Here is a 55,309-nt window from a genome sequence, read left to right as displayed (position 1 = left end):
CAGCACCATTGGCTACCTGAGCTGGGTGGGCCTGGCATATGGCTTCAAGTGGGTGTGGGCGCCGTTGGTGGACCGGCTGCCGATTCCTCTGCTCACGCGCTGGCTGGGGCGGCGGCGCAGCTGGCTGCTGCTGTCGCAGTGCCTGGTGGTGGCCGGGCTGGTGGGCATGGCCGTGAGCGACCCGCGCGACGCGCTGGGCCCCATCGTGTGGTGCGCGCTGGCGGTGGCCTTTGGCTCGGCCACGCAAGACATTGCGCTCGATGCATTTCGCATTGAATCGGCCGACGCGAATCACCAGGCAGCGCTGGCCGCGTCGTACCAGACGGGTTACCGGCTGGCCATGATCTGGGCGGGTGCCGGGGTGCTGTGGATTGCCGACCGCTCGGAAGTGCTGCCCGCACTGGGCCAGGCCGCCAGCTACCAGAATGCCGCCTGGATGATGGCCTACCTGGTGATGGCGGTTTCGATGGTGGTGGGCATGGTGACGGTACTGTTCTCGAACGAGCCCGCCCAGGTGCAACTGCCCCCGGCCAAGAACCTGGCCGTGTGGCTGCAAGGTGCGGTGGTGGAGCCGTTTGCCGACTTTCTGCGCCGCTACGGCTGGCACGCGGCGCTCATCCTGGCGCTGATTGCCGTGTACCGCATCAGCGATGTGGTGATGGGCATCATGGCCAACCCGTTTTATGTGGACATGGGCTACACCAAGGCCGAAGTCGCCACGGTCACCAAGATCTACGGCGTGGTGATGACACTGCTGGGCGCGTTTGTGGGCGGGGTGCTGTCGATGCGCTTTGGCGTGATGCGCATTCTGATGCTGGGCGCGCTGCTGAGTGCGGGCAGCAACCTGCTGTTTGCCTGGCTGGCCGGGCACGGGCACGACGTGACGGCGCTGATTGCCGTGGTGTCGGCCGACAACCTGGCCGGGGGCGTGGCATCGGCCGCGTTCATTGCTTACCTTTCCAGCCTGACGAACGTGAGCTATTCGGCCACGCAGTACGCGCTGTTCAGCTCCATGATGCTGCTGCTGCCCAAGTTTGTGGCCGGTTTTTCGGGCGACTACGTGAATGCCTTTGGCTACGCGCAGTTCTTCACATCCACCGCCTTGCTGGGCCTGCCGGTGCTGCTGCTGGTGTGGCTGGCGTCCAGAGTCAAAACAGCCTCTAGCGCTTGATACAAAAGCGCAAGCAGCTATTTTTTGTATAGCAATTACTGCAACACCAGAGCCCGGCTTTTACGGCAGCTTTACACAAGCGACAAGCGCACTGCACGCCCCCAAGGCACGATCGGGCGAACTGGCACCCCACCGCACCCACTAGACACCACACCATGAGCTCGCAACTGCTGATGATCGAAGACGACACCCGCCTCGCAGAGATGGTGGGTGAATACCTGGGCCAGTCGGGCCTGCACGTGACCCATCGGGCCGATGGCAAAAGCGGCCTCGCCCAGTTGCAGGGCCCCGAGGCTGGCCCCCTGCCCGACCTGGTCATCCTGGACCTGATGCTGCCCGACATGGACGGCCTGGAGGTGTGCCGCCGCATCCGCTCGCTGCAAGGCCCCGCCGCCCAGGTGCCGGTGCTGATGCTCACCGCCAAGGGCGACCCCATGGACCGCATCATCGGCCTGGAGCTGGGCGCTGACGACTACCTGCCCAAGCCATTTGAGCCGCGCGAGCTGCTGGCGCGCATCCGCGCCATCCTGCGCCGGCGCACGGATGGCGGCACCCCGGCCGCCACGCAGGCGCTGCGCTTTGGCTCGCTGGAGATCGACCGCGACGCCCGCACCGTCACCGTGGGCGGGCAGGTAGCCGACCTCACCTCGTACCAGTTCGACCTGCTGGTCACGCTGGCCGAGCGCGCGGGCCGCGTGCTGACGCGCGACCAGATCATGGAGGCGGTGCGCGGCCGTGAGCTGGATGCGTTTGACCGCTCCATCGACGTGCACATGGGCCGCATTCGCGCCGCCATCGAGGCAGATGCAAAAAACCCGCGCCGCATCCTCACCGTGCGCGGTGTGGGCTATGTGTTTGCCAAACAGCAAGACTGAGCCGTGAAACTCTCCAACCCCTTCGCCCGGCGCCTGTCCCTGCGCATCTGGCTGACCGTGGTGGTCGGCATGGCGGTGCTGACGCTGGCCGTGGGCTGGGCCTGGCGTGTGGCGGTGGAGGAAAACAGCCTGAACCAGCCCACCGCGCCCGGGCGCGAGATGGTGCTGCGCGGCCCCGACGGCCAGGCAGTGGTGCGCGGCTATGCGCTGCGCGAACCGGGGCCACCGGGCGAAGGCATCAACTTTCGCATCCAGACCGACACGGGCGAAAAGTACACCATGGAGCTGGGGCCCAAGCCGCCGCGCGAAGACCGTCGGGAAGAGCGCCGCGGCGAGCGCCGGGGCCACGGCATACAGCCGCCCGGAGGCCCTCCCGGTGGCGGGCCCGACCGCACGGTGGCCTTCTGGCTGCGCCCGCCCTTTGGCTTTGTGTGGATGCTGGGCATCATGGGCGTGGCTGTCGCCCTGGGCGTGTACCCGGTCATCCGGCGGCTGACGCTGCGGCTGGAAGCGCTGCAGCGCAGCGTGAAGAAGTTTGGAGACGGCGACCTGTCGGTGCGCGTGCCCGACACCGGGCAGGACGAAGTGGCCGACCTGGCCCGGCAGTTCAACGCGTCGGCCGAGCGGATCGAAACGCTGGTGAAGTCACACAAGTCCCTGCTGGCCAATGCCTCGCACGAGCTGCGTTCGCCGCTCACCCGCATCCGCATGGGGCTGGAGCTGATGGGGGGGCAGACGCCCTCGCCCACCTTCCGCGCTGAAATCCTGCGCAACATTGCCGAGCTGGACCAGCTGGTGGATGAAATCCTGCTGGCCAGCCGCCTGGACGCCCGCGAGGCCGACGTAGGCACCGTGGAAGACGTGGATCTGATCGGCCTGGCCGCCGAAGAATGCGCCCGCGTGGACGCGGACCTGGACGTGAGCGCCGTGCCAGAAGGGCTGGAAGTGCGCGGCATCTCCAAACTGCTGCGCCGCGCCATTCGCAACCTGCTGGAAAACGCGCGCCGCTACAGCACGGGCAAAATCACCGTGCAGGTGCTGCGCAGCGGCGCCCTGGCTGAAGTGCGCGTGTGCGACCGCGGTCCGGGCGTGCCGCTGGACCAGCGCGAACGCATCTTTGAGCCCTTTTACCGGTTGCCCGGCGCCAGCGAGCGCTCGGGCGGCGTGGGCCTGGGGCTGGCGCTGGTGCGATCCATCGCCGGGCGGCACAACGGCAGCGTGCACTGCGAAGACCATGCCGGTGGCGGTGCCTGTTTTGTGCTGCGCCTGCCGCTGGCGCTCACGAAATAAAGCACGCCGCGCGAACTCAGCGGGCCCGCAACGGCCAGCGCCACACCATCACCGCGTACAGCGCCGCTCCCAGCACCAGGGCCGCCGCAGCCGCCACCAGCCCCTGGGTAAAGCCCTGGCTGGGCGTGGCGGCGCGGTGCAGCGTCCAGGCCACCATGGGCGGGCCTATGATCTGGCCCAGACCGTAAGCGGCGGTGAGCAGCCCGGTGAAGCTGTCCCCTGCCGAAGGCCACACCCGGCGCGCCTCTTGCAGGCCAAAGAACGTGATGGCGGTGAATGGCAGGCCCAGCAACCAGCTGCCCAGCGCAAACCCGCCCACGCCGGGCCACACCAGGCTCAGACCAATCGCAGCGGCCTGCAGCAGATAAGCCACCAGCAGCAGCCAACGCCGGTCCCACGCCACCGGCGCGCGCGTGGACAGGGCGGCCCCCATGGCCACGCCCATGCCAAACAGAGGCCAGAACAAATCGGGCCACACCGAGCCAGCAGGCAAGGCCGCGCGCGCAATCACCGGCAAAAACGTGGCGGTGACGATGTAGCCCAGCCCCGCCAAACCATAGGCCAGCGTGAGCGCGCCGCGCGCTGCGGGCCCCAGGCCGGGAGGGTTGGCCACAGGCGCTGAGCTGGCTGCAGCGCCCGCCTGCGGCAGACCACGCACCACAGGCCACACCAGTGCACACAGCCCCACACACAGCAGGCCAAACACCGCCCAGCCCGCCGCAGCGGGCCAATGCCACGCCACCATGGCGCTGGCCGACAAGCCCGTGAGCGCAATGCCCAGGCCCGGCCCGCTGAAAATCAGCCCGCCCAGCGCGGGCTGCCCCAGCGCCACCAGGCGCAACATGCACCAGGCTGCAATATTGAGCAGCACCACCGCACTGGCCACCCCGGCACCGAACCGCAATGCCGCCCAGGCCCATGGCAAGGGCAACGCCATGGCCAGCGTGAGCAGCACCGTGGCCGCCAGCCCCCAGCGGGCCAGGCGTGCCGGGTGCCAGCGCTGGCGTGCTTTCGGCGCCACCCAGGGCAGCGCCATGCACGCCAGAGCCCCTAGCAGGTAGCCCACATAGTTGGCCGTGGCCAGCCAGCTGCCGTCCACCAAGGTGATCACGCCATCGCTCAGCATCATGGGCAGCAGCGGCGTGAAGGCAAACCGGCCAATACCCATGGCCGCCGCCAACGCGGCCATGCCCGCCAGGGCGACCACGTAGGGGCGGTCAGACAGGGCGCGCGGGGCCGGAGGCGGGGAGGGGTTCGGCATGAAAAAGAGCTCCACGAAGGCAGAGGGAATGCGGGATGTCTCGCTTATTATTCTCCAAAGAGATATATTTTTAGAAAACCATCTTTTAAAAAGAACGTTTGGATGGATTTCACCGCACTCGAAATCTTCAAGGCCGTGGCGGCCGAAGGCAGCGTGACCCGCGCGGCAGAGCAATTGGGCCGCGTGCAGTCCAACGTGACCACGCGGATTCAGCAGCTGGAAGAGCAGTTGGGCACGCCGCTGTTCTTGCGCCAGGGGCGGCGCATGGTGCTCACACCGGCTGGCGAATCCCTGCGCGGCTACGCCGACCGCCTGCTGGCCCTGGCCGAAGAGGCCCGCCAGGCCGTGCGCCCGCAGCAGCCGGGTGGGCGCCTGCGCCTGGGCGCCATGGAAAGCACGGCCGCAGCGCGCCTGCCCCAGCCGCTGGCGCAACTGCATGCCCGGTGGCCCGACGTGGTGCTGGACTTGTCCACCGGACCCTCCCGACAACTGGTGGAGCAAGTCGCCGCCCACACGCTCGATGCCGCCCTGGTCGCCTGGCCACCACCTGGGCTGGAAACCGATACGCCGGTGGAACGCACCACGGTGTTTCAAGAATCGCTGCTGCTGGCCCTGCCCGCACACCACCCACCGGTGCAAAGCCCCGCCGATTTGCAACTGCACACACTGGCCGCCTTCACACGCGGCTGTACCTACCGCCACATTGGCGAGGCATGGATGCTCAGCGCGCGCGGCACGCCACCCCTGGTGCTGGAACTGGCGTCGTACCACGCCATCATCGCCTGCGTGGCGGCGGGGCGCTGCGCGGGTGTGGTTCCCCAGGCTGTATGGGACTTGATGCGCGAACCCCCGGCCCTGCGCCTGGTACCCCTGCAGACCTGCGACACGGTGCTGGTGCGCCGGCGCGGCTACCAGTCGCCCGCGCTGGATGCGCTGCTGGCCTCATTGCAAGGCACACAGCAGCCAACGGCCGCCTGGATTTCATCGCCCTGACCCCGCCCGCCCTTCGAAAGAGCCTGCCCATGAATTCTTCACTTCTCCAGCGCCTTGGCATTGCATTGCCCATCATCCAGGGCCCCATGACAGGTTCTGACACGCCCGCGCTGGCCGCAGCGGTCTCGTCAGCGGGCGGCCTGGGCATGCTGGGCTGCGGCATGCGCTCGCCCGCCGCCATGGCCGAAGCCGCTGCCGCAGTGCGCCAGCAAACCGACCGGCCCTTTGGCATGAACCTGTTTGTGCAAGCCACGCCCAACCCCGACGAAGCCACTGTGCAAGCGGCGATGGAACGCCTGGCGCCGCTGTACGCCGAGCTGGGCCTGCAGCCCCAGCGCCCCGCGCAATGGTGCGAGGACTTTGCCGCCCAGTTCGAGGTGCTGGTGGCCCTGCGCCCGGCGGTGGCAAGCTTCACCTTCGGCATTCTGGACGCCGCCCAGGTGGCCCGCCTGCATGTGGCCGGCTGCCTGGTGGTGGGCACTGCCACCACCGTGGCCGAGGCACGCGCCTGGGCCGGTGTGGGGGCCGATGCAGTGTGTGCCAGCGGCACCGAAGCCGGGGGCCACCGGGGCACGTTCCTGGGTGATTTCACGGCAAGCCAGGTAGGCACCCTGGCGCTGGTGCCGCAGTGCGTGGATGCCGTGGACATCCCGGTCATTGCCGCGGGCGGCATCATGGACGGCCGGGGCATTGCTGCTGCGCAGGCGCTGGGCGCGCAGGCCGCGCAGATGGGCACGGCCTTTCTGGCATGCCCTGAATCCGGCATCGGTCCCGCGTACCGGCAGGCCCTGGCCCTGGCCCAAGACACCGACACGCGGCTCACGCGCGTTTTCTCGGGCCGCCCGGCGCGCGGCATTGTCAACGCGATGATGGAGTCTCTCGCCGCCGAGGAAGACCGCGTGCCCGCCTACCCCGTGCAAAACGCACTGACAGGCGCACTGCGCCGCGCGGCGGCCGCGCAGGGGCGCACCAGCCACCTATCGCTGTGGGCAGGGCAAGGGGTGGGGGCTGCCAGGCCAGTGCCAGCGGCGCGGCTGATGGCGTTGCTGGCCCGAGAGTGGCGGCTGGCTGCAGCCTCGGTTGCAGCCAAAGCAATCTGTAGAGGCGGGCTCGCTGGCTCTCGCTCTGATGCAGATGTGCCGCAATTGCTTTGCGCTCACTCGCCCACCAAGTAACGCGCAGCGACACTGCCGCGAACGTACAGACCACGATCCAGGTAATGATCCAGGCGCTTGCGATCAGGCGCACGTAATTTGATCAGAGGGGGCAGATCGCCGGTGACTCGGGAAAACAGCAAGCGCAACTTAAGCGGCGTGCGTCCCCAGCGACCCAGCACATGCAGGCGAAAAGGCCCATCCTCTGCACGAGCAAGGGCCAACCGATAGCCACCACGGCTGTGCAAGATGTATTGCAGTGCCAAGTGCATGCTGAGGTAGTCAGGCGAGTCGATGTGCTGGCGCACAGTTTCAAATACTCCCTTGTCTTTCAAATGGTCGATGTACTCTTGACCGCTGCGGTGGATGACCTCGGTGGTGAACTCATGTTGCCAGTCTACGATCAGTCTGCTGCCGGGCGGGGCTGCCATGAACCAGTTTTCCACCACCGGGTAAGCAGCATCACGGGTATGGCGCTCCAGGTAAAAGCCCATGAATTCAGCGGGTGTGCGTATGTACTGCGTCAACACCCAGTCCAGGGAGCGTGTGAGGATGCTGCTGGCATCCACCCAGATGCCTCCGTAACGGCGCAGCAATTCCAGACGAATCCAGTCGGCGCGTTTCGCATGCGATGCACTATCGAGCGCAGCAGGAATTTCTGGGATGTAGTCCAACACGCTGGTTTCATTGAGTATGCGAAGACTGAACCCTTGGTTGGTGCGCTGCCAGTTGTCGAAGCAACGCTGAATCAACGCAGGTGGCGCGGCACCGTTCCAGTAGGCCCAGACAATGGGCGGAATGGGCACGGGGGGCTCGGCCAAGGGAGCTAGTAGCGAAATGCCCTGGGCAGCTGGAATGTCGTGCAGCACGAATGCGGGCGCAGTGCAGTCTTCGAGTCGGCGTGGCCAAAGGGAGTAGAACAAGTGTAGGCCACGCGCGAGCCAGAGCTCGCCGCGGGTCTTTAGGGAAAGGGAATGCACAGCGCTGGTTGCAGAACTCATACAGATCGGTGGGCATAGGCCCGGCGGAATTTAAGCCAACGAAACCACCAACCACGTTGCACGTAGGCCCGTAGTAACGCACCAGCAGCAAGTGGAGAGGCCGAAGCGAAGTCCGCACGCAGGCGTTGTGCTGCAACATCTAGCTCCGCACTGGATGCCTCGGCTTTTTGAACAAAACGCATGGCTCCGTGCAGATTGCGCGCGCATTGGTGGGCCATGGCAAATTGCAGCCCAGCGTCGGCCAGTTCTGAACGCCCTGCGAGCGCCTGGTGCAACGTGAGTAGGGCCGCCGATTGGTCAAAGGCTTTGGCTAGCGTCATCGTTGCCAAAATACTACCGCCTCGTTGGCGGTAGGCGACCCAGGGCTGCGGCATGTAGTAGTAGCTGTTGGCACGGATCAAGGCCAAGGGCATGGTTGCCATGTCTTCAAAATAGCTGCCCTCGGGGAATCGAACGCCATCCACCCACAGTGCTCGGCGGGTGATTTTCGACCACGCATGCAGCTGCCCTGTGGCCAAGAGGCCACGCAGCAGGCCTGTGGGGCCATACTGAAGTACATGTGACGGTCCGTCGAAAGTGTGGCGGTGCGCCTCGCCACGCAACCGATGTTTGAGGCGAGGCTTCTCGCGCCAGACTTGAAAGTCGCACAGCACCGCATCGGGGCCGTGCGCCTGCACAATCTGGTGCAAAGCTGGGATGGCGCCGGGCAGTAACTTGTCATCAGAATCCAGAAACCAGATGTACTCGCCTTGGGCTTCACCCAACATGGTGTTGCGCGCGGCACTCAGACCTCTATTGCGGTCGTGCAGCAAGAGACGCAAGCGGCCTGGCCAGCGCGCCCGTAGTTGGTCAATGGTCTCGGAGGACCCGTCGGTGGAGCAGTCGTCCAGCAACAAGACTTCCACACTGCCGTCGTCTGGTGCTTGCGCCAGAACCGATGCAACGCACTCGGCCAGGTAATCGCGCACGTTGTATACGGGGATCAGCACGCTCAGCCACGGTGCCATCGGGGCTATGGTCATGGTAAGGATTTCTCCAGCAAACTACCTAAAAGAGCCTCGTACCGCTCGGTCATCGTGTTCAATCCGTAGCGCTGTAGTACCTCCGCGTGCGCGGCGGCAGCCATGCGTGCAGCGTCCTGAGGTTGGTTCAACAGCGTGGCGAGTGCGTCTGCCAGGGCCTGTGGGTTGGCGTGTTCCACCAGCAGTCCGGTGCGCCCGCTGTCGACGACCTCCTGCACACCAACCACCTGGCTGCCGACCACCGCACAGCCAGCGGCCATGCCTTCAATCAGCGACAGCGGCATGCCTTCGTAGTGGGTGGACAGCACGCAGATTTGGTGCCCCTTGAGCAACCCCGGTACGTCGTTGCAATGCCCGAGGAAGGTCACCTGGTCTGCCAGCCCCAGCGTTTGGGCCAGGCGCTCGGCGGCACGCCGCGCACTGGCCTTGCCCCCCCCGGCCAGCAGCACTGGCGGCCTCAGCCCACGGGTGCGCAGGAGGGCCACCGCCTGCAACAAGGTGGCATGGTCTTTTTGCCGCGCAAACCGCGCAGCCATCACGATGCCGGGAATGCGCTGTACAAACGTATGCGCCGGGGCATTGGCATAAGGCTCCAGGCGGATGCCATTGGGAATGGCATGCACACGGTCTTGCGGAAATCCATACCCCAGCAACGCACTGCGCACCCCTTCAGAGCACCCCACGATGGCATCGGTACGGCGGGCCAGCCAGCGCGCCTGCACCAAGCGCCAGGCGTTGTAGCGCTCGCGGGAGTTGTGCTCGACATGCACCAAGTGCCGCACACCCGCCAGCAGCCCCGCATAGCGGCCCCAAAGGTGTTCGCTGTAGCCATGCGCGACCAGGATGTCCGGCTGGAATCTTCGGCACAAAGAGGCCAGCGCCCACACCGTGGCGGCATGGGACCAGCCAGGCACCAGCTCCACGCGCAAGCCGTCCGCCTGTAGCGCACGCACTCGCTCAGGCAACGTGGTTCGCTTGCGGCGCAGCACCAACAAGGCATCGAAGCGGCCCGCTACACCGTGCGCTCGAACCAAATCCACCGCCACCTGGGTGGCGCCAGAAAATCCACCCGTCACAAAATGCAGCACCTTGGGCCGCTGGCCCCGTGGCTGCGTCACGACACCGCCCGTTCAGACTGCGCAGCGCCGCTCGGCAGCTGCTGCAGACCGAGCAGTGCGCCCCAAACAGCCATGTTCATGAACAGATAAAACATGATCCCGCTGTTATGGGCAAAGAACACCTGCGTGAGTCCAAAGCCCATGTACAACACAGGAATGCACAGCCCGGACAAACGCACAGCCACCATCTGCGCCTTCAACGGATCTGGCAGGCCTGCCATGGCCTGGAGGCGGCGCCGACTGGGCCAAAACAGCGCAATCGGCACCCCATAAAAGATCAGCAGCATGCCTACACCCACCAGGCCCGTTTTCACAAAAACATCCAGCACCTCGTTGTGTGCATAGATGTATTCCATGATGGCCGGTTGGTATTGGCCTGCCGCCACGCGACGGGCTTTGTCTTGCAAATAGCCCGCCATGCCCCAGCCCGTCAAAGGCTTTTCACGCCCGGCATCCCAGGCATAGCGCCAATGCTCCAGCCGCTGCCCCACCGAGTTGTCTGCCTCCCGCTGGGCGCCATAGACCTGCACCTCATGGCGCATGAGATGCCAGCGTGTCTCCACCATCTCCCAGTTCAGCGCTGTCACCAACGTCAGCGCCACCAGGATGCCCGCCAAAATACGGAACAACCTGCCTGGGCGCAGCCGCTGAAACAGCACAAGCACCAGCGGAATCGCCAGCAGCAAGGCCAGCCAGCCCCCCCGCGACTGCGACAACATCGAGGCATTGAGCGCGGCCAACACTGCCAACACCGCCACGGCCACGACAGCGCGTGAAAGTTGCCGATACAGCGCAATGGTCTGCACCGCGAGCATGGCGCCCAGCAGCAGCACCAGGTTGCCCCACTGAATGGCGTTGGTGCGGTTTGATGGAAAGCCCGACGCACGCGGTGCGCCCTCCACATGCACCTGCCACAGAGCCACGCCGCACACGCCAATGCAGCCGATCAAAAGCCCCCAAAACAACGCACGCGCACGCGGGGGAAAGGCCGCGATGAACAGCAGGCAAGGCACGGCAAGGGCGAATTTCAGCGACCGATCGAAACGCCCCCAGTTCTCACGCGGATCTGACAGTGCAAACCACAGAAGCGCCATGCCCAGCATGGCCAGCGCCAGCACCACCGTGGCGCGATCTGGCCGCACGGTCGCCCAGCGCGGCAAAGAGAACAGCGCACCCAGCAGCAGCAAAACCGCACCGTACGAATAGCCAGAGGCCACCGACAGCGCCAAGGCCGGGAGCAAGAACGCCACCAGCGTGGCCAGTTGCCGCTGCCAAGGCGATGGGCCAAGAAAAGACAGAAGGTGCATGAAAAACTTGCGTGTCGGCAAGCGCGCCGACAGATATTAGATGTGACCCGTACAGGCACATGGAAGTGCCTCTGAAGAACCCGTAAAGCGCCCTTTACGACACAAACCTGCGCTGCGATCAACGCAACCCAGAGGCCGAAGTGCAAAAATCCTTCATTGCATTTTTCCACACTTCGGGGCTCCGTATCCATGACACGCCAACTTCCCGCAGCCGCGTTCCGCATCGCCTACCAGCTGCTGGCACGACTGCAGCCGCACCGTGCGGCAGCCTACACGCCCCCAGCCCCCCCAGGCGCCCCCACGGCCCCAAGCACGGCACCCACCGAGCACCCCGCGCCCATTCCCCGCAAGATCTGGAGTTACTGGCATGCGGTGGAACCCGACCCTTTCGTCCAGCAATGCATCGCCAATTGGCAAACCCAGTGCCCCGATTTTGAAGTACAGGTACTGAACCAGCAGACCGTGCGCGACCATGTGCCGCCCACCGACTGGCCTGAGGGGTTCAGTGCGCTGAACCCCGTCAAGCAGTCTGACTGGATTCGCCTGTACCTGGTCAGTCGCTACGGTGGCTACTGGCTAGATGCCAGCGTGGTACTGACCCAGCCCCTGGACTGGCTAGAGGCCAGGCAAGGCGCAGAGCACTCGGAATTCGTCGGTTTTTACCTGGGCGGCTACACGCACGATGCCCGCTACCCCGTGATCGAGAACTGGGCGTTTGGCGCACCAGCGGGTGGGGCGTTTGTGACGGCATGGCAAAGAGAGTTTCACCATGCGCTTTTTGAAATCGGCACGCAAGCCTATTTGGCATCGCTGCAGCGCGAACCAGGTTACGCCGCATTGCTGCAGGGCATCACCGATCCGGTCTATTTGCTGGGGCATGTCACCGCCCAGCGGGTGCTGCGCCGCCACCCGAACAGCCGACTGACGCTCTCCAAAGCCGAGGACACGGCGTTTTTCTATCAAAAAGCCGTGTCGTGGAAGTGGTACCTGCTCTACCCACGCCTGTGCCTGGTGGCCGCAGACCCCCACATGGCGCCACTGGTCAAGCTGCGCGGCGGAGAGCGCCGGCATTTCGCTGAACTCATGGCACAACACGGCGCCCCCGCGCCCCACAGCCTGTGGGGGAAGGCCTGCCAGGCCGCCGCCCCTTTGCCCCCCGCCGCCCGCCCTGCGGCGCCACATTGAACGCATCGCCAGCGGGGTGCTGGGCTGGGGTTGTCTGAGCTGCAAGCTCAGTGCCCCGCGCGAACCACTTCGCCCGCCTTCAGGCGGTACACGGTGCCGCAGTAAGGGCACTTGCCTTCGCCGGTGTGGGCCACATCCAGGTACACCTTGGGGTGGCTGTTCCACAGCTTCATGTCGGCCTTGGGATTGGGGCAGAACACGGCCCCTTGGGCGTTCAGGTCCTTGGCCAGAACTTCTACAACTGCTTGGGACATGATCAAACCTTGGTGAGCCAGTGGGCGTATTGGGGATTGCGGCCGTTGACGATGTCAAAGAACGCGGTCTGGATTTTTTCGGTGATGGGGCCACGGCTGCCAACATAGTCGCCCTTGCCCAGCTCGATGCGATCCAGCTCGCGGATGGGGGTGACTTCGGCAGCGGTGCCGGTAAAGAAGGCTTCGTCGGCGATGTACACCTCGTCGCGTGTGATGCGCTTTTGCACGATCTCCAGGCCCAAGTCCTTGGCGATGTGGAAGATGGTGTTGCGGGTGATGCCGTTCAGGGCACCGGCCGACAGGTCGGGCGTGTAGATCACGCCGTTCTTGACCACAAAAATATTCTCGCCCGCGCCTTCGGACACGAAACCGGAGCTGTCCAGCAGCAGCGCTTCGTCGTAGCCCTCGTCGGTGGCTTCCATGTTGGCCAGGATGGAATTGGTGTAGTTGCTCACCGCCTTGGCCTGCGTCATGGTGATGTTGACGTGGTGGCGCGTGTAGCTGCTGGTCTTGACGCGGATGCCGCGCTTCATGCCCTCTTCACCCAGGTAAGCACCCCAAGCCCAGGCGGCCACCATCAGGTGGATGGTGTTGCCCTTGGGGCTGACGCCCAGCTTCTTGTCGCCCACCCAGGTCAGGGGGCGGATGTAGCCGGATTCGAGCTTGTTCTCGCGGATCACGGCCTTTTGCGCCTCGTTGACCTCTTCCTGGCTGAACGGGATCTTCATGCGCAGGATCTTCGCGCTGTTGAACAGGCGCTCAGTGTGCTCCTGCAGACGGAAGATCGCCGGGCCGTTGACGGTGTTGTAGGCACGCACGCCTTCAAAAGCGCCGCAGCCGTAGTGCAGCGTGTGGGTCAGCACATGGATCTTGGCATCGCGCCAATCGACCATCTGGCCGTCCATCCAGATTTTGCCGTCGCGATCGGCCATCGAGGGAACTACGGGGCTCATGGGTGTCCTTTGTGGGTTGCTGTGGTTGAGCAAGCCCCTGATTTTACGGGCGGCAGCAGGGGCCGCGCACGCAAAACCAGCCCACCCCGGCCGGGGCCTTACTCGGCGGCGGTGGATTCCTGCGCCTGTGGCCGCTCCAGCGTCCACTTTTGCAGGCGGCCATGGATGAATTCGCAGGTCACATGCGACTGTGTGCCATCGGTCCAGCGGTAAATCTCTGGGTCGGTGTCGGCGGGCGACAGGCGCTCGCCCAGCGACTGCGTCATGGCCATCACGTGCATCAGGTTCACGCCGGGTTTGAGCCGGGCATTGAGCATGACGGCGCTGCCCACATACCCCATGGGGCGGTTGGCAGCTTTTTTCATCACGTTCATGAGCCGCGTGAAATGCAGCAGCGCCCACATGACCAGGCCGCCCACCACGGCCGCCACGCCAGGCCAGCCAGCAGAGGCGTAGCCCACCAGCACCAGCCCGATGACCCCGGCGGGGACAAAAATATTGCGCAAATTCATGGGCGTCATTGTCGTATGGGCGGCGGCTGCGCGCACTGCGGAGAGTGCGTACGGCGGCGCACCCCCAGGCGGCGCAGCCTGTCAGCCGATGCCGCGCACCACGTTCATGGCTTCTTCCACCCGCTCCACCGCGTGAATGGTCAGTCCCTCGATGGGCTTTTTGGGCGCGTTGGCCTTAGGCACCACAGCCACGGAAAAGCCCAGCTTGGCGGCCTCCTTCAGGCGCTCCTGGCCGCGCGGCGCGGGGCGCACCTCACCAGCCAACCCCACTTCGCCAAAGGCCAGGAAGCCGCGCGGCAACGCCTTGCCCCGCAGGCTGGAGGTGATGGACAACATCACCGCCAAATCGGCCGCCGGTTCGCTGATGCGCACGCCGCCCACGGCGTTCACAAACACGTCTTGGTCCATGCAGGCCACCCCGGCGTGGCGGTGCAGCACGGCCAGCAGCATGGCCAGGCGGTCCTTGTCCAGGCCCACCGACAGGCGCCGGGGGCTGGGCCCGCCGCTGTCCACCAGCGCCTGGATCTCGACCAGCAGGGGGCGTGTGCCCTCCAGCGTCACCATCACGCAGCTGCCGGGCACCGGCTCACTGTGCTGGCTCAGAAAAATGGCACTCGGGTTGCTCACGCCCTTGAGGCCCTTTTCGGTCATGGCGAACACGCCGATTTCGTTCACGGCGCCAAAGCGGTTCTTGATGGCGCGCACCAGCCGGAACTGGCTGTGCGTGTCGCCTTCAAAGTACAGCACGGTGTCCACCATGTGCTCCAGCACGCGCGGGCCCGCCAGCGCGCCCTCCTTGGTCACATGGCCCACCAGAATCACGGCAATGCCCGTGCCCTTGGCCATGCGTGTGAGGTGCGCCGCACATTCGCGCACCTGGGCGACCGAGCCCGGCGCGCTGGTGAGCTGGTCGGAATACGTGGTCTGGATGGAGTCGATAACGACCACGGCAGGCTGCGTGGCATCCACCGTCGCCAGGATTTTTTCGAGCTGAATTTCGGCCAGCAACTGCACCTGGCTGCCGTCAATGCCCAGTCGGCGCGAGCGCAGCGCCACCTGCGCGCCGCTTTCTTCGCCCGTCACGTACAGCGCGGGCAGGCCCGCGCGTTGCAGGGCGTCCATGGCCTGCAGCAGCAAGGTGGATTTGCCAATGCCCGGGTCGCCGCCGATCAGCACCACGCCGCCTTCCACAATGCCACCGCCCAGCACGCGGTCCAGCTCGTCGATGCCGCTGGGGGTGCGGGCCACGTCCTGGGCCTCGATGGCGGCCAGCGGCAGGACGGGCTGCGCGTTGGCCAGGCCCGCGTAGCCTTGCGGCGCGCTCAGGCGGTTTTTGCCCGGCCCGGCCTCGGCCACCTGCTCGATCAGGGTGTTCCAGGCGCCGCAGGACGGGCATTTGCCCAGCCAGCGCGGGCTGGTGCCGCCGCATTCGGTACAGGTAAACGTGGTTTTGTCTTTGGCCATGGCGATAGGAAAGGGGAGCCCCCGATGCAAGGGCAGCCGACTATAGCGGCCATGCCAGCAAGCGCGCGCCACAGCCCGTACGATGGCGGGCTAGGCAAAGACCCATGGAGCACAAATTGCAGACACCTACCAACCGTTTCAAACAGGCCATGGCCCAGCGGCAGGCACAGATTGGCCTGTGGCTCGGCCTGGCCGACGCCTACAGTGCAGAGATCCTCGCGGGCACCGGCTATGACTGGCTGCTGGTCGATGGCGAACACGCGCCTAACGACCTGCGCTCCATCCTGCACCAGCTGCAGGCAATAGCCAGTGCGGCCAGCGCCACCAGCGCCCTGCCGCCCGGCGCGCAGGCGCCCCACCCCATTGCGCGCGTGCCCGTGGGCGACACGGCACTGATCAAGCAGTTCCTGGACCTGGGCGTGCAGACCCTGCTGGTGCCCATGGTGGACACCGCCGAGCAGGCCCAGCAGCTGGTGCGCGCCACGCGCTATGCGCCCGAAGGCGTGCGCGGCATGGGCAGCGCGCTGGCCCGCTCGTCGCGCTGGCAGGCGTACCCGCAGTACGTGCACGAGGCCAACCAGCAGATCTGCCTGCTGGTGCAGGCCGAGACGGTAGAAGCCATGAACAACCTGGACGCCATTGCTGCCACGCCCGGTGTGGACGGCGTGTTCATCGGCCCGGCGGACCTGTCGGCATCGATGGGCCACCCGGGCAACCCAGGGCACCCCGAGGTGCAGGCGGCCATCCACGACGGCATTGCGCGCATCCTGCGCGCGGGCAAGGCGCCGGGTATTCTGGCCACCACCGAATCGCAGGCACGCCAGTGGCTGGCAGCGGGCGCGCTGTTTGTGGCCGTGGGGGTGGACACCATGCTGCTGGTCAGCGCTGCGCAGGATTTGCTGGCGCGCTTTCGCACGGAAACCGCCACCCCAGCGGTGCGGCCACTGGGCTACTGACAGCGCTGCACGCTCACCCCCTGTTCACCCACTCCTCGGTCCATAACGACTCTATGACGATGAAAGCATGTATCTACGGCGCAGGTGCGATTGGCGGCTGGCTGGGCGTGGCCCTGGCGCAGGCGGGCCACCCGGTCAGCCTGGTGGCGCGCGGCGAGACATTGCGCGCCCTGCAGACGCAGGGCCTGCGCATGCGGCGCACCGACGGCACGCTAGCGCAGGTGCCCGTCACCGCCCACAGCGACCCGGCCGCCCTGGGCGTGCAAGACCTGGTGGTCATCGCCGTGAAAGCCCCCGGCCTGCCGGACGTGGCACGCGCCATTGCGCCGCTGCTGGGCCCCCACACCGTCGTGCTCACCGCCATGAATGGCGTGCCGTGGTGGTTTCTTGACGGTGTTGGCGGCGCGGCGCAGGGTCGCGCGCTTGAATCGGTGGACACGGGGGGCGTGATTGCCCAGGCCATTCCCGCACGCAGCGTGCTGGGCGGCGTGGTGCATGCCAGTTGCTCGCTGGAAGCGCCGGGCTTTGTGCGCCACCACTTTGGCGACCGGCTCATCCTGGGCGAGCCCGATGGCAGCCGCAGCGCACGCCTGCTGGCCCTGGCAGACAGCCTGCAGCGCGGCGGCATCCAGGCCGAGGTGTCGGACTGCATTCAGAAAGACATCTGGTTCAAGCTGTGGGGCAACCTGACCATGAACCCCATCAGCGCCCTGACCGGCGCCACCATCGACCGCATCCTGGACGACGACCTGGTGCGGGGCTTTGTGAGCGCGGTGATGCTGGAAGCCAAGGCCATCGGTGAAAAACTGGGCCTGCCGATTGACCAGCAGCCCGAAGACCGCCACGCCGTTACGCGCAAGCTGGGCGCGTTCAAGACCTCGATGCTGCAGGACGTGGAGGCGAGCAAGCCCCTGGAGATTGACGCCCTGGTGGGCGCAGTGCGCGAGCTGGGGCAGATCACCAGCACCCCCACGCCCCACACCGATGCCCTGCTGGGGCTGGTGCGGCTGATGGCTCGCACCCGCGGGCTGTATTGATTCCTTTAACCAAAATAGCCTCTAGCGCTTATATATAAAGCGCAAGCAGCTATTAACTTAATAGCAAACCACCATGCTCACGTTGTACTACACCCCTGGCACCTGTGCGCTGGCCGTGCGCATCGCCTTGGAAGAGGCCGCGGCCCCGCACCAGCTGGTGCGCGTGGACTTTGCGGCAGGCCAGCAGCGCACGCCAGAGTACCTGGCCATCAACCCCAAGGGGCGGGTGCCCGCGCTGGTCACGCCCCAGGGCACGCTGACCGAAACGCCCGCCCTGCTGGCCTACGTGGCGCAAGCCTTCCCGCAGGCCGGGCTGGCCCCTGCCGACCCCTACGGCTTTGCGCGCATGCAGGAGTTTCACAGCTACCTCGCCTCCACCGTGCACGTGGCCCACGCCCACCGCCCCCGCGCCAGCCGCTGGGCCGACGAGCCCGAGGCCCAGGCCGCCATGCAGCGCAAGGTGCCGCAGAACATGACCGACTGCTTTCAGCTCATCGAAACCCACTACCTCAGCGAAGGCCCGTGGGTGCTGGGCGATCAGTATTCGGTGGCCGATGGCTACCTGTTCACCGTGGCCAGCTGGCTCAAGAGCGACGGGGTGGACATTGCCCTCTTCCCCAAGGTGCACGCGCACACCCAGCGCATGTTGCAGCGCCCCGCCGTGCAGCGCGCACTGGCCTGACGCCCCTGCGGGCACAAAAAAGCCCCGGTGCTTTGCAGGCACCGGGGCTTTTTTACTGGGCGAAGGCGATCAGTTCACCTTCAGGTAGCGCCAGTCGATGCGGTTGTCCGCGCGGTGGATGATCTCCACCTTCTTCGAGCCCGCCCAAGGAATCACCTGGTTGTACAGCGGAATGTGCGACACCAGCTCATGCTCCTTGATCAGCGCCTGCTCGATCAGCTGGTTGCGCGTGGTGGCATCGGTTTCCTTCTTGATCCGCTCGATCAGCGCATCCATCTGCGGGTCAGAGAAGCGGCCCAGGTTGAAGTTGCCGTCCCCGCCCGCGCCGGGCGAGCGCACCAGCGACTGCAGGCTGTAGAACGCGTCAAACGTGGGCACGCCCCAGCCCAGCAGGTAGATGCTGGCTTCGTTGCGCTGGATCATCGGAAAGTAGGTGGCAAACGGCAGCGAACGCAGCTTGGCCTTCACGCCCACCTTGGCCCACTGCGAGGTGATGGCCTGGCACAGCTGTTCGTCGTTGATGTAGCGGCCCGCGCTGCACGCAAAGTCCACCTCAAACCCGTTGGGGTAGCCCGCATCGGCCAGCAGCTTTTGCGCGGCCTTGGGGTCATAGGGGTAGCGCACGTCGGCCTTCTTGGTCCAGCCGTTCACCTGGTTGGCAATCAGCGTGCCGGTGGGCTGGGCCAGTCCGCGCAGCACCACGCGCTGGATGGACTGGATGTCGATGGCCTGGTACAGCGCCTTGCGCACGCGCAGGTCCTTCAGCGGGTTCTTGCCCTTCACGTCCGAGCCGGGCAGTTCTTCGCGGAACTGGTCCAGGCCCAGGAAGATGGTGCGGTACTCCGGCCCTTCCAGCACCTGCAGGTTGGGCGTCTGCTTGATGCGTGCCAGGTCTTGCAGGCTGGGGTCGATCACGAAATCAATCTCACCCGAGAGCAGCGCCGCCGTGCGCGTCGCATCGGCCTTGATGGGGGTGTAGACGATTTCGGTCAGGTTGGTGGGGTACTTGCCCTTGCCCCACCAGTGCGGGTTGGGCTCCAGCACCACGCGCTGGTCGGGCGTCCACTGCTTGAGCTGGTAGGGGCCGGTGCCCAGCGCGTTGCGGTGGGCAAAGGTTTCGTCCTTGGTCTTGATGTCCTTGGGCTCCACCGATTTGTTCTTCTCGGCCCAGGCCTTGCTCATGATGCGCAGCTCGGTGAGCTGGTTCACCAGCACGGGGTTGGGCAACTCGGAATGGATGTCGATGGTGTAGGCATCGACCTTTTCCACGCGGTCAATCCCCTGCGTGTAGACCGCGAAGTTGGAGCTTTTGGCCTTGGCGCGCTCCAGCGAGAACTTGGCGTCGTCGGCCGTGAACTCGCTGCCGTCGCTGAACTTCACGCCGCGGCGCAGCGTCAGGCGCAGCTGTGTGGGCTTGATGAGCTTCCACTCGGTAGCGAGCGACGGCTCGGGCTTGAAGGTCTTGCTGTTGTATTCGACCAGCGTGTCGTACACCGCGCCGTGCATGGTGTTGTTCACGCCCACGTTCTGGGCGTGGATGTCCCACGAAGAAATGTCCACAGAACGGGACCAGCGGAAGGTTTTGGCCTGCACGGTCAGCGGCAGGGCCGTGGCCAGGGCGGCCGCGAGCAAAAGGGTTTTGAAACGCATGGGGGATCACTCCAGATCAATCAATCCCCCCACTATGAACCAAATCACAGGGCGTTGTAACGAACTTATCGTTCTTAGCTTAGACCCATCGCAAATGCCAAGGCCATCATGCAAACCGCAGTGACCCCATCCAGCACCCGCCACGCCTGGGGGGAGGCGAACAGTGGCGCCAGCCAGCGTGCGCCAAAGCCGATGGCAGTGAACCACAGTGCGCTGGCCAAGGCCCCGCCGGTGGCAAAGGCCGCCCGCCCCCATGTGGGGTAGGGGCTTGCCATGGTGCCCAGCAGCACCACGGTGTCCAGGTACACATGGGGGTTGAGCCAGGTCAGGGCCAGCAGCGTGAGCACCGTGCTGCGCAGGCTGTTGCCTGGCCCGCCCGCCGTCACCAGCAGCTGGCCCGGCCGCAGTGCCCGCGCACCGGCTTGCAGGGCATAGGCCAGCAAAAACAAGGCACCCGCCCAGCGCATCCACTGCCCCCACTCGGGCCGCGCCAGCAGAACACCGCCCATGCCCCACACCCCGGCCTGCAGCAGCACCGCATCCGACAAAGCACACAGCGCCACCACGGGCAACACATGCTCACGGCGCAAACCCTGGCGCAGCACAAACGCGTTTTGCGCGCCAATGGCCATGATCAGCATGGCGGTGGAACTGAAGCCGTGAACGAAAGCAGTGGTGGTCATGGCCTGCATTCTGGCGACTGCACCACAGTCATGCCAGCTATACTTTTTAACGATCCGTCAAAATTGCTAACCAGCCATGCAGCTCGATTCGGCCCAGCTCAATGCGTTTTCTGCCGTCATCGACGAAGGCAGCTTCGAGCGCGCAGCCGCCTTGCTGCACATCACCCGCTCTGCGGTGTCGCAGCGCATCAAGCTACTGGAAGAGCGTGTGGGCCAGGTACTGGTGCGCCGCGCCACGCCCTGCACTGCCACCGAAGCCGGGCAGGCCCTGTACCGCCACGCCCGCGAAATTGCGCTGAGCGAGGCCGATGCGCTGGCCGCCATTGGCGGGGGCCCGCGCAGCACCACGCGCCTGGCCATCGGCGTCAATGCCGACTCGCTGGCCACCTGGTTCCCGGCCGCCATGGCGCAGGCGGGGGAAGACCCTTCCATCACCTTCGACATCCATGTGGAAGACCAGGACCATTCGGCCAACCTGCTGCGCGAAGGCCGCGTGATGGCCGCCGTGACGGCCGACCCCCAGCCGGTGCAGGGCTGCCAGGTGCTGCCCCTGGGCACCCTGCGCTACCGGGCGCTGGCCAGCCCGGCCTTCATGCAACGCTTCTTTGCCACAGGCGTGACAGCCACCACGCTGGCACGCGCACCCATGCTGGTCTTCAACCGCAAGGATGCGCTGCAAGGCCGCTATGTACGCCGCATTACCCGCCGTGCGCTTACGCCGCCCGTGCATTGGCTGCCCGAGGCACACGCTTTCGTCAAAGCCACCGAGGCCGGCCTGGGCTGGGGCATGGCCCCGGACCTGATGGTGGCAGGCCACCTGCGCGCCGGCACGCTGGTCGAGCTGATTGCAGGCAAGCCGGTGGATGTGCCGCTGTACTGGCAGTACTGGCGGCTGAATGTGCAGGCCCTGGCCCGCATGACCGCCGCCGTGCAGTCCCAGGCGCACCGCGCACTCGCCACCCGCTGACGAACAGCGACGCGACGGCTGGCTATTCCATGCGCTGCGCCTCGCCCAGAAAGCCCCCGCTCTGGTGCGCCCACAGGCGCGCATAAATGCCGCCCTGGGCCAGCAGTTGGGCGTGGGTGCCTTCTTCGACGATGCGGCCTGCATCCATGACGATGAGGCGGTCCATCGCTGCGATGGTGGACAGGCGGTGAGCGATGGCGATCACGGTCTTGCCCTGCATGAGACCGTCCAGGCTTTGCTGGATGGCGGCTTCGACTTCGGAGTCCAGCGCGCTGGTGGCTTCGTCCAGCAGCAGGATGGGCGCGTCTTTGAGCATGACGCGGGCAATGGCCACGCGCTGGCGCTGGCCGCCCGAGAGCTTCACGCCACGCTCGCCCACATGGGCTTCATAGCCGCGGCGGCCTTGGGGGTCGGTCAGGGTGTCGATGAAGGCGGCGGCCTCGGCGCGCTCGGCGGCGGCGTGCAGTTCTTCCTCGGTGGCATCGGGGCGGCCGTAGAGGATGTTGTCGCGCATCGAACGGTGCAGCAGCGAGGTGTCTTGCGTGACCATGCCGATGGCGTGGCGCAGGCTGTCTTGCGTCACTTTTGAAATGTCCTGCCCATCGATCAGCACGCGCCCGCCCTGAATGTCATGAAAGCGCAGCAGCAGATTGACCAGAGTGGACTTGCCCGCACCCGAGCGGCCGATGAGGCCGATGCGCTCGCCGGGGCGAATGGTGAGGCTGAGCCCGTCAATCACCGGGCGGCCACCATCCTGGTAAGCAAAGCGCACTTGCTCAAAGCGCACTTCGCCCTGCGTCACGCGCAGGGGCTGGGCGCCAGGGGCGTCCACCACCTGGCGGGGGCGGGTCAGGGTGTTGATACCGTCCTGGATGGTGCCCACACTTTCAAACAGGGTGGTCACTTCCCACATCACCCAGTGGGCGTGACCGGCCACACGCAGGGCCATGGCGGTGACGGCAGCCACCGCGCCAGCGCCCACCTGGCCTTGCGTCCACAGCCACAGCGCGGTACCGCAGGCGCCCAGAATCATGCCCACCACCAGCACGTGGTTGACGATTTCAAACCGGCTCACCAGGCGCATCTGTGCGTAGCCGGTGAGCTTGAAGGCATCCATGGCAGCGCGGGCAAACTCGGCTTCGCGGTGGGTGTGCGAGAAGAGCTTGACGGTGGCGATGTTGGTGTACGCGTCGGTGATGCGCCCGGTCATGAGGGCGCGGGCGTCGGCCTGGTCGCGGCTGACCTTGCCCAGGCGGGGCACAAAGTACCAGCACACCAGGCCGTAGCACACCAGCCAGCCCGCAAACGGCAGCAACAGCCGCGCATCAAAGCCCCAGGCCAGCAGCAAGATGGTGATCAGGTACACACCCATGCCCACCACCACGTCGGTGGTGGTGAAGATCATGTCGCGCACGGCCAGCGCGGTCTGCATGATCTTGGTGGTGATGCGGCCGGCGAACTCGTCGGCATAAAAGGCCATGCTCTGGCCCAGCATCAGGCGGTGAAAGTTCCAGCGCAGGCGCAGCGGCAGGTTGATGGCCAGCGCCTGGTGCTTGACGCTGGTGCGCAGCGCCACCAGCGCAATGCTGGCCACCATGACCGCAGCCACCCAGGTGAGCGTGTTGCCGCGCTGCGCCCACAGGGTGGCGGGCGTAGCGGCGGCAATCCAGTCCACCACGCGGCCCAGCACGGCGAACAGCAGGGCTTCGTACACGGCAATCAGCGCCGACAGCCCGGCCATCGCCACCACATAGCCGCGCACGCCGCGCGCGCAGGCCCACACGAACGCCAAAAACCCCCGGGGCGGCAGCGCAGGCTCGTTGGTCGGGTAACAGGGAACGCTTTTTTCGAAAAACTTGAACAACAAGGCAGGCCTCCAGTGCCGAGCATCCTAGGCAATGTCCATGAACATTGCCTCCACTACGGGATTGGCGGGCGATCCAAAACGCTACACTTTTAATAGCTACCTGCGCTTGATGGGCGGGCGCTATCAGCCATTTTCATCCTCATCTGACGGGCGTACGCTTCAGCCACCCTGCAGCACCCGCACCGCTTCGGGCAGCGAATCCACCTGCGGCAGGAAGTGGTCGATGGTGGCGCCCAGCAGCACGGTGCACAGCAGCGCGCCCAAAAGGGGCTTCCAGGTCAGGCGCACGGCGGCGGTGAGCCAGCCTTCGCGTTCCACCCGTGTGGCCACGCGCACGGCGGCCACGGAAAAGGCCAGCTCCACCGCCACGGCCAGCAGCACGTCCCAGCTGAAGAACAGCATGGCCAGCGCGCCCGCACCGGCCAGAATGGCAGCGCCGATCAGAAAGATGGCCACCACCGGAATGATCACCACGGCGCCTTCGTCGGCGCTGCCCAGGCCATCCAGCGCGCCGCTGGCCAGGTCGCCCAGGCCTTTACTGGATTCCGCGCTGTCGGCCACATCGCTCATGCGGGGCATTTCGGGCGCGCGGGTACCGCCACTGCGGGGCACGGAGCGGGCCAGGTCGGCCACGTCCACCGCCACATCCAGGGCATCGCCCGCATCGGCACTGCCGTGTTCCTCCTCGTCATCGAGCAGGCGCGCAGCCCACCAGCGCAGCACCAGCAGATAAATGCCATAGCCCACGGCCAGCGTGATGGCGTAGCGCACCGACAGCAGGTGCACGCCCGCCTGCTTTTGCAACCAGGCGGCCAGCAACATGCCCAGCAGCGTGAGGGTGCCGATGCACAGGCCATGCCAGCGCAGGCTGTGGCATTGCTCAAGGTCGTGGGCCACATCGCGCGCGGTCAGGCGCACAGAGGTCCAGCGGCGGCGTGGGGAGCGGCGGGTGGTCATGGGGCCGCACTATAAGTGCGGCGGCTTGCACGGCAAGGCGAACCAACGACGTGATACGTCGAACGGCGCTGCCGTATCAGTCCACCACCACCGGCACCCGCTGCGCCAGCGCGCACATCAGCTCATAGCCCACGGTGCCTGCGGCGCGGGCCACTTCGTCAATGCCCAGCACCTCGCCGTTGCTGGCTCGGCCCCACAGCGTGACTTCGCTGCCCATGCCCACGGGCACACCGGCCTGCTGCAGGGGGGTGAGGTCCACGGTAATCATGTCCATGCTCACGCGGCCCACCAGGCGGGTGCGCACGCCGTTCACCAGCACCGGCGTGCCAGTGTCGCAGTGGCGCGGGTAGCCGTCGGCATAGCCGCAGGCGGCCACCCCGATGGTGAGCGGCCCTTCGGCCGTGAAGCGCGAGCCATAGCCCACGGTGTCGCCCGCCTGCAGTTGCTGGGTGGCCAGCAGCCGGGTCGATAGCGTCATGGAGGGCTGCAGGCCCCAGTGGGCGGCGGTGTTCTCTGGGCAGTCGGGCGCGCTGCCGTACACCACGATGCCGGCGCGCACCCAGTCGGCGCGCACCCCGGCATCGGCCGCGTGGCGCAGGGTGGCGGCGCTGTTGCTCAGGCTGCGCTCGCCGGGCAGGTCTTGCGTGGCGGTGTTGAAGGCGGCCATCTGGTGGGCAATGCCGCGCGGGCCGTCGGCGTCGCTGAAGTGCGTCATGTACGAGATTTCATCCACCTGCGGCAGCGCGTTCAGCCGCGCCCAGGCGGCGCGGTAGCGGGCAGGCGTGAAGCCCAGGCGGTTCATGCCCGAATTCATCTTGAGGAACACGCGGTGCGGCACCTGCGTCTTGTGCGCGGCCAGCCAGTCGATCTGCTCATCGCAGTGCACCGCGTGCCACAGGCCCAGGCGCGAGCACAGTTCCAGATCGCGCGGCTCGAACACACCTTCGAGCAGCAAGATGGGGCCACGCCAGCCCAGGGCGCGCACGCGCTCGGCCTCCGCCAGGTCCAGCAGGGCAAAGCCATCGGCCGCGCGCAGGCCTTCAAACACCCGCTCAATACCGTGCCCGTAGGCGTTGGCCTTGACCACGGCCCAGACTTTGGCATCGGGCACGGCGCTTTGCACGCGCTGGAGGTTGTGTTGCAGAGCAGCGGTGTGGATGTGGGCTTGGATAGGGCGTGGCATGGGGGTTTAACCGGGTGAACAGCCCCGGATTCTGTCACTGCCGCCGTTTATCCGCGTGATATAACCGCCGGTCACTTGCCACGGTTTTCTACTTTTACCAGGGCATCAGCGCCGCTGATGCAGCCACAAGCCCTCCGATGAAGCGCGGTTTCTACACGATCATGTCGGCGCAGTTTTTCAGCTCGCTGGCCGACAACGCACTCTTCGTGGCCGCCGTGGAGTTATTGCGCACAGAAGGCGCGCCCGAGTGGCAACGCGCCGCCCTGGTGCCCATGTTTGCCCTGTTCTACGTGGTGCTGGCCCCGTTTGTGGGCGCCTTTGCCGACGCACTGCCCAAGGGCAAAGTCATGTTCATCAGCAACGCCATCAAGGTGGTGGGCTGCCTGATGATGCTGTTTGGCTCGCACCCGCTCATGGCCTACGCGGTGGTGGGGCTGGGGGCGGCGGCCTATTCACCCGCCAAGTACGGCATCCTGACCGAGCTGCTGCCCGCGTCGCAACTGGTCAAGGCCAATGGCTGGATCGAGGGGCTGACGATTGCCTCCATCATCCTGGGCGTGCTGCTGGGCGGGCAACTGGTGGGGCAACACCTGTCGGTGCTGCTGCTGAGCATTGACATCCCCCTGATCGACACCGGCGTAGACACCGCCGCCGAATCGGCCATTGCTGCGCTGATCCTCGTGTACATGGTCGCCGCCTGGTTCAACACCCGCATTCCGCACACCGGCGTGGAAATGCGCCCCCTGCGCACCAACCCCTCGCGCAACGTGCTAGCCAACACGCTGGCGCTGCTGCCCGACTTCTGGGCCTGCAACAACCGCCTGTGGCGCGACAAGCTGGGGCAGATTTCGCTGTCCACCACCACCCTGTTCTGGGGCGCGGGCGGCAACCTCAAGTTCATCGTGCTGGCCTGGGCCGCTGTAGCGCTGGGCTACAACACCACGCAGGCATCGGCCCTCACGGGCGTGGTGGCCATTGGCACGGCCGTGGGCGCGGTGGTGGCATCCATGCGCATGCGGCTCGATGCCGCCACCAAGGTCATCCCGCTGGGCATTGCCATGGGGCTGCTGCTCATCCTGATGGTGTTCATCAACAACATCTGGCTGGCGATTCCGTTTTTGATTTTGCTGGGCGGCTTGGGCGGCTACCTGGTGGTGCCCATGAATGCGCTGCTGCAGCACCGGGGCCACAACCTGATGGGCGCGGGTCGCTCGATTGCGGTGCAAAACTTCAACGAACAGGCCTGCATCCTGGGCCTGGGCGCGTTCTACAGCCTCTCGCTCAAGCTGGGGCTGTCGGTGTTCGGCGCCATCACCGCGTTTGGTCTGGTGGTGGCGGGCACCATGTGGCTGATCCGCCGCTGGCACATCAGCAACTGCCACCGCCACCGTGAAGAGGTGGAACACCTGCTGCATATTGCGCGGCAGGACCACCACCACTGATACGGGCTGGCCTTCCAGCGCATGAGCCCGCCGCAGGCGCAGGCCTGCGCGCCAATCACTTCAATTTTGATAGCTGCTGGCGCTTACCCCATAAGCGCTGGTGACCGATTTGATGCACAACTTTTTACCCGTCCTCGCGCTGGTGTTCAACGCCTTCGTCTGGGGTGTTTCCTGGTGGCCGTTTCGGCAACTGCACGGCGCCGGGTTGCACCCCCTGTGGGCTACGGCACTGATGTACGCGCTGGCCGTGGGTGGCCTGCTGCTGGCGCGCCCTGGCTTGCTCGCGCGCACCTTGCAGCACCCAGCCCTGTGGCTGCTGGCCCTGTCGTCGGGCCTGACCAATGTGGCCTTCAACTGGGCGGTGACGGTGGGCGACGTGGTGCGGGTGGTGCTGCTGTTTTATCTGATGCCCGCCTGGTCGGTGCTGCTGGCCTGGCGCGTGCTGGGCGAGCGCCCTACGCGCATGGCCGTGGTGCGGCTGGTGATGGCATTTGCGGGCGTGGCCCTGGTGCTGGTGCCTGCGGATGCGTCCATTGAACGCATGGTGGGCCACTTGTCGGGGGCCGACCTGCTGGCCCTGGCCGGGGGCTTTTGCTTTGCGCTGACCAATGTCACTCTGCGCCGCCTGCACCAGCTGCCCAGCGAATCGCGCATGCTGGCCATGTTTGGCGGCGGCGCACTCATGGCCACGGCCAGCGCCTGCGCGGGCTTGCTGGCGGGCTTTGTCACGCCGGTGCCCGCTTTGGCCATGGGCTGGGTCGTGGTCGCGCTACTGCTGGCCACGGCCTTTTTACTGAGCAACTACGCGCTGCAGTACGGCGCCACGCGGCTGGCGGCAGGCACCACGGCGCTCATCATGCTGTCCGAGGTGGTGTTTGCCAGCGTGTCGTCGGTGCTGCTGACGGACACCGCTCTGGACGCGCGCACCGTGCTGGGCGGCAGCCTGATCGTGTCGGCCGCCCTTCTGGCCACGCTGCGCTGGCCCCGAAAAGCCTGACACGCCCGCAGAAACAGCGGCGCCGATACGATGGGTGCAGTCACCAAACTGTTCATCCCACCGAGACTTGCCCATGCCCCAAGACATTTACGCATTTGACGCCCAGGACATCCAAGGCCAGCGCGTGGCGCTGGAACAGTTTCGGGGCAAGGTGCTGCTGATCGTGAACACCGCCAGCGCCTGCGGCTTCACGCCCCAGTTTGCGGGGCTGGAGCAGTTGCACCAAACCTATGCAGACCGCGGACTGGTGGTGCTGGGGTTTCCCTGCAACCAGTTTGGCAGCCAGGACCCCGGCAGCAACGACGAGATTGCCAGCTTCTGCCAGCTCAACTACGGCGTGAGCTTTCCGATGATGGCCAAGATCAACGTGAACGGCGCCAACGCCTCGCCCCTGTACCAATGGCTCACCGCTGAAGCCCCCGGTCTGCTGGGCAGCAAAGCCATCAAGTGGAACTTCACCAAGTTCCTGGTCGGCAAAGACGGCCGGGTGATCCGCCGCTACGCACCGCAGGATGCGCCGAAAAAGCTGGCGGGGGATATTGAGGCGGCGCTGGCAGGTTAAGAGGGCCCAGCCTGTGGAGTCCCGCCACTACTGGGGCGATGTGGCTCCAGGGATGTGCGGCATTTTTACCTATCTGGGCCCAACTGCTGCTTCTGACTATGAGCAAACACGCTGGGATGATGCCAAAACAGGCATCAGATGCTCCCTTTGTGGCTATTTCAGGCTGACCGCGCTCCCTAGAATTGCCTAACTATTAGGGAGTGACGACGCCCCCTGCTCATTGGACACATTAAGCCTGTACAAAATGCAAACACTGTTCCTTGGCCTTGAGTTGAAAGACTGGGCAACCATAGTCGCCGCTCTACTTGGGCCTGTACTCGCGGTTCAGGCTCAAAAGGCCGTCGAGTCGCTCCGAGAGAGACAACGGCGGAAGGCATTTCTATTTGAGCAATTGATGGCAACTCGGGTCGCACGACTTGCGCCTGAGCATGTGCGTGCACTGAACATGGTTGATCTCGTCTTCTATGGTGAGAGAGTTCTTGGAATTCAACGTAGATCAGCAAAGGAGCAGCGTGTCCTTGACACGTGGAAAGAGTATCACGATCACCTCAACAACAAAGTCGATAACGCCCAAATTCCTCTTTGGATCGCTCAAGGCGACGAGCTCTTTACAAACTTGCTCTACGCAGTTGCGCAGGACATCGGATTCAAGTTTGACCGGGTTCAACTAAAACGCGGTGCGTATTCGCCTGTAGCCCATGGAGAAATTGAAGCCGAGCAAACAGAACTGCGTAAGGCAACCTTGTCACTGTTAACGGGCAAACACGCCCTCAATATGAACGTTGTCTCCTTCCCTGTAGATCCAGAGGCTCTTGCAGCCAACAAGGCAGCCGTTCAGAACATCGGAAAGGCTCTGGAAACAGGTGCCCTGCAAGCCGAGCTGAAACCGAAGGAGCGACCAAGCGGTCCATCCCATCAATAACGCCCATCTGCCCCCGGTGCAGCCACGCACTCCAGCGGCCACCCGTCCCTCTCTGCCTCCACCTTGCGCAGCAGGTCGGCCAGCGTTTTGCCGGGCTCTTGCCGAAAGCGCTCGGACAATACCGTGAAGGCCGCGATGCGGTCGATGCGAAAGCCCCGGAAGTCGTTGCGCAGCTCGCACCAGGCTGACAAGGTCCACACCTTGCCCCAGTAAAAGCAGCCCAGCGGCCGCAGCCTGCGCAGGCTGGGGCGGCCCTGCACATCGGCGTAGTCAATTTCCACCACATGGCAGCTTTGCACAGCCTCGCGCAGCGCCTGCAGGGTGGCCTGGGCGCGGGCGTCGAGCCCCACCATGGGCGCGTACAGCGCCTGGGCTTCGGCTGCCAGCCGGGCTGCGGGGGGTAGCACCGACAGGATCTTGCCCAGCGCCCCCTCCACCTCGCGCGCGAGGCCCGGGTCCAGCCAGGCTTGCGCCAGGCGGGCTGCGGCCACCAGGGCATTCGCCTCACCTTGGCTGAACATGAGCGGGGGCAGCTCAAACCCCGCCCCCAGGCGGTAGCCCACGCCCGCTTCGCCTTCGATGGGCACGCCCTGGTGCTGCAGGTCGGCCACGTCGCGGTAGATGGTGCGTTGCGAGACCTCGAGTCGCTCGGCCAGGAAGGCGGCGGTGGACAGGCGCCGCCCGCGGATGAGCTGCACGATCTGGAACAGGCGGTCAGCGCGGCGCATGTTTTGAGCAAAAACAGGCTATAGCGCTTATGCAACAAGCGCCATTAGCTACATATTTCATAGCAAATCACCCCGCACACCAATGTGAAGCGCCACATGGTACGGGCCCGAGTAGGCCTCGAAGTCGGTGCCAAAGCGCCGCTGCACCTGCGGGTGGTCGGCAAAGTAGCGCCACACGGCGCCCCAGGCGTCGATGACCAGCTGGGGCATCTGGCCCTCGGCTTCAAACACCAGGTAGGTGTCGGCTTCAATGTCCACCGTGGTGGCGCCCTGTAAAGCCTGATGGTCTGCCGGGGCCGCCACACCGGCGGTCACGTCGAAGGCGCCATGCTGGTCTGAGGCATAGCCGCTGTAGACGCCAAACACCCGGCCATCGGCGCCGGGCGGGGGCAGCTTGTGTTCCCAGCTTTCGCTGAAGAAACGGTCCCAGAGCGGGCCGATGCGGGCGCTGGCCGGGTCGGCCTCGGCCGCATTGGTGGTGCGCACGGCGATCCCGGCGACGCGAAAAGCCGCCACGGTGGTCGCCTGGGGTGCGATGAAAGAGGACATTCCAACTCCCTGTATTTATTCACAGGGTTGGCATGGTGCCGCGTGGCTGCTGACACCGTGATGTCAGCAGCATGGCAGTGCTGTGGCGTGGTTACACCGCCGGGGCGCTGGCGGATGGGTTGCCCTGGGCGGCAGCGGCCAATTTGCGCGCGCGTTCGAGTTGCTGGCCGGTGCTGCGCGGGTCCATGCCATACATGTCGGCAAACTGCTCCAGCGTGCTGCCGCTGGCTTCAAAGGCGCGCAGCAGGGCTTCGGCCTTGGCGTTGCGGGCGGCCCATTCGGCAAAGGCTTCTTCGAGGATGGCATTGGCAGCGTCGTCGCGGCCCACCACCAGTTCGGTGTAGGCCTCACGCGTCAGGCCCGAGGCTTCGAACGCGGCAATGATGCGGTTGCGCAGCTTGGGCAGCAGGTCTTCGGTGGGGCGGCCCTTTTGGTTCTTGCGGCGGCGGTACACCTCCAGCAAGGCGTGGTGCACATGCTCGGGGGCCATGGCTTCCACAGGCTGGCCTTGCAGGTCATGGCGCTTTTCGCCAGCGGCCACGGCCTGCAGGTAGCGGGTGGAACGGGTGTGGATGCCCAGCGCCACCTTGAGGGCTTCGCGCTCAAACGCGTCGGGGTGGGCGGCCAGCAGGTCCTGGAAGATACCGCGCTTGAGCGGGCGGAACACCGCGCCAAACAAGTGGGGGTACAGGCCCGCCAGTTGTTCCAGTACGGGGTGGGGAGTGCGGGGGGCTTTGGCCACGCCAGGGGCGGCATCCGGCGTGGTGGCCGCGGGTGCAGGGTTGCGGGGGCGCTGGCGCTTGCCGCCACGGCGGGCACGGCCGGCCCCGGTAGCGGCGGCATCAACAGATGCGGGAGCGGGAGAGGGGGACGAAGAATCGGCAGACATGGTCGTGGCAATCAGGCCGCAGGCAGGCTGCAGCAGCGGACGGAGAAAACAACCCCGCATCATCCCAGATTTCCCTGCAGAGGATCCCGAGGCGATTTCTGTCGCGCATGGCAGGCGGGCACCTGCGCGACTTGCCACTTAGGAGTTCCCCCTCTTTTGACCAAAACATATGCCCTGGGTTGGACACACTCGCTTACCATTGGGCAATGCATTCCGCTGTGCCCCACACCGCTGACTCCCCCGGCAAACGTTCCGGGTGGCGGGGGACTTGCATTGCACTTGCCCTGGCCTCTTGCGCCGCGCTGTTGAGCGCGTGCGGCGCCCGCTATGAGGCCCCGCTGACGGTGGGCACCAACACGTGGACGGGTTACGAGCCCCTGTACCTGGCGCGCGACCTGGGCCTGCACGAGGGCCTTCCCCTGCGCCTGGTGGAGCTAGGCTCCACCACGCAGAGCATGGATGGGCTGCGCACCGGCCGGCTCGACATGGCGGGGCTGACGCTGGACGAAGCCCTCACGCTGGTCCAGGAAGGCATTCCCATCAAAGTGATCTGGGTCTTGGACATTTCCCAGGGCGCCGACGCGCTGGTGGCCCGCTACGGGGTGGCCGGGCTGGCGGACCTGCGCGGCCGCAAGGTGGGGGTGGAACAAACGGCCGTGGGTGCCTACATGCTGAATGCAGCCTTGGCAAATGCTGGGCTGCGCACCACCGACATCACCGTAGTGCCCCTGCCACTGGACGAACACCTGACGGCCTGGCGCGAAAGCCAGGTGGACGCGCTCGTGACCTTCGACCCGGTGCTGCAGGTCTTGCGGGGCGAAGGCGCGCCGGTGCTGTTTGACAGCAGCGCCATCCCCGGTGAAATCGTGGACGTGCTGGTGGCGCGCACCGACGCGCTGGCCTGCTGCACCCAGCGCATCTCCCAACTGCTGGCCGCCCACGAACGCGCCCTGGCCCACCTGGGTACCGCGCGGGAGGACGCTCTGCGGCGGATGGCGCCCCGCCTGGGCCTCACCCCGACAGAGATGGATGCAGCCTTCAGCGGTATCGAGCTACCAGACGCCGCCGCCAACCGTACGCTGATGAGCGCAACAGACTCGCGGCTGGCCGCCTCGGCGCAGCGCATGGCGCTCACCATGCTCGAACAGGGCTTGCTGCAAAGGCGGGTAGACACCACCCACCTGATCGACGACCGCTTCGTACGCGGCACAACCCCATGACAGCGCCCCACCCGGAGCCCGCAGTCGCCACCCACACCGTGCGGGTGTTCAATCTGCGCCTGTGGCTGCCCCTGTCGCTCATCATTGCCAGCGCGGTGATGGCCTTGATTCTGATTGCAGACCAGCAACGGCATTACGCCCAGGACCTGCAGCGATTTGCCGACCACACGGCGCACGCGGAACTGCTGGAAACCCAGCGGGCCTTGGAGACCGTTCTGCGCCGCAACGATGGCAGCGGTACGGTGGGCATTGTTTCGCAGCTGGGCCTGAACCCTGCCGTTGCCTATGCCGCCCTGGTGGGCCCAGACGGCAAAGTCATTGCCGCCACCCGCTTTGCCTGGAAGGGCCGCACCGCAGCGGAACACCTACCCGGCTACACCGAAGACGCCGTGCGGCAGGTTCGCCGGGCGCAGCGTGAGCTCTTGACGCTGGACCGTGCGCAGCTGCGACTGACGGCAGTGGCCCCGGTCACCATGGGCCTGCAGTCTGGCGAAGTGCGCGCCACGCGCCAGGGCATGCTGTGGATTGACTATGACCTGCGCCCAGTGGCCGCAGAAACCTGGAACCAGCTCCGTACACAGGCAGTGGTGCTGGCGATGGCCGTGCTGCTTGGTTCGCTGGGCCTGCTGGCCTTGGCGCACTGGGGCATTCTGCGGCCCGTGGCCGCGCTGCGTGCAGGCATGGAACGCATTGGCGCAGGCGATTTCACCCACCTGCCACGCCTGCAGGGCAGTGGCGATCTCCACGACCTGGGCCAGGCCCTTGAAAAGATGGCGAGCGAACTGCAGGCACGCAACACGGCGCTGGCCGAAAGCGAGGCCCGCTTCCGGCAACTGTCAGACGCCTCCTTTGAAGCCATCATCCTGCACGAAAACGGACGCATCACCGATGCGAACGCGGCCGCTGACCGCCTCATGGGCGTTGCGCCCGGAGGGCTGGTGGGCACGGCCATGCTCTCCTGGGTCTCCCCCCCCTTTCTGGAGCGCACCATTCAACGCACCACGCAGGGCATGGAAGGCGTGTGGGAAGTGGAGCTGCAAGATGCACAAGGGCAAGCCATCCCCTGCGAATGCAGCGTACGCCGCCGCCAGCTGGACAATCGTCAGGTGCGAGTGGTGGCGGTGCGCGACATCCGCACCCGCCTCGCGGCCGAGGCCGAAATCCGCCAACTGGCCCATTTCGACGCGTTGACCGGGCTGAGCAACCGGCGCTCGTTGCTCGAACAAGTCGTGCAAGAGCTGGCAGCGGCCGATCTGCAACCGCGCCGCGCAGCCCTGGCCACCATCAACATCAACGCCTTCCAGTCCGTCAACGACTCGCTCGGCATGGCCGCTGGCGACACCGTGCTGCGCACCATGGCACGGCGGCTGAGCGCGCTGCAGAGCCAGGGCCAAAGGCTGGCCCGGGTGGATGGTGACACCTTCGCCCTGCTGCTGTGCGACCTGCAAGGCGATCTGAACCAGGCATCGGCCGAAGCTGCACGCACCATCGAACGCTTGCTGGCTGCGATTGCCGAGCCGCTGGAAGTGCAGGGCCAGGTGCTGCACCTGTCTGCCGGAGCAGGTGTGGTGATGATTCCCAACGACAGCCGCGACGCGCCCGAGCTGCTGCGCGAAGCAGAAACCGCCATGCACCGTGCCAAGGATGCGGGCGACAGCCGCGTGTACTTTTTCGCCCATGCCTTGCAGGAAGCCGCCAGCGAACGCCTGGCGCTGCGCAGTGACCTGCGCCGAGCGTTGGAAGCCAAGCCCGCGCCGCTGCTGTTGCACTACCAGCCGCAGGTGGACAGTCAGGGCCGCCTGGCCGGTGTAGAGGCCCTGGTGCGCTGGCAAGACCCGCGCCGTGGCCTGGTGTCGCCCGTGCATTTCATCCCCGAAGCCGAAGCCAGCGGCCTGATCGTGCCCCTGGGCAACTGGGTGCTGGAAGAAGCTGCCACCACCCTGCACCGGTGGCAAAACGATCCCGCCTGCACTCCGTGGGCTACGAAGCTGACGATGGCTGTGAACGTGAGTGCCCGTCAGTTCCGGGAGGCGGACTTCATCGGCCGCATTGAATCGCTGATCGCCCGTGTGGGTATCGACGCCTTTTCGCTGGAGTTGGAATTGACGGAAAGCGTGCTGGTGGACGATCTGGAGGCCACGCTGGAAAAAATGGCCCAGCTGCGCAGCCACGGTGTGCGCTTCGCGCTCGACGACTTCGGCACGGGGTATTCCAGCCTGGCCTACCTCAAGCGCCTGCCGATTGACGTTCTGAAGATCGACCGCTCGTTCACCATGGACATCGACGCCCCCGAGCACAGCGGCCAAGGCAAACGCCCAGCGGTGCTGATCGACGCCATCGTGGCCATGGCCCACCAGCTGGATTTGCGCGTGCTGGCCGAGGGGGTGGAGACCCTGGCCCAGCAAGAACGGTTGCTGCGCTCTGGCTGCGACCTGTTCCAGGGCTACCGCTTCAGCCGCCCACTGCCCGAGGCAGAGTTCCGCGCCTGGGCGGCGGCGCAGCAGTCAGCCAGGTTGCCAAGGTAACTTCTGCAGCAGACCCCCTGTTCCCAACAGGCAGGGAACATTACCGTTTGAGATCGTTGTCCAGTCCGACCCCGGTACGCCGCTAGATCAGGCGGGCGAGATGAGAAACGGGGGAAACCAGACAGTTCTGCAAGCTACAGAAACACTCGCACCGCAGGATGCGTCACTACATCAAGCGCGTTCGACGTGCGCAGAGCCAGCTACAGCACCATGCCGCCCGCTTTGAAGCGGGCGGGTCACCTCAGCAAAGCGTCAGAACGATTCCCAATGGTCGTCAGAAGCCGTGGCCTTGGCCGGCGCTGCCACAGCGGGCTTTGGTGCGGCAGCAGGTGCATGGCGCACCGCAGGTGCCGGCGCACGCTGAACGGCTGGAGCCCGTGCAGGCGCAGGCGCAGGCGCAGGTGCAAAGGCTGGGGCAGGCATGGCCTTGGGCTGACTCAAGGCTTCGCCCGCCATGCGGAAGACGGCCATGGCACGCACCAAGGCTGCGGCCTGGTTTTCCAGGCTGCTGGCGGCGGCGGCCATTTCTTCCACCAGAGCAGCGTTTTGCTGTGTGCCCTGGTCGATGACGGTGACCGCCTCGGCAATCTGCTGCACACCACGGCTTTGCTCTTCGCTGGATGCGCTGATCTCACCCATCAGGGCCGTCACGCGGCGGATGGCATCGACCACTTCGGTCATCGTGGCGCCCGCCTCGTTGACCTGCGTGCTTCCCTGGTGAACCTGCAGGGCGCTGGCGGTGATCAGCTCCTTGATCTCCTTGGCCGCGGTGGCCGTGCGCTGCGACAAGGTACGCACCTCGGCTGCCACCACCGCAAAGCCCCGGCCCTGCTCGCCCGCGCGGGCGGCTTCCACCGCCGCATTCAGCGCCAGGATGTTGGTCTGGAAGGCAATGGAGTCAATCACCCCGATGATGTTGCTGATGCGGTTGCTACTGTCGTGGATGCCCTTCATGGTGTTCACCACGTTGCTCACCACCGTGCCACCCTGCTCTGCCACCCGGGCAGCTTCCTTGGCGAGCTGGTCGGCTCGACGGGCGCTTTCGGCGTTCTGCCGCACGGCGGCGCCCATTTCGTCCATCGACGCGGCCGTTTGCTGCAGCGCTGCGGCCTGCTGCTCGGTGCGGGCGGACAAATCGTGGTTGCCCGCAGAGATTTCACGGCTCGCGGCAGACACGCTTTCTGCACTCTGGCGAACGGTGCCCACCACTTCGGCGAGGCGCTCGCGCATGTTGCGCAGGCCCGCCATGATGCTGGCTTTGTCCCCCTCGCGGGTCAGCACCTCCACACCCAGATCACCGTTGGCCACGGCCAGCGCCACGCGCTTGAGGTCGGGCGGGTCTGCCCCCAGGTCGCGCACCACCGCGCGCAGGTACAACCCCAGGCCCGAAAGGCAGGCCACCACCAGCACCATCACCGCCACGGCGATGTTGCGGTCGGCAGCGGCCAGGCTTTTCACCTCGTTGATGGCCAGGGACAGGCGCTGGCTCTGGCGCTTTTTTTCACTATCCAGCACGGTGAGAATTTTGTTGCGCGCAGGGATGGTGCGATCCACCAGGAAGGCGAACGCTTCATCCTTCTTGCCGTCCTGGATGAGGCGCAGGTTTTCCTCTCCCACCTTCCAGAACTCGTTCACCAAGCCTTGCAAGGGCACGAACGCCTGGCGACCTTCGTCATCGAACATCCCCTGGCCCAGCCCTTCCATGGCACCAGCAATGGTTTTGCGCTTGTCTGCAATATCGGCCAGCGTGGCTTCCAGTTCCTGGGGGTTGCGCGCCAGAATGGCGTGGCGCAACTACAGCGATACGCGGGTGACGTTCAGTTCCATCTCCGAGATGCGCTGCAGCTGGGGTACGTTGGCGGTGCGCACCGAATCCGCATCGTCGCTGATGCGGCTCATCATCAACCAGATGGCCACCGCCACAGCGGCAAGCAGCACAAACATCACGCCGTTGATCAACAGCAAGCGCTGGCCCAACGTCCAGGCATGGCGATGGTTATTCATGGAATCTCCCACAGCACTACCGCCCGATCACCAGGGCTGTAGGTGTTGAAACTGTGTAAATGAACGTTTCAACTCTACTTTCTTTGGCGCCCCCGAACAATCAAGCTGCGCACTTTGGAGATAGTGTTGGGCCGGCGCGACGACGTGCCCGCCAACCGTGTCCGAGCAGCAAATCAGGCAAACGCAGCAGCGCCGTGCGAGAGATCAGCGCTGCCTCAGGGCTTCGTCCAGCACCTCCACCCAGTGCCGTACCGGCGTGCCCGTGCCGCTTTGCAGGTGGGTGATGCAGCCGATGTTGGCCGAAAGGATCATGTCCGGCGGCTGCTCGCCGAAGGCTTCGTTCAGCACGCCCAACTTGCGGTCGCGCAGCTGGTGAGACAGTTCGGGGTTCAGCACCGAATACGTGCCCGCAGAGCCGCAGCACAGGTGCGCCTCGTTGCGGGCGGCGCGAAGCTTGAAGCCGAGCTGGTTCAGGTGCGACTCCACCCCACCGCGCAGCTTTTGCCCATGCTGCAGGGTGCAGGGGGGGTGGTAGGCGTACAGGGTGTCAGGCTGGCTCACACGGCCCTGCAGCTTGGCGGCCAGCTCGGGCAGCATGGCAGGCAGCAGTTCTGACAAGTCGCGTGTGAGGGCGCTGATGCGCTCGGCCTTGGCGGCGTATTGCGCATCGTCCTTGAGCAGGTGGCCGTATTCCTTCACCGTCACACCGCAGCCCGACGCGTTCATCACAATGGCCTCCACCCCGCCCTGCTCCACCAGGGGCCACCAGGCATCGATGTTGGCGCGCATCTCAGCCTTGCCGCCTTCCTGGTCGTTGAGGTGGAACTTCACCGCACCGCAGCACCCGGCCTTGGGCACGATGACCGACTGCACACCCACGGCGTCGAGCACACGGGCAGTGGCGGTGTTGATGTTGGGCATCATCGCGGGCTGCACGCAGCCGGCCAGCATGATGACCTTGCGCGCATGTTCACGCGTGGGCCAGGCCCCGGCGTCACGGGGGGCGGGCACCTTGGCCTTGAGTGCTTCGGGCAGCAGGCCGCGCACCATTTGCCCGGCCTTCATGGCGGGTGCGAACAAGGGCGAGGGCAGGCCTTCCTTCAGTGCCCAGCGCAGTGCCTTCTCGCCTGCAGGGCGAGGCACTTTTTCGTCCACGATCTTGCGGCCAATGTCCACCAGGTGGCCGTACTGCACGCCGCTGGGGCAGGTGCTTTCGCAGTTGCGACAGGTCAGGCACCGGTCCAGGTGCATCTGCGTGGCGCGCGTGGGCTCGGCGCCTTCCAGCACCTGCTTGATAAGGTAGATGCGGCCGCGCGGCCCGTCCAGCTCGTCGCCCAGCAGCTGGTAGGTGGGGCAGGTGGCGGTGCAAAAGCCGCAGTGCACGCACTTGCGCAGGATGGCTTCGGCTTCCTGGCCGTCGGGGCGGGCTGCGTATTCGGGGGCGAGTTGGGTCTGCATGGAGCGTGCCTGGAGATAACGGTAAAGATCGGGGGGTGTTGCGCCAGCGGTCTAGGGGCCTGCATCGGGCCCGGGCGGGCTGGCGTCGCCCGGCTGGGGGCCAGCGCGGCGCTGCAGCAGCAGTGCTCGCAACTTCTGGCGGTCAGCCCACAAAGGCGGCAACGACAAGGTAAGCAGCACCAGCGCCAGCGGCAACACAAAAATGAAACCCACGTACTTGAAGCCAGCAGCGCCCACCAGCCCGCCCACCAAAAACATGGCCGCCAGCCCGGCAAACAGGCGCAGCCGGTCGCGGTTCGCCTTTACATAGCGCTCAGGGGCGGTGCCGCTGCGGTTCCAGTAGAGCATCTTGCCCATTTCGATGCCCAGGTCAGTCACCACGCCGGTCATGTGCGTGGTGCGTATCTGAGCCGACGACATCTTGGTGACCACTGCGTTTTGCAGGCCCATGAGGTAGGCCAGCAGCAGCACCGTGAGGGGCACAGCAAACGGCGTGCGCCAGCCCAGCGTGATGGCCCCCACCAGGCCAAACAGCAGCATGAGGATGGCTTCGAGCAGCAACGGCAGCGCGTAGGTGCCGTGCAACTGGTGGTGGCGCGCCCAGTTCACCAGAATGGCCGTGCTGCCCGCCCCCGACATGAAGGCCCACAGCGTGCCCACCGCGCCCAGCACCAGCTTCATGTTGCCCAGCACCAGGTTGTCGGCCAGTGACGAGAGAAAGCCCGTCATGTGCGAGGTGTACATCTGCGCCACCAGAAAGCCGCCCGCATTCACGGCACCTGCATTGAAGGCCAGCAACAGGCCCAGCACCCGGTTGGTGGTGACCGTGCGGTGGTGGCCCGTGAGGTGGATCAGGTGGCGCATGGGTCGCGCTTTACCAGGCGGCGGCCAGGCGGCCCGGGTTGAAGATGCCCGCGGGGTCGAACGCCTGCTTCACGCGGGCGTGGATTTGCGCCAGCGCGGCAGACTTTGGATCAAATTGGCTGCTAGCGCTTTCTGGATAAGCGCTGGCAGCTACAAAAACAGAAGCACTACCGCCCACCGCCTCAGCAGCGGCGCGCAGGGCATCGGCCGCACTGGCGGGGGCCTGAACCCAGCGCAGGGCACCATGCCATTCCACCAGCGGCTGGGCGGCTGCAGGCAGCGGCAGCACCGGCGCGGTGGCGGGCAGCGACAGGCGCCACAGGGCCAGGTCGGGCTGCTGGGCGCGCTGGACAAACCAGGGCAAGGTGTGGTCGCGGCAGGCAGACCAGTCTGGCGCGGTGGTGGCGTTGTCCAGCAGTGTGCCGCCCATGCTCTTGCAAGCAGCCTCCACCGCAGCCACGGCGCCGCGCAGGCGCACATACAGGGTGCCCACGCCACCGTCTTGCACCCAGCAGCTGGCGTTCAGCGGCAGGGGCTGGCCGCCCCAGGCGTGCAGCTTGCGCAGGGCGTCGGCCTGGTTGCATTCAAAGCGCAGCGTGGCTTCGGCCGGGGCCACGGGCAGCACCTTGAGGCTCACTTCTGTGAGCAAGCCCAGCGTGCCCCACGAACCCGCCATGAGGCGCGAGACGTCGTACCCGGCCACGTTCTTCATCACCTGCCCACCAAAGGTGAGCGGCTCTGCCTTGCCGTTGATGAGGCTCACACCCAGCACATAGTCGCGCACCGCACCCACGCTGGCGCGCGCGGGGCCCGACAGGCCTGCCGCCACCATGCCGCCCACGGTGGCGCCGGGGGAAAAGTGCGGCGGCTCAAAGGGCAGGCACTGGCCCTTGGCGGCCAGTGCGGCCTCCAGCTCGGCCAGGGGTGTGCCCGCGCGGGCGGTGATGACCAGCTCGCTGGGCTCGTAGCTGGTGATGCCCGACAGCAGGCGCGTGTCCAGCACATCACCGTGCAGGCCACGGCCATGAAAATCCTTGGTGCCCCCGCCTCGGATGCGCAAGGGGGTCTGGTCTGCAACGGCGGCGCGCACGCGCTCGGTGATCTGGGCAAGGGCTTGGTCCATGCCCTGCATCGTAGCGGGTGTGACTTTGCAGCCAGCCCCCGCAGCGCATGAATTTTTTGAACAAAGGCTGTGCAGCTTCTTTGCAGCGGGCACAAAAAAGGGCCACCACGGCGGCAAACCGGGGTGGCCCAATGCTTGAGGAGACTCTAATAAAACGGGGCGGCTGCCGCACCACCAGACACGGCAGCCGGTGGTCCCCCTTAACGGCTGTACGCCGTTTCGCCGTGCGATGTGATGTCCAGACCTTCGCGCTCGTCTTCTTCCGAGACGCGCAGGCCCACCATCAGATCGACCAACTTGAACGCGATGACCGACACCACGCCCGACCACACCACCGTCAGCAACACGGCCTTGGCTTGCGTCCAGACCTGTGCGGCGATGGAGTAATCGGCCGCTGTCACCATCGAAGCTGTCACCCAGTCAGCCACGTAGCCGGGGCCGCCCAGGGCGGGGGAGTTGAACACGCCAGTCAGCAGCGCACCCACGATACCGCCCACGCCGTGCACGCCGAACACGTCGAGCGAGTCGTCCGCGCCCAGCATCTTCTTGAGGCCATGCACCCCCCACAGGCAGGCAAAACCACCCACCAGGCCGATGATCAGCGCACCGCCGATGCCCACGTTGCCCGCTGCTGGCGTCACCGCCACCAGGCCAGCCACGGCGCCCGAGGCAGCGCCCAGCATCGAAGCCTTGCCGCGCATCAGCGCTTCACCCAGGCACCAGGCCAGCACGGCAGCAGCCGTGGCCACCAGCGTGTTGATGAAGGCCAGGGCAGCGAAGCCATTGGCTTCCAGGGCAGAGCCTGCGTTGAAGCCGAACCAGCCCACCCACAGCAGGGATGCACCCACCATGGTCAGCGTGAGGCTGTGCGGGGCCATGGCTTCCTTGCCGTAGCCGATGCGCTTGCCCACCATGAAGGCGCCTACCAGGCCAGCGACGGCCGCGTTGATGTGCACCACAGTGCCGCCGGCAAAGTCCAGCGCACCCCATTGCCAGATCTGACCAGCCTTGCCGGTCATGGCGTCGGCCACTTCCTTGCCGGTGTAGGCATCGGGGCCCATCCAGAACCACACCATGTGGGCCACGGGCAGGTAGCTGAAGGTGAACCACAGCACCATGAACAGCAGAACGGCAGAGAACTTGATGCGTTCGGCAAAAGCGCCCACGATCAGTGCGCAGGTGATGCCGGCAAACGTGGCCTGGAAGGCTGCGAAGGAGATTTCAGGAATCACCACACCCTTGCTGAACGTGGCCGCGTTGGCAAAGGTGCCCGCTGCGTTGTCCCAAATGCCCTTCATGAACAGCCGGTCAAACCCGCCGATGAAAGCATTGCCTTCGGTGAACGCCAGGCTGTAGCCATAGATGAACCACAGCACCGTGATCAGCGAGAACGTGACCATGACCTGCATGAGCACGGACAGCATGTTCTTGCTGCGCACCAGGCCGCCGTAGAACAGGGCCAGGCCAGGCAGCACCATCAGGATCACCAGGAGGGTGGCAACCATCATCCAGGCGGTGTCGCCCTTGTTGGGCACGGGGGCGGGAGCCTCGGCAGCTGCTGCTGGCGCCGCGGCGGCTGGGGCTGCAGCAGGGGCTGCGGGGGCCGCTTCAGCGGCGGGGGCAGTGACTGCGGCAGGCTCTGCAGCAGGCGCCTGGGCCAGGGACAAGGTGCCTGCAGTCAGCAGGCTCAGCCCCAGGACGAAAGAAGCAAGTAGTTTTTTCATGGCATTTCTTTCCGATGGGTATGGCAGGGCCTCAGAGGGCTTCCTTACCGGTTTCGCCGGTGCGGATGCGCACCACCTGTTCGAGGTGGGACACAAAAATCTTGCCGTCGCCGATCTTGCCGGTGCGGGCTGCGCCTTCGATGGCTTCGATCACGCGGTCCACCAGGTCGTCGGCCACGGCGGCCTCGACCTTGACCTTGGGAAGAAAGTCCACCACGTACTCGGCGCCGCGGTACAGCTCGGTGTGGCCCTTCTGGCGGCCAAAGCCCTTGACTTCCGTGACGGTGATCCCTTGCACGCCGATGTCCGAGAGCGCTTCGCGCACTTCATCGAGCTTGAAGGGTTTGATGATGGCAGTCACCATTTTCATGTTCAGTTCCTCCAGCGCGGGCGCCCCAGGCGCCCGCAGCGAATTACAGGGTTTTGGTCAGGGTGACGATCACACGCGACTTGTTGACGGGACCGAAGAAGTCCTTCTTGTTCGCGCCCACCACGGCAGCGCCCAGCGACAGGCCGCTGCCGAAGTCGTACGCACCGCCCACGCTGTAATCCATGTAGTTGGGCACGCCCGAGTCCTTGATGTCGCTGGCAAAGCGGGTGAAGCCGACCGATGCCTTCAGGGTGACGCTGGGGGCCACTTCCTGTGCGAATGCCAGATTCACGTAGCCCGTGTTGCGGCCCTTCAGACCAGAACCTGCCTTGGCGCCAGCAAAACCCATGTAGTCATTGGACAGGGTGTGCGAGTACTTGGCGGTGAAGGGGCCGTAAGTGGCCGCGCCGTACAGCTCGGTGGTGTTGCCCAGCGAGTTGCCGGGGTAGGCGTAGGTCAGCGCGCCCACGTCCAGGTCCACCTCACCGGCCTTGAATTTGTAGCCACCGTAGAAATCCATCTCCAGCGAATTGCCGGAGAGCCAGTCCACGCTGGAATTCCAGTTGCCCACGTAAAAGCCGCTGTCGCCAAAGGTATAGTCAAAACCCCCTTGCAGCGCGGGCTTGACGGCCTTGACCTTGCTGGCGTCCTGGTCCTGGCCACGGAACTTGTAGTTGGAGGTCAGGCTGACGTTGCCCGTGAGCTGCGCGCTGGCCAACAGGGGCAGCGCAGCAGCTAGGGCAAAGCCCAGGGTCTTGATGGAAGTGCGATTCATGTTTCCTCCGGTTGGACAAGTTATGGACAAGGGCTTTAAGCACAGACCGTGCCACCGCCTTTTTCACCCCCACACCCCGTGCATGGCCGCGCACCCACGCGCTTTGTGCCATGCGGTGCACATCCCTTGCAGCGGCGCACTTGCGTGGTGCAAACCTGCAGCGCAGCCACGCCACAGCGCGCTGCGCGCACCCGTCTGGGGAGTCATCCAGCCATGAGCCTTGCGTTGGTGCAAAGCCGCGCCCTTCTGGGGCTGCAGGCGCCCGCCGTCACCGTTGAGGTGCATCTGGCCAACGGCCTGCCCAGCTTCACGCTGGTGGGCCTGGCCGATGTGGAGGTGAAGGAAGCCCGCGAACGCGTGCGCTCGGCCCTGCAGAACGCGGGGCTGGACTTCCCTAACAACAAACGCATCACCGTGAACCTGGCGCCTGCCGATCTGCCCAAGGATTCCGGGCGGTTCGACCTGCCGATTGCGCTGGGCATCCTCGCCGCCAGTGGGCAGATCGATGCCAGCCGGCTGGCCGGGCATGAATTTGCGGGCGAGCTGTCTTTGTCTGGCGAGCTGCGCCCCGTGCGCGGCGCGCTGGCCACCAGCCTGGCGCTGCACACGCAAGGCAGTACCGCCTGCCTGGTGCTGCCCCCCGGCAGTGCCGAAGAAGCGGCCCTGGTGCCGGGCGCGCGGGTGGTGCGTGCGCGCCACCTGCTGGACGTAGTGCAGGCCTTTCTGCCACCCGGCGCTGAGCCCCCCGCCCCCAGCGAAGGCTGGGCGGTGCTGCAGGCACAGCCACCGCGCAGCCCCACCGGTGGGCCGGACCTGGCCGATGTGAAGGGCCAGACGGCTGCGCGCCGCGCGCTGGAGATTGCTGCTGCTGGCGGCCATGGCCTCTTGATGGTGGGCCCGCCCGGCTCGGGCAAGTCCATGCTGGCGCAGCGCTTTGCCGGGCTGCTACCCGCCATGCAAGTGGACGAGGCGCTGGAAAGCGCCGCCGTGGCCAGCCTGGCCGGCAGCTTCCGCCCGGAAGACTGGGGCCGCCGCCCCACGCGCCAGCCCCACCACACGGCCAGCGCCGTGGCGCTGGTGGGCGGAGGATCGCCACCCCGGCCTGGCGAAATCTCGCTCGCCCACCAGGGTGTGTTGTTCTTGGACGAGCTGCCGGAATTCCCCCGTGCCGCGCTGGAGGCCCTGCGCGAGCCGCTCGAAACCGGCCACATCACCATCGCCCGCGCGGCGCAGCGGGCGGAATTCCCGGCCCGGTTTCAACTGATTGCCGCCATGAATCCGTGCCCCTGTGGCTTCCTCGGGTCGAGCCAGCGGGCCTGCCGCTGCACGCCCGACCAGGTGGCGCGCTACCAGGGCAAGCTCAGCGGCCCACTGCTGGACCGCATCGATCTGCACGTAGAAGTGCCCGCCCTGCCCGCCGAGCAACTGGTGGGCGCCCCGGCGGGCGAGGCCAGCGCCACCGTGCGCGAGCGGGTGGAGCGCGCCCGGGCCCGCGCGCTGGCGCGGCAAGGCCACCCCAACCAGGCGCTGCAGGGCCAGGGCATGGACGAACTGGTGATGCTGCAGGACGACGCCCTGCAGTTCTTGCAGCGCGCGGCCCACCGGCTGGGCTGGTCGGCCCGCAGCACGCACCGCACCCTGCGGGTGGCCCGCACCATTGCCGACCTGGCGGGCGCCACGCACACCGGCGCAGATCATGTGGCCGAGGCAGTACAACTGCGCCGGGGGCTGCACCACACGCAGCATTGACCGTATTTGCTACTAAATCAATAGCTGTTTGCGCTTACCCAATAAGCGCCAGAGGCCAAAACAATGCATGAAACTGCACGCTGCAAACCGTGCAGGTAAAGCGCCTTTGCGGCACATCCCCAAAGCCTTGATGCGCTGGACATGAACCCCGGTGGGCGCAAGGCGTGCGGCTCGCTCACACCCCCAGGCAGTTCTTGCGCACGTCGGGGTTGGCCACCACGTCGGCCATGCGGCCTTCGTGGACCACCTGGCCCTGTTCGATAAGGTAGGCGCGGTCGGCCACCGCTTCGGCGAACGGCAGGTTCTGCTCACTCAGCAGCACGCTCACGCCCCGGGCCTTGAGGGCGCGGATGGTGCGGGCCATTTGCTGCACGATGAGGGGCGCCACGCCTTCTGAGGGTTCATCGAGCAGCACCAGCAGCGGCTGGCCCATGAGCGTGCGGGCCACGGTGAGCATTTGCTGCTCTCCGCCGCTCATGCGCCCACCGGGGCGCTGGGGCATTTCGCCCAGGTTGGGGAACAGCGCAAACAGCTTCTCGGGCGTCCACTCGGGGGCGGCGGTGCCATCGGGCCAGCGGCGCGGGCGCTGGCGGCCGACTTCCAGGTTGTCCATGACAGACAGGTCGGTGAAGATGCGGCGCTCTTCCGGCACATAGCCCAGGCCCAGGCGGGCAATGTCGTGCGGCTCGCGCCGCGCAATGTCTTGCCCCAAAAACTGCACGCTACCGCGCCGCGTGACCATGCCCATGAGAGCCTTGAGCGTAGTCGATTTGCCCGCGCCGTTGCGGCCCATGAGGGCCACGACTTCGCCGCGCCCCACCTGCAGCGATACGTCAAACAGAATCTGCGCCGCGCCGTACCAGGCGTTGAGGCCTTGCACCTGCAGCAGTGGCGCGGAGGCGTTTTCTGTCATGCGGTCGCCTCCACATCAAAGCCCGCGCCCAGGTAGGCCTCTTGCACGCGCGCATCGGCCTGGATCTGCTCGGGCGTGCCCTCGGCCAGCAGGCGGCCGCGCACCAGCACCAGCACGCGGTCGGCCTGGCCAAACACCACGTCCATGCTGTGCTCGGTGAACAGCACGCCCATGCGGCGCTCGCGGGCGATTTGGCGGGTCAGCGCCATCAGGGCCAGGCGCTCGGCCGGCGCCATGCCGGCGGTGGGCTCGTCCATCAGCAGCAGCCGTGGCCCGTGGGCCAGCGCCATGGCCAGCTCCACGCGTTTCACATCGCCATAGGCCAGGGCGCTGCAGGGGCGGTCGGCCTGGGCGTGCATGCCCACGCGCTCCAGCAAGTCCAGTGCATCGGCCCGCCGGTGGGCGGCGGCGGGCCGCCACCAGTGCAGGATGCGCCGGTCTGCCGACAGCAGCGCCATCTGCACGTTTTCCACCACCGTCAAAGAGCGGAAGGTTTCGGCGATCTGGAAGGTGCGGCCCACGCCCCGGCGCCAGATGGTGCGCGGGGGCAGGCCCACGAGTGATTCACCAGCCAGCCGCACGTCGCCCGCATCGGGCCGCAACTGCCCGCCCACCATGTTGAAGGTGGTGGACTTGCCCGCGCCATTGGGGCCGATGAGGGCCAGCATCTCACCTTCGGCCAGCGAAAAGCCCACGCCATCGACCGCCTGCACGCCGCCAAAGGCGCGCGAAAGGCCCGTCACCTGCAGCAGCGGCGCGCTCATGCAGCCCCCCTGCGGCGGGCCCACCAGGCCTGGGCAAAACCGGCCAGCCCCTGCGGGAACGCCAGCACCAGCAGCAGCATGGTGGCGCCCAGCAAGGCACGCCAGTAGTCGGTGTTGCGCGCCACGGTGTCGTGCAGCCAGGTCAGCGCGCCCGCACCCAGCAGCGGGCCGGCCAGCGTTTGCACGCCGCCCAGCAGCACCATCACCAGGCCATCCACCGACTTGGCCACGGCCAGGGCTTCGGGCGAAATGCTGCCCTTGGCCAGCAAAAACAGCGCACCCGCCAGGCCCGCCAGCGCGCCCGCCAGCACAAAGCCGATCCACTGCACACGCCGCACATCAATGCCGATGGCCTCGGCGCGCAGCGGCGCATCGCGCCCCGCGCGCAGGGCGTAACCCAGCGGCGCCAGCAGCACCCGGCGCAGTAGCAGCACGCCCAGCGCCACCAGGGTGAGCGTGAGCCAATAAAAGCGCGCGCCTTCGGCCCACCAGTCTGAAGGCCACACGCCGGTGATGCCGTTGCTGCCACCGGTCAGGCTGTCCCACTGGTAGCACACGGCCCAGGTGATCTGTGCAAACGCCAGCGTGAGCATGGTGAGCGACACACCCGACAGCCGCACGCAGAACCAGCCATACACCAGCGCGCCAAGGGCCGCCACCAGCGGCGCCAGCAATAAAGCAGCTTCCATGGGCAGGCCCGCCGCGCGCACCAGCAGCGCTGCGGCGTAGGCGCCCAGGCCAAAGTAGGCCGCGTGGCCAAACGAATGCAGGCCCGCAGGCCCCATCAAGAAATGCAGGCTGGCGGCAAAAAGGGCTGCCACCAGCACATCGGCTGCCAGCACGGTGGCATAGGGCCAGGCCCCAGCGGCCATGGGCAGCAGCACCAGCGCGGCCAGCAGGGCCAGCCACGCCGTGCGGGCGGCGGGGCCTGCGGCTTTGAGCGGGGTTTCGGCATCGCCCGCGACGCGGGCGGTTGCCTGCGGTTTGCCCATCAGGCCCCAGGGGCGCCACACCAGCACCACGGCCATCACCACAAATTCCACCACCAGAGTGAGCTTGGAGAACGACAAGGCCACGCCACCCACCTCGACCAGACCGATCCAGATGCACAGCGCCTTCAACTCGGCAATCAGCAGCGCGGCCACAAAGGCGCCAGGCAGCGAACCCATGCCACCCACCACCACCACCACGAAGGCGGCACCAATGGTGTGCATGTCCAGCTCCAGGCTGGCGGGCTCGCGCGGCAGCTGCAGAGCCCCGCCCAGCCCGGCCAGCAACGCGCCCAGGGCAAACACGCTGGTGAACAGCCAGGCCTGGTTCACGCCCAGGGCGCCGACCATCTCGCGGTCTTGCGTGGCGGCGCGCACCAGCGTGCCCCAACGCGTGCGGTGCAGCAGCCACCAGAGGGCGCCCAGCACCACGGGGCCAATGGCGATCAACAGCAGGTCGTACGCAGGGAACGGCCGCCCGAGGACATTGACGGAGCCCTCCAGCCCCGGCGCACGGGGGCCAAACAGCTCTTCAGGGCCCCAGGCCCACAGCACCGCGTCTTTCACGACCAGCACCAGCGCAAAGGTGGCCAGCAGTTGCAGCAGCTCCGGAGCGCGGTAAATGCGCCGCAGCAGCGCCATCTCTACCACCGCACCCAGCACGCCAGTGGCCAGCGGCGCCAGCAGCAGCGCGGGCCAGAAGCCGAGGCTGCCCGACAGCCGCTCCACCAGCGTGTAGGCCACATACAGCCCCAGCATGTAGAACGAGCCGTGCGCAAAGTTGACGATGCGGGTGACGCCAAAGATCAGCGACAGCCCCGCTGCCACCAGGAACAGCGACGACGCACCGGCCAGCCCGTTGAGCAGCTGGCCGATCAGGCTGGAGAACCCCGCTTCCATGCGTTGAGCTGCGCCGTATCAGTCCGCTGCGCGCAGCTTCTTGACCTCTTCGGCGCTGGGCTGGAACTTGGCGCCATCGGCATAGCGGAAGTTGACCATCACGCCTTTGCCGCCTTCATTGCGCGTCTTGCCCACAAAGGCGCCCATGGTGGACTGGTGGTCTTCCGCGCGGTAGCGGATGGGGCCGAAGGGCGAGGTCAGCTCCAGCCCCCGGAAGGCGGTGATGAGCTTCTCGGTATCGGCCCCGCCCGCCTTGCGCATGCCTGCCGCCAGCGACTGGATCGCCGTGTAACCCACCACGGAACCCAACCGCGGGTGGTCTTTGTACTTGTCCTGATAGGCCTTCAAAAACGCCTGGTGCTCGGGCGTGGTGATGCCGTACCAGGGGTAGCCGGTCACGGTCCAGCCGGTGGGGGCTTCGTTCTTGAGCGGGTCCAGGTACTCGGGCTCGCCGGTGAGCAGGCTCACCACCTCGCGGCCCTGGAACAGGCCGCGCGTGTTGCCCTCGCGCACAAAGCGCGCCAGGTCGGCCGCGAACAGCACGTTGAAGATGGCGTCGGGCTTGGCATCGGCCAGGGCCTGCACCACGCTGCCGGCGTCCACCTTGCCCAGGGGCGCAGCCTGCTCGGCCACGAACTCCACATCGGGCTGGGCCTGCTTGAGCAGCTTCTTGAACGTGGCCACGGCCGACTGGCCGTATTCGTAGTTGGGGTAGACGATGGCCCAGCGCTTCTTCTTGAGCGCGGCGGCCTCGGGCACCAGCATGGCCACCTGCATGTAGGTGGAGGCGCGCAGGCGGAAGGTGTAGCGGTTGCCGCTCTCCCACACGATCTTGTCGGTCAGCGGCTCGGCGGCCAGGAAGAACACCTTTTTCTGGCGGGCAAAGTCTGTCAGCGCCAGGCCCACGTGCGAGAGAAAGCTGCCCATCAGCACATCGACCTTCTCGCGCGCCAGCAGCTCCTCCGCCGCGCGCACGGCGTCGCCGGGGTTGGCGTTGTCGTCGCGCACGATGAGCTGCAGCTTGCGCCCGGCAATGCCGCCGCTGGCATTGACCTGCTCCACGGCCAGCTCCATGCCCTTCTTGTAGGGCTCCAGAAATGCGGGCTGGGCCTTGTAGCTGTTGATTTCACCGATCTTGTAGGTGCCCTGGGCCAGCGCCGGGCCAGCCAGCAGGCTCAGGCCCAACAGGGGTGCCCAGGTTCTGAGCAAAGCGGTGCATAAGGGCATGACTTTTCTTTCGTTTGAATCAAAGGCTTGAGGGCCGACAATGTACCTGCGCACCCGTTTGCCTGACAATAAACGGGTTTACCTGCTAGCCAAAGGCGTTGCGGCCTCCTGTACACGCGCCAGCCAAGCTCCTTTGTCCGCCAGCGTCTGGCGGTGGCTCCCCCGATTCTCATCTTTGCAAGAAACCATGAGTGCCTTTCTCGAAGAACGCGTCCTGACCGTTCACCACTGGACTGACCGCCTTTTCAGCTTCACCACCACGCGCGATCCCGCGCTGCGCTTTTCCAACGGCCATTTCACCATGATCGGCCTGAAGGTGGATGGCAAGCCGCTGCTGCGCGCGTACTCCATCGCCAGCCCCAACTGGGAAGAACACCTGGAGTTCCTGTCGATCAAGGTGCCCGACGGCCCGCTGACCTCGCGCCTGCAAAACATCCAGGTGGGTGACACCATCATCGTCGGCAAGAAGCCCACCGGCACGCTGCTCATCGACTACCTGCTGCCCGGCAAGAACCTGTACCTGATCGGCACCGGCACCGGTCTGGCGCCCTGGCTGTCCATCGTGCGCGACCCCGAAACCTATGAACGCTTTGAAAAAGTGATCGTGGTGCATGGCGTGCGCGAAGTGAACGAGCTGGCCTATCAGGACCTGTTCGAGAAAGAGCTGCCCAACCACGAGTTCCTGGGCGAAATCGTCAAGGACAAGCTGATCTACTACCCCACCGTGACGCGCGAGCCCTTCCGCAACCAGGGCCGCATCACCGACCTGATCGAAAACGGCACCTTCCCCGCCAACATCGGCCTGCCCCCGCTCGACCCGCTGACCGACCGCGTGATGCTGTGCGGCAGCCCCGCCATGCTGGCCGACCTGAAGGTCATGCTGGAAAAGCGCGACTTTGAAGAAGGCAACACCAGCACGCCCGGCGACTTCGTGGTGGAGCGCGCCTTCGTCGAGAAATAAGCGGCTGCGACGCTGCCCGACACAAAGGACAAAGGGAGCCCATGGGCTCCCTTTTTCATGCGCCTGCGCAAGGCGGCAGCCGGTTTCTAACCCCGCGCCAGCGCACTCACTGCTGCATGGCCACGTAGCCGGGCTGCGAAACCGTCTGGTACTGGGGCGCTGGCTGGGGCTGCTGCGCCTGCGGCAGGGTGCCCTCGTCGGCCACGCGAAAGCCCTTGCCCTGCAGCACCACCGGGGTGCCCACGGCGGGCGGTTGCGAGCGGGTGAAGACGCGGCTGCTGCCGTCTTCCAGGCGCACGCGCACCTGGTAGGTGGTCTGGGTGCGGGTGCGTTTTTCGATCTCGTGGCCGGCGTAGCCGCCACCCACCGCGCCCAGCACCGTGGCTGCGGTGCGCCCGTTGCCCTTGCCGATCTGGTTGCCCACCACGGCGCCCAGCACACCACCGGCCACGGCACCCACGCCGGTGGCAGGCGCTGCTTGCTCAATGGCCTGCACCGATTCCACACGGCCACAGGTGCTGCAGATGCTGGCCGCGCGCTGCGCCACAGGCATGCCCGCGGGCTGGCGGGCCACATCGCCACGGGCTGCGGAGGTTTGCGGCCAGGCGGGGGATGGTGCTGCGCCACGCTGCGGGGCAGCGCTGGCCAGCGGGGCGGCAGCACCCGGTGCAGCCTGCAGCGACGACGCCACGGCAGGCGCAGCCAGGGCCGCGGGCGTGGCCTGCGCCACGGCGGCTTCGGTGGGCGGTGCACTGCGGCGCTCTACCACCAGCACGGTGGCCAAGGCCACCACGCAAGCGCCCAGGCCGCCAATGGCCACCCACATCCATTTGAGAGAAGCGACGCCGGCAGCGGCGGCGCCGGGCATTGCCACAGGGGTTGCGGGTACGGTGAGAACGGTGTTTTTGTGCATGGTTTTCCTTTGCTGTGAGGCGCCCGATGGATGGCGGCACCCCGATGGCCTAAAGGTACACAGGCTCTGCGGCTTGTGCAGCGGCTGTTCCGTAAAGCTTGTAAGCACCTGTTTGGGCGGCGCCAGTGCATGCGGCGGCTTTACAGCGGGCTGCGCTGGGGCCGCCACCCCACCCAGGGCCGTAAACTTGGGCCCTGGTTCCGTTGGGGCAAGACAGGAGATTTATGCAGATTCGCTGTGCACTGGTCGGCATGCCCGGCTCGGGCAAATCCACCGTGGGCAGGCACCTGGCCCAGCGGCTAAAGGTGCCATTCATTGACCTGGACCACCAGCTGGAACAGGTGCTGAAGACCAGCATCCGCCAGTTTTTTGAAGCCGAAGGGGAAGCACGTTTTCGCGACATAGAGGCCCAGGTGCTGGCCGAGGTGACGGCGCGGCCCGGCGGCATGGTGCTGTCCACCGGCGGTGGCGCCGTGCTACGCCCGGAAAACCGCCAGGTGCTGCGCGATTTTGGCAATGTGCTGTATCTGCGGGCCTCGCCCGAAGAGATCTTCAAGCGCGTGAAGCACGACCGCACCCGCCCCCTGCTGCAGGTGAACAACCCCCTGCAAAAACTGCGCGAGCTGTACGCCCAGCGCGATGCGCTGTACCGCGAAGCAGCCACCTACGTGATCGAAACCGGCCGGCCCACGGTGCAGACGCTGGTCAACATGATCATGATGCAGCTGGAGATGGCGCCCCCTCCGGCCGCGCCAGCAAGCCCCTCAGAAGCACTATCAAAACAATAGCTGACTGCGCTTTCCGAATGGGCGCCAGAGCCCGTTTTGACATCAAACCTACAAAGCCAGGGGCAACCTGGGCGCAGCCTTGTGCCGCACCGCGACATCGGCAAAATGGGGCATTTTCCAGCCCGAGGGAGCCTTGCCCATGAACCCTTCCGCCCTGGCGCGCGTGCGCACGGTGTTGCTTGATCTGGTCACCCAAGGGGTGTTGCCCGGCGCCGTGGCGCTGGTGCAGCACCGGGGTCGCACGGTGCTGCACGAAGCCGTGGGCCTGCAGCGCCCCGCAAACCCAGCCCAGTCAGGGCTCGCCGTGCCCGCCATGGCGCCAGACACGGTGTTTCGCATCTACTCCATGACCAAGCCCATCGCCCCGCTGGGGGCGCTGCTGCTACTGGCAGAAGGGCGTCTGCTGCTGGCGCACCCCGTGGCCCGTTACCTTCCCGCCTTCAAAGGGCAGCAGGTGTACGACGCCGCCACCGGCACCCTGGCGCCCGCCGCGCGCGAAGCCACCGTGCACGACCTGCTGCGCCACACGGCAGGCCTGAGCTACGCGTGGGACACCGGCCCCATTGCCGACCAGTACCGCAACGCCCGCGTGGGCTCGCGCAGGCACAGCAACCAGCAACTGGCGGCCGCGCTCGGCCCCCTGCCCCTGCTGCACCCGCCCGGCACCTGCTGGGAATACAGCCGCGCCACCGATGTGCTGGGCGCCATCATTGAAGTGATTGAAGGCGCCCCGCTGGGCCAGGTGCTGCAGCGGCGCGTTTTTGAGCCGCTGGGCATGCAGGACACCGGCTTCAGCGTGCCCGCTTCCAGCCGCCACCGGCTGGCCGAGCCCTTTGCCCGCGACCCGCTCACCGGCGCGGGCGTCACCCTGATCGACGTGGCCGAGCCCCCGGTGTTTGAATCTGCTGGCGGGGGCCTGGTCTCCACCGCTGCCGACTACGCCCGGTTCCTGCAACTGATGTTGGGGCGCGGCACGGTGCACACCCCCACCGGCAGCGTGCGCCTGGCCAGCAGCGCCACGGTGGACTTCATGACCGCCGACCACCTCGGCACCCTGCCGCGCGCGGGCACCATCTTGCCCCCAGGCTACGGTTTTGGCCTGGGTGTGGCGGTGCGCCTGGCTACGGGCGGCGCCACGCGGCCCGGCAGTGCGGGGCACTACAGCTGGAGCGGCATGGGCGGCACGTTCTTCTTCGTCGATCCGGCGCAAGACCTGTTCGCCATCCTGCTCACGCAGGCGCCCGGGCAGCTGGAAATGCTGTGCGAACTGTTCCCCACTTTGGTCTACGCCGCGCTGTAAATCTGAGCGAGCATGCCACTACTGCTGCGCTGGTGAATTGGCAAAGGCCCCTGCCGCACACCCCGTGGCACCGGGGCCAGGGCCCGGCGCAGCCTCGAAGTTAACAATCAAGATACGTTTTCACACATTCATTTCCACACGATGCGCGTAGAGTGGACTCTCGCTTCTTGAGCGCCTTGGCAACACGCTTTGGATTTCAGTTTCGCCGCGCACCAGCGGCCAATGAAAGTTCACCATGGAAACCAAGCTGCTGCGGGCCATCGCAAGCTCCGCACACCCCATGGTCTTGCAAGACCCCCAAGATATCGACCTCTTCCACGCGCTGGCACAACGCGGGCTGGTGCGTGGCGAGTGCTACACCACCGCATCGGGCGAGCAAGTGGTGGCCGTGCACGGCCCCACCCCTGACGGCCGGGCCCTGCTGGCCTTGGAGAACTACGTGAGCGAGTGCGAAGGCGGCCAGCGCCCTGTTCCCCGACGCAAAGCCGCCTGCGGTTGACCAGACCACCCCCCACAGCATCACGCCAGAAAGGCGGCGAAGAACTCGTCCAGCTCGGTGGATTTGTCAAACACCGCATCCGCCCCCAGGCGCACGCAGGCCTCGCGCAAATCTGCAGTGGCGTAGTTCGTCAGCACGTACACCATGCGGCCCGCCAGTTCGCCGGGCAACTGGGCCAGCACCTCCAGGCCCGTGCCCTCGCGCAAGAACATGTCCAGCACCAGCACATCCCACGGCACCTGGCGCAGAGTTTCCAGAGCCTCCTGCGCGCCATCGGCCATTGCCACCACGCGCGCCCCGGCAAGCTCCTGCAATGCAGGAACCAGCGTTTCGCGAATGGTGGTGTTGTCTTCTACGAGGACGACTTTAGGTGTCACCATGGGCAGGCGTTGGAAGGCGTTTCACCATACCCCCGCACGCCGTCGGGGCGGTGTAGGAGGAGGCGCCGCAAAGCCGCGCACCCTCACCGGCAGCCAAGCAATTTTGCATCAGAACCGGATCAAACGCTTAACCAGCAAGCGCCTAAAGCTATCTATTTAATAGCAAATTGGGCTGGCAGCCAGGGCAATCGCATCTAAACGGAGATGCCCAAGAGGAGTTCCAAATAACCCA

52 protein-coding genes (1 of these 52 cut by a window edge) are annotated in these 55,309 nt (G+C 66.1%); 21 read left to right on the top strand and 31 right to left on the bottom strand.

Features of this window, described 5'->3' with window-relative positions:
• The 3 genes from AADJ04_RS04555 to AADJ04_RS04545 form a co-directional block, all read left to right on the top strand.
• Positions 1-1,171 carry the 3' portion of an AmpG family muropeptide MFS transporter gene (locus AADJ04_RS04555; RefSeq protein ID WP_341238899.1) on the top strand. Its footprint begins 203 nt before the window's first position, so 1,171 of the gene's 1,374 nt are visible here — the last part of the coding sequence; the start codon falls outside the window, past its left edge; its stop codon occupies positions 1,169-1,171.
• 155 nt (positions 1,172-1,326) lie between these two features.
• Positions 1,327-2,046 (top strand): response regulator transcription factor, encoded by a 720-nt coding sequence (locus AADJ04_RS04550; RefSeq protein ID WP_341238898.1) that lies wholly within the window; start codon positions 1,327-1,329, stop codon positions 2,044-2,046.
• Positions 2,047-2,049: 3 nt separating this feature from the next.
• Positions 2,050-3,336, top strand: coding sequence for an ATP-binding protein (locus AADJ04_RS04545; protein ID WP_341238897.1), 1,287 nt, complete (start codon positions 2,050-2,052; stop codon positions 3,334-3,336).
• A gap of 16 nt (positions 3,337-3,352) precedes the next feature.
• Here AADJ04_RS04545 and AADJ04_RS04540 read toward each other — a convergent pair whose 3' ends face one another.
• Positions 3,353-4,597 carry a YbfB/YjiJ family MFS transporter gene (locus tag AADJ04_RS04540; RefSeq protein ID WP_341238896.1) on the bottom strand — a complete coding sequence of 415 codons (1,245 nt, stop codon included), beginning with the start codon at positions 4,595-4,597 and terminating at the stop codon, positions 3,353-3,355.
• Between the two features lie 102 nt (positions 4,598-4,699).
• On the opposite strand from AADJ04_RS04540, the gene AADJ04_RS04535 reads away from it, so the two are divergent.
• Both AADJ04_RS04535 and AADJ04_RS04530 read left to right on the top strand, forming a co-directional pair.
• On the top strand, positions 4,700-5,590 hold the full coding sequence (locus AADJ04_RS04535; protein WP_273623940.1) for a LysR family transcriptional regulator: 891 nt from the start codon (positions 4,700-4,702) through the stop codon (positions 5,588-5,590).
• A 29-nt stretch (positions 5,591-5,619) separates the two neighbouring features.
• The gene (locus tag AADJ04_RS04530) at positions 5,620-6,765 is read left to right on the top strand and encodes a nitronate monooxygenase (protein WP_082758678.1); all 1,146 of its coding nucleotides are present in this window, start codon (positions 5,620-5,622) and stop codon (positions 6,763-6,765) included.
• On the opposite strand, the gene AADJ04_RS04525 is transcribed toward AADJ04_RS04530, so the two are convergent.
• From AADJ04_RS04525 to AADJ04_RS04510, 4 genes are read right to left on the bottom strand one after another with little or no spacing between them, the layout of a single operon-like run.
• Entirely contained in the window at positions 6,747-7,745 is a 999-nt protein-coding gene (locus tag AADJ04_RS04525; protein WP_066693038.1) for a capsular polysaccharide synthesis protein, read from the bottom strand. The two genes, AADJ04_RS04530 and AADJ04_RS04525, sit on opposite strands and share 19 nt — an antisense overlap.
• Positions 7,742-8,752: a glycosyltransferase family 2 protein gene (locus AADJ04_RS04520; RefSeq protein ID WP_156451334.1), complete on the bottom strand. Its 1,011-nt coding sequence runs from the start codon at positions 8,750-8,752 to the stop codon at positions 7,742-7,744. The genes AADJ04_RS04525 and AADJ04_RS04520 overlap by 4 nt, the downstream gene beginning before the upstream one ends.
• Before the next feature lie 11 nt (positions 8,753-8,763).
• Positions 8,764-9,885, bottom strand: a complete 1,122-nt coding sequence (locus AADJ04_RS04515; protein ID WP_341238895.1) for a glycosyltransferase — start codon at positions 9,883-9,885, stop codon at positions 8,764-8,766.
• Complete coding sequence (locus tag AADJ04_RS04510) at positions 9,882-11,192, bottom strand: O-antigen ligase family protein (RefSeq protein WP_066692192.1); 1,311 nt, start codon at positions 11,190-11,192, stop codon at positions 9,882-9,884. The genes AADJ04_RS04515 and AADJ04_RS04510 overlap by 4 nt, the downstream gene beginning before the upstream one ends.
• Positions 11,193-11,381: 189 nt before the next feature.
• Between AADJ04_RS04510 and AADJ04_RS04505 the strand changes: the two genes are divergently transcribed.
• Positions 11,382-12,377 carry a capsular polysaccharide synthesis protein gene (locus tag AADJ04_RS04505; protein ID WP_341238894.1) on the top strand — a complete coding sequence of 332 codons (996 nt, stop codon included), beginning with the start codon at positions 11,382-11,384 and terminating at the stop codon, positions 12,375-12,377.
• A 47-nt stretch (positions 12,378-12,424) separates the two neighbouring features.
• Here the strand turns inward: AADJ04_RS04505 and AADJ04_RS04500 are convergent, their stop codons facing one another.
• From AADJ04_RS04500 to radA, 4 genes are all read right to left on the bottom strand, one after another.
• Positions 12,425-12,631, bottom strand: coding sequence for a zinc-finger domain-containing protein (locus AADJ04_RS04500; RefSeq protein ID WP_066695516.1), 207 nt, complete (start codon positions 12,629-12,631; stop codon positions 12,425-12,427).
• A gap of 2 nt (positions 12,632-12,633) precedes the next feature.
• Positions 12,634-13,584 carry a branched-chain amino acid transaminase gene (locus AADJ04_RS04495; protein WP_066695517.1) on the bottom strand — a complete coding sequence of 317 codons (951 nt, stop codon included), beginning with the start codon at positions 13,582-13,584 and terminating at the stop codon, positions 12,634-12,636.
• Between the two features lie 98 nt (positions 13,585-13,682).
• Complete coding sequence (locus AADJ04_RS04490; protein ID WP_066695523.1) at positions 13,683-14,096, bottom strand: glycerate kinase; 414 nt, start codon at positions 14,094-14,096, stop codon at positions 13,683-13,685.
• Between the two features lie 81 nt (positions 14,097-14,177).
• The gene (radA, locus tag AADJ04_RS04485) at positions 14,178-15,560 is read right to left on the bottom strand and encodes a DNA repair protein RadA (protein ID WP_066695518.1); all 1,383 of its coding nucleotides are present in this window, start codon (positions 15,558-15,560) and stop codon (positions 14,178-14,180) included.
• A gap of 116 nt (positions 15,561-15,676) precedes the next feature.
• On the opposite strand from radA, the gene hpaI reads away from it, so the two are divergent.
• From hpaI to AADJ04_RS04470, 3 genes are all read left to right on the top strand, one after another.
• The gene (gene hpaI, locus AADJ04_RS04480; RefSeq protein WP_341238893.1) at positions 15,677-16,516 is read left to right on the top strand and encodes a 4-hydroxy-2-oxoheptanedioate aldolase; all 840 of its coding nucleotides are present in this window, start codon (positions 15,677-15,679) and stop codon (positions 16,514-16,516) included.
• Positions 16,517-16,575: 59 nt separating this feature from the next.
• Complete coding sequence (locus tag AADJ04_RS04475) at positions 16,576-17,553, top strand: 2-dehydropantoate 2-reductase (protein ID WP_066695519.1); 978 nt, start codon at positions 16,576-16,578, stop codon at positions 17,551-17,553.
• 73 nt (positions 17,554-17,626) lie between these two features.
• On the top strand, positions 17,627-18,235 hold the full coding sequence (locus AADJ04_RS04470) for a glutathione S-transferase family protein (RefSeq protein WP_066695520.1): 609 nt from the start codon (positions 17,627-17,629) through the stop codon (positions 18,233-18,235).
• Positions 18,236-18,304: 69 nt separating this feature from the next.
• Here the strand turns inward: AADJ04_RS04470 and AADJ04_RS04465 are convergent, their stop codons facing one another.
• Together AADJ04_RS04465 and AADJ04_RS04460 are read right to left on the bottom strand one after the other, a co-directional pair.
• Entirely contained in the window at positions 18,305-19,885 is a 1,581-nt protein-coding gene (locus AADJ04_RS04465; RefSeq protein ID WP_066695521.1) for an ABC transporter substrate-binding protein, read from the bottom strand.
• 74 nt (positions 19,886-19,959) lie between these two features.
• On the bottom strand, positions 19,960-20,568 hold the full coding sequence (locus tag AADJ04_RS04460; protein WP_066695529.1) for a LysE/ArgO family amino acid transporter: 609 nt from the start codon (positions 20,566-20,568) through the stop codon (positions 19,960-19,962).
• A gap of 76 nt (positions 20,569-20,644) precedes the next feature.
• On the opposite strand from AADJ04_RS04460, the gene AADJ04_RS04455 reads away from it, so the two are divergent.
• Positions 20,645-21,535 carry a LysR family transcriptional regulator ArgP gene (locus AADJ04_RS04455; RefSeq protein ID WP_341238892.1) on the top strand — a complete coding sequence of 297 codons (891 nt, stop codon included), beginning with the start codon at positions 20,645-20,647 and terminating at the stop codon, positions 21,533-21,535.
• Between the two features lie 22 nt (positions 21,536-21,557).
• Here the strand turns inward: AADJ04_RS04455 and AADJ04_RS04450 are convergent, their stop codons facing one another.
• The 3 genes from AADJ04_RS04450 to alr all read right to left on the bottom strand — a co-directional run bounded on the left by AADJ04_RS04450 (position 21,558) and on the right by alr (position 25,542).
• Complete coding sequence (locus AADJ04_RS04450; protein WP_341238908.1) at positions 21,558-23,399, bottom strand: ABC transporter ATP-binding protein; 1,842 nt, start codon at positions 23,397-23,399, stop codon at positions 21,558-21,560.
• A gap of 162 nt (positions 23,400-23,561) precedes the next feature.
• Positions 23,562-24,359, bottom strand: a complete 798-nt coding sequence (locus AADJ04_RS04445; RefSeq protein ID WP_341238891.1) for a hypothetical protein — start codon at positions 24,357-24,359, stop codon at positions 23,562-23,564.
• A 76-nt stretch (positions 24,360-24,435) separates the two neighbouring features.
• Complete coding sequence (alr, locus tag AADJ04_RS04440) at positions 24,436-25,542, bottom strand: alanine racemase (RefSeq protein ID WP_066691117.1); 1,107 nt, start codon at positions 25,540-25,542, stop codon at positions 24,436-24,438.
• A 137-nt stretch (positions 25,543-25,679) separates the two neighbouring features.
• Between alr and lplT the strand changes: the two genes are divergently transcribed.
• The 4 genes from lplT to AADJ04_RS04420 all read left to right on the top strand — a co-directional run bounded on the left by lplT (position 25,680) and on the right by AADJ04_RS04420 (position 29,465).
• Positions 25,680-26,984 (top strand): lysophospholipid transporter LplT, encoded by a 1,305-nt coding sequence (lplT, locus tag AADJ04_RS04435; RefSeq protein WP_341238890.1) that lies wholly within the window; start codon positions 25,680-25,682, stop codon positions 26,982-26,984.
• Between the two features lie 112 nt (positions 26,985-27,096).
• Positions 27,097-27,981, top strand: a complete 885-nt coding sequence (locus AADJ04_RS04430; RefSeq protein WP_066690685.1) for a DMT family transporter — start codon at positions 27,097-27,099, stop codon at positions 27,979-27,981.
• 73 nt (positions 27,982-28,054) lie between these two features.
• Positions 28,055-28,543, top strand: a complete 489-nt coding sequence (locus AADJ04_RS04425; RefSeq protein WP_341238889.1) for a glutathione peroxidase — start codon at positions 28,055-28,057, stop codon at positions 28,541-28,543.
• A 244-nt stretch (positions 28,544-28,787) separates the two neighbouring features.
• The gene (locus AADJ04_RS04420) at positions 28,788-29,465 is read left to right on the top strand and encodes a DUF6680 family protein (protein WP_341238888.1); all 678 of its coding nucleotides are present in this window, start codon (positions 28,788-28,790) and stop codon (positions 29,463-29,465) included.
• On the opposite strand, the gene AADJ04_RS04415 is transcribed toward AADJ04_RS04420, so the two are convergent.
• The 3 genes from AADJ04_RS04415 to AADJ04_RS04405 all read right to left on the bottom strand — a co-directional run bounded on the left by AADJ04_RS04415 (position 29,459) and on the right by AADJ04_RS04405 (position 31,631).
• Positions 29,459-30,193: a YafY family protein gene (locus AADJ04_RS04415; RefSeq protein WP_341238887.1), complete on the bottom strand. Its 735-nt coding sequence runs from the start codon at positions 30,191-30,193 to the stop codon at positions 29,459-29,461. The two genes, AADJ04_RS04420 and AADJ04_RS04415, sit on opposite strands and share 7 nt — an antisense overlap.
• A 57-nt stretch (positions 30,194-30,250) precedes the next feature.
• On the bottom strand, positions 30,251-30,742 hold the full coding sequence (locus AADJ04_RS04410; protein WP_341238886.1) for a GyrI-like domain-containing protein: 492 nt from the start codon (positions 30,740-30,742) through the stop codon (positions 30,251-30,253).
• Between the two features lie 91 nt (positions 30,743-30,833).
• Positions 30,834-31,631, bottom strand: a complete 798-nt coding sequence (locus tag AADJ04_RS04405; protein ID WP_341238885.1) for a ProQ/FINO family protein — start codon at positions 31,629-31,631, stop codon at positions 30,834-30,836.
• Between the two features lie 344 nt (positions 31,632-31,975).
• On the opposite strand from AADJ04_RS04405, the gene AADJ04_RS04400 reads away from it, so the two are divergent.
• Together AADJ04_RS04400 and AADJ04_RS04395 are read left to right on the top strand one after the other, a co-directional pair.
• Positions 31,976-32,851: an ABC transporter substrate-binding protein gene (locus tag AADJ04_RS04400; protein WP_341238884.1), complete on the top strand. Its 876-nt coding sequence runs from the start codon at positions 31,976-31,978 to the stop codon at positions 32,849-32,851.
• On the top strand, positions 32,848-35,376 hold the full coding sequence (locus AADJ04_RS04395; protein ID WP_341238883.1) for an EAL domain-containing protein: 2,529 nt from the start codon (positions 32,848-32,850) through the stop codon (positions 35,374-35,376). Before AADJ04_RS04400 ends, AADJ04_RS04395 begins: the two co-directional genes overlap by 4 nt.
• 252 nt (positions 35,377-35,628) lie before the next feature.
• On the opposite strand, the gene AADJ04_RS04390 is transcribed toward AADJ04_RS04395, so the two are convergent.
• From AADJ04_RS04390 to AADJ04_RS04355, 8 genes are all read right to left on the bottom strand, one after another.
• Complete coding sequence (locus AADJ04_RS04390; RefSeq protein ID WP_341238882.1) at positions 35,629-37,170, bottom strand: methyl-accepting chemotaxis protein; 1,542 nt, start codon at positions 37,168-37,170, stop codon at positions 35,629-35,631.
• Complete coding sequence (locus AADJ04_RS04385; RefSeq protein ID WP_341238881.1) at positions 37,171-37,380, bottom strand: Tar ligand binding domain-containing protein; 210 nt, start codon at positions 37,378-37,380, stop codon at positions 37,171-37,173.
• A gap of 204 nt (positions 37,381-37,584) precedes the next feature.
• Positions 37,585-38,838, bottom strand: coding sequence for a glycolate oxidase subunit GlcF (glcF, locus tag AADJ04_RS04380; RefSeq protein ID WP_341238880.1), 1,254 nt, complete (start codon positions 38,836-38,838; stop codon positions 37,585-37,587).
• A 51-nt stretch (positions 38,839-38,889) separates the two neighbouring features.
• Positions 38,890-39,702, bottom strand: a complete 813-nt coding sequence (locus tag AADJ04_RS04375; protein WP_066698558.1) for a YoaK family protein — start codon at positions 39,700-39,702, stop codon at positions 38,890-38,892.
• A gap of 10 nt (positions 39,703-39,712) precedes the next feature.
• Positions 39,713-40,834 carry a glycolate oxidase subunit GlcE gene (glcE, locus tag AADJ04_RS04370; RefSeq protein WP_341238879.1) on the bottom strand — a complete coding sequence of 374 codons (1,122 nt, stop codon included), beginning with the start codon at positions 40,832-40,834 and terminating at the stop codon, positions 39,713-39,715.
• 191 nt (positions 40,835-41,025) lie between these two features.
• Positions 41,026-42,549, bottom strand: coding sequence for an ammonium transporter (amt, locus tag AADJ04_RS04365; protein WP_341238878.1), 1,524 nt, complete (start codon positions 42,547-42,549; stop codon positions 41,026-41,028).
• Positions 42,550-42,580: 31 nt separating this feature from the next.
• Complete coding sequence (gene glnK, locus AADJ04_RS04360; protein ID WP_044397167.1) at positions 42,581-42,919, bottom strand: P-II family nitrogen regulator; 339 nt, start codon at positions 42,917-42,919, stop codon at positions 42,581-42,583.
• Between the two features lie 43 nt (positions 42,920-42,962).
• On the bottom strand, positions 42,963-43,694 hold the full coding sequence (locus AADJ04_RS04355) for a TorF family putative porin (RefSeq protein WP_341238877.1): 732 nt from the start codon (positions 43,692-43,694) through the stop codon (positions 42,963-42,965).
• A 213-nt stretch (positions 43,695-43,907) separates the two neighbouring features.
• Here AADJ04_RS04355 and AADJ04_RS04350 point away from each other — a divergent pair, with 213 nt between their 5' ends.
• Positions 43,908-45,443 (top strand): YifB family Mg chelatase-like AAA ATPase, encoded by a 1,536-nt coding sequence (locus AADJ04_RS04350; protein ID WP_341238876.1) that lies wholly within the window; start codon positions 43,908-43,910, stop codon positions 45,441-45,443.
• 175 nt (positions 45,444-45,618) lie between these two features.
• Here the strand turns inward: AADJ04_RS04350 and AADJ04_RS04345 are convergent, their stop codons facing one another.
• The 4 genes from AADJ04_RS04345 to AADJ04_RS04330 are packed head-to-tail and all read right to left on the bottom strand — an operon-like array spanning position 45,619 to position 50,236.
• Positions 45,619-46,356: an ABC transporter ATP-binding protein gene (locus tag AADJ04_RS04345; protein WP_341238875.1), complete on the bottom strand. Its 738-nt coding sequence runs from the start codon at positions 46,354-46,356 to the stop codon at positions 45,619-45,621.
• A complete protein-coding gene (locus AADJ04_RS04340) occupies positions 46,353-47,120 on the bottom strand; it encodes an ABC transporter ATP-binding protein (RefSeq protein WP_142085310.1) in 768 nt (255 codons plus the stop codon). Before AADJ04_RS04340 ends, AADJ04_RS04345 begins: the two co-directional genes overlap by 4 nt.
• Entirely contained in the window at positions 47,117-49,009 is a 1,893-nt protein-coding gene (locus tag AADJ04_RS04335; RefSeq protein ID WP_207374937.1) for an ABC transporter permease, read from the bottom strand. The genes AADJ04_RS04340 and AADJ04_RS04335 overlap by 4 nt, the downstream gene beginning before the upstream one ends.
• Before the next feature lie 18 nt (positions 49,010-49,027).
• Positions 49,028-50,236 carry an ABC transporter substrate-binding protein gene (locus AADJ04_RS04330; protein ID WP_142085306.1) on the bottom strand — a complete coding sequence of 403 codons (1,209 nt, stop codon included), beginning with the start codon at positions 50,234-50,236 and terminating at the stop codon, positions 49,028-49,030.
• Positions 50,237-50,423: 187 nt separating this feature from the next.
• Here AADJ04_RS04330 and AADJ04_RS04325 point away from each other — a divergent pair, with 187 nt between their 5' ends.
• Positions 50,424-51,197 (top strand): ferredoxin--NADP reductase, encoded by a 774-nt coding sequence (locus tag AADJ04_RS04325; RefSeq protein WP_044397142.1) that lies wholly within the window; start codon positions 50,424-50,426, stop codon positions 51,195-51,197.
• A 106-nt stretch (positions 51,198-51,303) separates the two neighbouring features.
• On the opposite strand, the gene AADJ04_RS04320 is transcribed toward AADJ04_RS04325, so the two are convergent.
• The gene (locus tag AADJ04_RS04320; protein WP_341238874.1) at positions 51,304-52,110 is read right to left on the bottom strand and encodes a glycine zipper 2TM domain-containing protein; all 807 of its coding nucleotides are present in this window, start codon (positions 52,108-52,110) and stop codon (positions 51,304-51,306) included.
• A 224-nt stretch (positions 52,111-52,334) separates the two neighbouring features.
• Between AADJ04_RS04320 and AADJ04_RS04315 the strand changes: the two genes are divergently transcribed.
• The 3 genes from AADJ04_RS04315 to AADJ04_RS04305 all read left to right on the top strand — a co-directional run bounded on the left by AADJ04_RS04315 (position 52,335) and on the right by AADJ04_RS04305 (position 54,697).
• Positions 52,335-52,898 carry a shikimate kinase gene (locus AADJ04_RS04315; RefSeq protein WP_338821184.1) on the top strand — a complete coding sequence of 188 codons (564 nt, stop codon included), beginning with the start codon at positions 52,335-52,337 and terminating at the stop codon, positions 52,896-52,898.
• A gap of 139 nt (positions 52,899-53,037) precedes the next feature.
• A complete protein-coding gene (locus AADJ04_RS04310; protein WP_341238873.1) occupies positions 53,038-54,198 on the top strand; it encodes a serine hydrolase domain-containing protein in 1,161 nt (386 codons plus the stop codon).
• Between the two features lie 235 nt (positions 54,199-54,433).
• On the top strand, positions 54,434-54,697 hold the full coding sequence (locus AADJ04_RS04305) for a hypothetical protein (RefSeq protein ID WP_341238872.1): 264 nt from the start codon (positions 54,434-54,436) through the stop codon (positions 54,695-54,697).
• Positions 54,698-54,717: 20 nt separating this feature from the next.
• On the opposite strand, the gene AADJ04_RS04300 is transcribed toward AADJ04_RS04305, so the two are convergent.
• Positions 54,718-55,077 (bottom strand): response regulator transcription factor, encoded by a 360-nt coding sequence (locus AADJ04_RS04300; protein ID WP_341238871.1) that lies wholly within the window; start codon positions 55,075-55,077, stop codon positions 54,718-54,720.
• Between the last annotated feature and the right edge of the window lie 232 nt (positions 55,078-55,309).

The organism is uncultured Acidovorax sp., from assembly GCF_964021665.1.
GTDB classification, from domain to species: domain Bacteria; phylum Pseudomonadota; class Gammaproteobacteria; order Burkholderiales; family Burkholderiaceae_C; genus Acidovorax; species Acidovorax temperans.
The sequence above is the reverse complement of the archived record's forward strand: the minus strand, read 5'-3'. Positions and strand labels throughout refer to the sequence as shown.

What these genes read in the sequence shown, in the direction of transcription:
- AADJ04_RS04550 (WP_341238898.1), top strand. Translation starts at nt 1,327, where the DNA reads ATGAGCTCGCAACTGCTGATGATCGAAGACGACACCCGCCTCGCAGAG.
- AADJ04_RS04540 (WP_341238896.1), bottom strand. Translation starts at nt 4,597, where the DNA reads ATGCCGAACCCCTCCCCGCCTCCGGCCCCGCGCGCCCTGTCTGACCGC.
- AADJ04_RS04535 (WP_273623940.1), top strand. Translation starts at nt 4,700, where the DNA reads ATGGATTTCACCGCACTCGAAATCTTCAAGGCCGTGGCGGCCGAAGGC.
- AADJ04_RS04530 (WP_082758678.1), top strand. Translation starts at nt 5,620, where the DNA reads ATGAATTCTTCACTTCTCCAGCGCCTTGGCATTGCATTGCCCATCATC.
- AADJ04_RS04525 (WP_066693038.1), bottom strand. Translation starts at nt 7,745, where the DNA reads ATGAGTTCTGCAACCAGCGCTGTGCATTCCCTTTCCCTAAAGACCCGC.
- AADJ04_RS04520 (WP_156451334.1), bottom strand. Translation starts at nt 8,752, where the DNA reads ATGGCACCGTGGCTGAGCGTGCTGATCCCCGTATACAACGTGCGCGAT.
- AADJ04_RS04510 (WP_066692192.1), bottom strand. Translation starts at nt 11,192, where the DNA reads ATGCACCTTCTGTCTTTTCTTGGCCCATCGCCTTGGCAGCGGCAACTG.
- AADJ04_RS04505 (WP_341238894.1), top strand. Translation starts at nt 11,382, where the DNA reads ATGACACGCCAACTTCCCGCAGCCGCGTTCCGCATCGCCTACCAGCTG.
- AADJ04_RS04500 (WP_066695516.1), bottom strand. Translation starts at nt 12,631, where the DNA reads ATGTCCCAAGCAGTTGTAGAAGTTCTGGCCAAGGACCTGAACGCCCAA.
- AADJ04_RS04495 (WP_066695517.1), bottom strand. Translation starts at nt 13,584, where the DNA reads ATGAGCCCCGTAGTTCCCTCGATGGCCGATCGCGACGGCAAAATCTGG.
- AADJ04_RS04490 (WP_066695523.1), bottom strand. Translation starts at nt 14,096, where the DNA reads ATGAATTTGCGCAATATTTTTGTCCCCGCCGGGGTCATCGGGCTGGTG.
- radA (WP_066695518.1), bottom strand. Translation starts at nt 15,560, where the DNA reads ATGGCCAAAGACAAAACCACGTTTACCTGTACCGAATGCGGCGGCACC.
- AADJ04_RS04475 (WP_066695519.1), top strand. Translation starts at nt 16,576, where the DNA reads ATGAAAGCATGTATCTACGGCGCAGGTGCGATTGGCGGCTGGCTGGGC.
- AADJ04_RS04470 (WP_066695520.1), top strand. Translation starts at nt 17,627, where the DNA reads ATGCTCACGTTGTACTACACCCCTGGCACCTGTGCGCTGGCCGTGCGC.
- AADJ04_RS04465 (WP_066695521.1), bottom strand. Translation starts at nt 19,885, where the DNA reads ATGCGTTTCAAAACCCTTTTGCTCGCGGCCGCCCTGGCCACGGCCCTG.
- AADJ04_RS04460 (WP_066695529.1), bottom strand. Translation starts at nt 20,568, where the DNA reads ATGACCACCACTGCTTTCGTTCACGGCTTCAGTTCCACCGCCATGCTG.
- AADJ04_RS04455 (WP_341238892.1), top strand. Translation starts at nt 20,645, where the DNA reads ATGCAGCTCGATTCGGCCCAGCTCAATGCGTTTTCTGCCGTCATCGAC.
- AADJ04_RS04445 (WP_341238891.1), bottom strand. Translation starts at nt 24,359, where the DNA reads ATGACCACCCGCCGCTCCCCACGCCGCCGCTGGACCTCTGTGCGCCTG.
- alr (WP_066691117.1), bottom strand. Translation starts at nt 25,542, where the DNA reads ATGCCACGCCCTATCCAAGCCCACATCCACACCGCTGCTCTGCAACAC.
- lplT (WP_341238890.1), top strand. Translation starts at nt 25,680, where the DNA reads ATGAAGCGCGGTTTCTACACGATCATGTCGGCGCAGTTTTTCAGCTCG.
- AADJ04_RS04430 (WP_066690685.1), top strand. Translation starts at nt 27,097, where the DNA reads ATGCACAACTTTTTACCCGTCCTCGCGCTGGTGTTCAACGCCTTCGTC.
- AADJ04_RS04425 (WP_341238889.1), top strand. Translation starts at nt 28,055, where the DNA reads ATGCCCCAAGACATTTACGCATTTGACGCCCAGGACATCCAAGGCCAG.
- AADJ04_RS04420 (WP_341238888.1), top strand. Translation starts at nt 28,788, where the DNA reads ATGCAAACACTGTTCCTTGGCCTTGAGTTGAAAGACTGGGCAACCATA.
- AADJ04_RS04415 (WP_341238887.1), bottom strand. Translation starts at nt 30,193, where the DNA reads ATGCGCCGCGCTGACCGCCTGTTCCAGATCGTGCAGCTCATCCGCGGG.
- AADJ04_RS04410 (WP_341238886.1), bottom strand. Translation starts at nt 30,742, where the DNA reads ATGTCCTCTTTCATCGCACCCCAGGCGACCACCGTGGCGGCTTTTCGC.
- AADJ04_RS04405 (WP_341238885.1), bottom strand. Translation starts at nt 31,631, where the DNA reads ATGTCTGCCGATTCTTCGTCCCCCTCTCCCGCTCCCGCATCTGTTGAT.
- AADJ04_RS04395 (WP_341238883.1), top strand. Translation starts at nt 32,848, where the DNA reads ATGACAGCGCCCCACCCGGAGCCCGCAGTCGCCACCCACACCGTGCGG.
- AADJ04_RS04385 (WP_341238881.1), bottom strand. Translation starts at nt 37,380, where the DNA reads ATGAATAACCATCGCCATGCCTGGACGTTGGGCCAGCGCTTGCTGTTG.
- glcF (WP_341238880.1), bottom strand. Translation starts at nt 38,838, where the DNA reads ATGCAGACCCAACTCGCCCCCGAATACGCAGCCCGCCCCGACGGCCAG.
- AADJ04_RS04375 (WP_066698558.1), bottom strand. Translation starts at nt 39,702, where the DNA reads ATGCGCCACCTGATCCACCTCACGGGCCACCACCGCACGGTCACCACC.
- glcE (WP_341238879.1), bottom strand. Translation starts at nt 40,834, where the DNA reads ATGCAGGGCATGGACCAAGCCCTTGCCCAGATCACCGAGCGCGTGCGC.
- amt (WP_341238878.1), bottom strand. Translation starts at nt 42,549, where the DNA reads ATGAAAAAACTACTTGCTTCTTTCGTCCTGGGGCTGAGCCTGCTGACT.
- glnK (WP_044397167.1), bottom strand. Translation starts at nt 42,919, where the DNA reads ATGAAAATGGTGACTGCCATCATCAAACCCTTCAAGCTCGATGAAGTG.
- AADJ04_RS04355 (WP_341238877.1), bottom strand. Translation starts at nt 43,694, where the DNA reads ATGAATCGCACTTCCATCAAGACCCTGGGCTTTGCCCTAGCTGCTGCG.
- AADJ04_RS04350 (WP_341238876.1), top strand. Translation starts at nt 43,908, where the DNA reads ATGAGCCTTGCGTTGGTGCAAAGCCGCGCCCTTCTGGGGCTGCAGGCG.
- AADJ04_RS04345 (WP_341238875.1), bottom strand. Translation starts at nt 46,356, where the DNA reads ATGACAGAAAACGCCTCCGCGCCACTGCTGCAGGTGCAAGGCCTCAAC.
- AADJ04_RS04340 (WP_142085310.1), bottom strand. Translation starts at nt 47,120, where the DNA reads ATGAGCGCGCCGCTGCTGCAGGTGACGGGCCTTTCGCGCGCCTTTGGC.
- AADJ04_RS04335 (WP_207374937.1), bottom strand. Translation starts at nt 49,009, where the DNA reads ATGGAAGCGGGGTTCTCCAGCCTGATCGGCCAGCTGCTCAACGGGCTG.
- AADJ04_RS04330 (WP_142085306.1), bottom strand. Translation starts at nt 50,236, where the DNA reads ATGCCCTTATGCACCGCTTTGCTCAGAACCTGGGCACCCCTGTTGGGC.
- AADJ04_RS04325 (WP_044397142.1), top strand. Translation starts at nt 50,424, where the DNA reads ATGAGTGCCTTTCTCGAAGAACGCGTCCTGACCGTTCACCACTGGACT.
- AADJ04_RS04320 (WP_341238874.1), bottom strand. Translation starts at nt 52,110, where the DNA reads ATGCACAAAAACACCGTTCTCACCGTACCCGCAACCCCTGTGGCAATG.
- AADJ04_RS04315 (WP_338821184.1), top strand. Translation starts at nt 52,335, where the DNA reads ATGCAGATTCGCTGTGCACTGGTCGGCATGCCCGGCTCGGGCAAATCC.
- AADJ04_RS04310 (WP_341238873.1), top strand. Translation starts at nt 53,038, where the DNA reads ATGAACCCTTCCGCCCTGGCGCGCGTGCGCACGGTGTTGCTTGATCTG.
- AADJ04_RS04305 (WP_341238872.1), top strand. Translation starts at nt 54,434, where the DNA reads ATGGAAACCAAGCTGCTGCGGGCCATCGCAAGCTCCGCACACCCCATG.
- AADJ04_RS04300 (WP_341238871.1), bottom strand. Translation starts at nt 55,077, where the DNA reads ATGGTGACACCTAAAGTCGTCCTCGTAGAAGACAACACCACCATTCGC.